Source organism: Streptococcus oralis (assembly GCF_003943415.1).
Classification (GTDB): domain Bacteria; phylum Bacillota; class Bacilli; order Lactobacillales; family Streptococcaceae; genus Streptococcus; species Streptococcus oralis_BJ.
On sequence record NZ_RJPK01000009.1, the window covers coordinates 1 to 44,547 of the forward strand.

Consider the following 44,547-nt stretch of genomic DNA (forward strand, 5'->3'; position numbering starts at 1 on the left):
GGTTCACTAGCTCATACAGACACAGCATCCCCTCCTGGTCCCAGTCCTCTTTCTCCCACAGATGTAGATGATAATCTTTGCGGCACTTGTTTACAATCCCTTTACTTTCTTCATACAACTCTTTCAGATTCATAGACCTCTCCTTTCTGCATTTAGTTTAGCAAAATGCACGAACCCATGGTCTATTTCCTCTATTCTATACTTCTTCCTCTCTCAACGGCACACAAAAAGAGAGGCACTGCCTCTCTGCGGTTATAATTCTGCAATTTGGTTGAGATTTACTTCTGCAATCGTATCATTACCAAACATAGAGATAATCATCTTCACTTTGTTGTTATCGATTTCAGTAATTTTACCTGTATAGTCTGCAAAAGCGCCATCAATAATTCGGACTGTCTGACCAACTTCAACGTCAATATCAAACTCTTGAACAGTTTGTCCCATTGAAACCAGAATATCACGAATCTCTTGTTCCAATAATGGAGTTGGTTTTGATCTGTTTCCATGTGAGCCAACGAATCCTGTTACGTTAGGTGTGTTTCGAACAACAAACCATGCTTCATCGGTCATGACCATTTCTACAAGGACATAACCCGGAAAGCGATTCTCTTCAACTTCCTTTTTCTTTCCATTTTTCTCAACTTGCACGGTTTGTGTTGGAATCTCAACGCGTAGAATATTATCCAACATGTTATACGTTTGTGCACGTTGCAATAGATTTTCTTTTACCTTATTTTCATAGCCAGAATAAGTTTGTAGAACAAACCATCCTTTGTCAAAACTATCCATGATATTTCCTTTCATAATAGAAGAAAGCTAGCAGAAGTTCTCCACTTTTCTTCTAAAAAATGTTAATAAATCGAATCAAACCTGAAACAATCAATTGGTCAAAAATATAAATGATGACCACAAAGAAGGCTGTGTATTCCATAATAGAGCGAAAATCTCTCCAGCTTTCTTTGCGAGTCGGCCATGTTGTTTCCTTAAGAAGTTTGAAGATATCCTTAATAAAACCCATTGTTCTCTCCTATCTCGTCTCTCTATGTGTCGTATATTTTCCACAATGTTTACAAAATTTATTTACTTCTAGTCGTGTTGGCTTGGGGTTCCCACTAATTTTGATTGAGTAATTTCTTGAACCGCAAACTGCACAAGCTAGGCTTGCTTTTTTTAGTGCCATAACGCCTCCATCTTATCTATTATAACAAGAAACCTAGGCTTTGACAAGCCTCTTAACGAAAGAGATTGACGAAAGAGTCCCAGATTGTCTGGGCTTTCTCTTTTATCTTTGCATCCGAAATCGCACGTCCCGCTTCGTCTACAAGATTTTGAGCTCGGCTACGAATATCTTCTAGCGGATCCTCGGAATGGTTCGTTTCATTTTCAACGACCTGCTTTTTCGTATTTTCTGGTTCAATACCATTTTGTTTATAAGCATTCTCAACTGTAAAAGTGCTACCTGGAGTGTAAGGCAAAATGGTATTAGCCATACTTCTAAAGACATGGGCTGCTCCATTAGAGGTCGACCCTGCTAGATAATGATTCTCATCTGTTGTTGGGAAGCCGAGCCAGTGACTGATTACAACATCTGGAGTATAACCAATCACCCACTGGTCACTGGTATATTCCGGATTAAAAACAGCCTCAGTAGTTCCTGTTTTACCAGCCATAACGTAATCCGCTGGTGACGAACTAATTCCTGTACCATTGGTAAATGTTCCTAGCATCATGCTGGTCATTTTATCAGCCACAGACTTATCAATCACTCGTTTTTGGGAATTTTTATGACTCTTGATGACCTGTCCACTGGCATTTTCGATACGAGTAATGAAATGCGCCTCAGGCATCAGTCCTTCATTAGCAAAGGCTGCATAGGCTTGTGCCATCTGAAGAGGATTCGTCTCTACTCCTCCACCTAGGGCAACTCCGAGAACACGGTCAACTTTATCCATATTCAGACCAAATCTCGTCCCAGCTTCAAAGGCCTTATTGATTCCCAAATCATTTACAGTCGCAACTGCTGGTAGGTTGAGTGATTCTGCCAAGGCCTGATACATAGGTACTTCAGGAGAAGTCTTAATCCCTGCATAATTGTCCACTTGATAACTGTCGTACTGCATGGTGTGGTTGTCCAGTTGCTTGTTCAAAGCCCATCCTGCTTCCACAGCTGGAGTGTAAACGACCAAAGGCTTAATCGTCGAGCCTGGACTGCGTTTAGACTGAGTTGCATAGTTAAAATTACGGAAGCCTGATTTGTCATCACCAGCTACGCGACCGACAACCCCACGCACCCCACCTGTTTTAGGCTCTAGAGCAACACTACCTGATTCAGCATGCGTTCCGTCTTCTGCCGTTGGAAATAGCGAAGTGTTTTCGTAAATAACCTGCATGTTTGCTTGATAGTTTTGGTCAAGTTCCGTATAGATGCGATAGCCGTTGTTGACAATCTCTTCTTCTGTGAGATTGTACTTGGATACTGCTTCGTTGACTACTGCGTCAAAATAAGATGGGTAACGATAATCAGAAATTTTACCCTCATACTTATCTTGCAGTTGAGAAGCCATATCTACCCCAGCCGCTTCGGTCTCTTGATTTTTATCAATATAACCCGCTGCAACCATATTTTGCAAAACAGTATCCCTACGGTTGGTCGAAGTCTCAACAGAATTTAATGGATTATACAATTCTGGTCCCTTGAGCATCCCTGCTAGAGTCGCCGCCTGATTAAGGGTTAATTCCGCAGCCGATACGCCGAAATATTTCTTACTCGCATCCTCTACGCCCCAGACCCCATTTCCAAAGTAGGCGTTATTGAGGTACATAGTAAGGATTTGCTCCTTGCTGTATTTCTTTGTCAATTCTAAGGCTAGGAAAAACTCCTTGGCCTTTCGTTCAACGGTTTGGTCCTGAGACAGATAGGCATTTTTCGCCAACTGTTGGGTGATAGTGGACCCCCCTCCAGAACGGCCTGCTGTAAGGATGGCTAGAAAGAAACGACCGTAGTTAATCCCATCATTTTTATAGAAGGAACGATCCTCTGTCGCGACGACAGCATTCTGCAAGTCTTTGCTGATATCTGTCAGCTCAACATAGGTTCCCTTTTGACCTGACAGGGCTCCTGCCTCTTTTTCTTCACGGTCAAAAATCAGAGTTCGCGTTTTCAGGGCATTTTGCAAATCATTGACATTGGTAGACTTGGCTATTGCAAATAGGTAGGTTCCTACTAGCAAACCAGCACTTAACCCTAAAATGATGACGATCTTTGTCAGATGATAACGACGCCAAAATTTCCGAATTGGGCCTACTTGGGACAATTTTTTTCTATCGCTCCGTGAACGACGCATGCTAGTCGAATCAGGCTCCGCCGATTCACTCGTTTCTTTTTTAAAGAGAGAAAGGAACTTCTCAAATAATTTATCTAATTTCATGCGTTTATTTTATCATCTTCACCATAGGAACTCAAGAATTTAGCTACTCCCTATCCAAATAGGGCTTTTTTTGTTACAATATCTGTATGCAATTCACATTTACATTACCCGAATCCTTGCCTCAAATGACGGTCAAGCAATTCCTAGAGGAACAACTCCTCATCCCTAGAAAAATCCGCCATTTTTTGAGAATAAAGAAGAACATCTTAATTAACCACAAAGAAGTTCACTGGAACGTGATGGTCAAGCCAGGGGATGTTTGCCAGTTGACTTTTGACGAGGAAGATTATCCCCCAAAAGAAATCCTTTTGGGCAATCCAGACCTTGTTGAGGAAGTTTATCAAGACCAACATCTCATTATCGTCAACAAACCCGAAGGGATGAAAACGCACGGTAATCAACAAGATGAAATCGCCCTTCTCAACCATGTCTCTGCCTACGTCGGCCAAACTTGCTATGTCGTTCATCGCCTGGATATGGAAACAAGCGGTTTAGTGCTTTTCGCCAAAAATCCTTTTATCCTTCCTATTCTCAATCGTTTGTTGGAAAAAAAGGAAATCGCTCGTGAGTACTGGGCACTCGTAGAGGGGCAAGTGGGGAACAAAGAACTTATCTTCCGAGATAAAATTGGTCGTGATCGTCATGATCGCCGAAAACGAGTGGTAGACGCCAAAAGTGGGCAATATGCTGAAACGCATGTAAGCAGATTAAAGCAATTCCCAAACAAAACTTCCTTAGTTCGTTGCAAACTAAAGACCGGTCGAACGCATCAGATCCGTGTTCACCTTTCTCATCATAAACATTCTATCATAGGCGATCCTCTCTATAACACGACGTCCAATGCAAACAGACTCATGCTTCACGCTTTTCGCCTTTCCTTTACCCACCCACTCACCTTAGAAAAATTGAGTTTCACCGCCTTCTCGGATACTTTCGAAACAGAATTAAAACAAAATGGATGACACTAGCATCCATTTTTCCATATAGAAAAAGCAAGGCCTTCTGGCCTTGCTTTTATCGACTCAAGAATTATTTAGCGATTTTTGCAAAGTATTCAAGAGTACGTACAAGTTGTGCAGTGTATGACATTTCGTTGTCGTACCATGATACAACTTTAACCAATTGTTTACCGTCAACGTCAAGAACTTTAGTTTGAGTTGCGTCAAACAATGAACCGTAAGACATACCTACGATATCTGAAGATACGATTGGATCTTCTGTGTAACCGTATGATTCGTTTGAAGCTGCTTTCATAGCTGCATTCACTTCATCAACAGTAACGTTCTTTTCAAGAACTGCTACCAATTCAGTAACTGATCCAGTTGGAGTTGGAACACGTTGTGCAGATCCGTCAAGTTTACCGTTCAATTCTGGGATTACAAGACCGATAGCTTTAGCAGCACCAGTTGAGTTAGGAACGATGTTAGCAGCACCAGCGCGAGCACGACGAAGGTCACCACCACGGTGTGGTCCGTCAAGGATCATTTGGTCACCAGTGTAAGCGTGGATAGTAGTCATCAATCCTTCTACAACACCGAAGTTGTCTTGAAGAGCTTTAGCCATTGGAGCCAAGCAGTTTGTAGTACATGAAGCACCTGAGATAACTGTTTCAGTACCGTCAAGAACGTCGTGGTTAGTGTTGAATACAACTGTTTTAACGTCGTTTCCACCAGGAGCAGTGATAACAACTTTTTTAGCTCCTCCAGCGTGCAAGTGTTTTTCAGCCGCTGCTTTCTTAGCAAAGAAACCAGTTGCTTCAAGAACGATTTCTACACCGTCAGTAGCCCAGTCGATTTGTTCTGGATCACGTTCAGCAGAAACTTTAACGAATTTACCGTTAACTTCAAATCCACCTTCTTTAACTTCTACAGTACCGTCGAAACGACCTTGAGTTGTGTCGTATTTCAACAAGTGTGCAAGCATAACTGGATCTGTAAGGTCGTTGATGCGAGTAACTTCAACACCTTCTACGTTTTGGATACGGCGGAAAGCAAGACGACCGATACGTCCGAAACCGTTAATACCAACTTTAACTACCATTAGTGATTTCCTCCTTATGAAAATCCTGAAAATTTTATTGTGAAAAGAGTAACTTGAATCACTACAAATCACCTTTCAACATTATTATTATATAACTATTTAAGTAGAATTGCAAGTACGGGCGTTGTTTTTCTATCTTGCTTTTCTACTTTTCAATCCCCTTCATTCACCTAAGCTTTTATTTCTAGGATCTTCTATCCTATCTCCATAATCTTCTCTTCTCACAGTTCGACTCTAACTTCAGAAATAGGGTTATAAAAAGAGACAGGATTTCTCCTGCCTCTAGGCTGATAAACGATTATTTACGACGTCCTGGACGTTCTGCATAACCATAGTAAGCATCTGCCATGATTTCTTCCATGTCAGCTACCATTGGCAAGCGTGGGTTTGCAGGTGAACATTGATCTTCATAAGCTAGAAGAGCAATTTCATGCAAGCTGTCTTTCCAAGCTTTTTCATTGATTCCTTGGTCTTTGAAGTTCATCTTGATACCTACTGCAACACCAAGGTCGTAAACAGCTTTAGCGTATGCTTCAACTGCTTCTTCTGGAGTTGAGTGAGGCAAGCCAAGCATTTTCGCGATGTCTTGGAATTTCTCATCAGCTTTCCAGTAGTTGTACTTAGGCCATGTAGTCGTCTTAGATGGACGAGTACCATTGTAACGGATGACGTATGGAAGCAAGATTGCGTTTGTACGTCCGTGAACAGTATGGTGAACACCACCAATCTTGTGGGCCATTGAGTGGCTCATACCAAGGAAGGCATTGGCGAAGGCCATACCAGCCATTGTAGACGCATTATGCATTTTTTCACGTGCTTCTGGGTCAGCTGTCTTAACAGATTTTTCCAACCATTCAAAGACAAGCTTGATTGTTTGAAGTGCAATACCGTCTGTGTAGTCGTTGGCAAAGTTTGAAGTATAAGCTTCAGTAGCGTGAGTCAAGACGTCCATACCTGTATCAGCAGCGATGAAGTCAGGAACTGATTCAACCAAAGCAGGGTCAACAATCGCAATCGTTGGTGTCAATGAGTAGTCAGCCAATGGGTATTTGCGGTTGTTTTTCTTGTCAGAGATAACGGCAAATGGTGTTACTTCTGAACCTGTACCTGAAGTTGTTGGAATACCGATGTACTTCGCTTTCTTACCAAGTGACGGGAATCGGAAGGCACGTTTACGGATATCCATGAATTTTTGAACCAAGTCACGGAAGTCGATTTCTGGTTGTTCGTAGAAGAGCCACATCACTTTAGCCGCATCCATTGGAGAACCACCACCAAGAGCGATGATAGTATCTGGTTCAAATGCTTTCATCACTTCAGCACCACGTTCTACAGTTGTGATATCTGGATCTGGTTCAACATCTGAGAAGACTTGGATGGTTACACGGTTGCTACGTGCATTCAATTGGTCAATAACACGTTGAACAAAGCCAAGTCTTTCGATTGATTTGTCTGTAACGATCATAACGCGTTCAATATCTTCACATGTTTGAAGGTATTGGATAGAATTGCGTTCGAAGTAAATTTTTGAAGGAACTTTAAACCATTGCATATTATTTCTACGTTTCCCTACTTTCTTGATGTTTAGAAGGTTGATTGCGCTCACGTTATCACCAACTGAGTTGCGTCCGTATGAACCACATCCAAGTGTCAATGATGGGATGAAGGCATTGTATACGTCACCGATACCACCGAAAGTAGATGGAGAGTTCCAGATAATACGCATTGCTTTGATTTCTGTACCAAAGCGTTTAGCTAGTTCTTCGTCTTTTGTATGGATAGCTGCTGAGTGACCAAGTCCGTTAAACTCAACCATTTGACGAGCTTTTGTAAGACCGTCTTCTGTATCTTCAGCTTTTAGGACAGCGATGACTGGTGACAATTTTTCACGAGTCAATGGTTCTTTTGGTCCTACTTCTGCACATTCTGCAGCCAAGATGTTTGTTCCTTCTGGAACGCTAAATCCTGCTTGTTCTGCAATCCATGCAGCTGGTTTACCAACAATGTTTGCATTTAGTTTAGCGCCAGCACAGTTTTTGCTATTTGCTTTCACACCGAAACAGAATTCTTCAAGAAGAGCTTTTTCTTTTTTGTTTACAAAGTAAGTGTGGTATGATTTAAATTCTTCTACAAATTCGTCATACACTTCTTTATCAATGATAACAGCTTGTTCTGATGCACAGACCATACCATTATCAAATGATTTAGACATAACGATGTCGTGAGCAGCTTGACGGAGGTCGGCAGATTTTTCTACATAAGCAGGAACGTTTCCGGCACCTACCCCAAGGGCTGGTTTCCCACATGAGTAAGCCGCCTTAACCATGGCATTACCACCAGTTGCAAGGATAGTTGCAACGCCTTCGTGGTTCATAAGCGCTCCAGTTGCTTCCATAGATGGTTCTGTAATCCATTGAACACAGTTTTCAGGTGCTCCAGCCGCGATAGCTGCATCACGAACGATTTGTGCTGCGTGAGCAGAAGATTCTTGAGCTGATGGGTGGAAGGCGAAAACGATTGGATTACGTGTTTTCAAAGCAATGAGTGATTTGAAAATAGCTGTTGATGTTGGGTTTGTTGTTGGAGTGACACCACAGACTACTCCGACAGGCTCTGCAATTTTAGTCAAGCCAGTAACAGGGTCATCTTCAATAACACCGACAGTTTTAACACCACGCATGTTATTGACAACGTGTTCACAGGCAAAAAGGTTTTTTGTTGCCTTATCTTCAAATACTCCACGACCAGTTTCTTCAACCGCATGTTGTGCAAGGATACCATGTGCATCAAGAGCTGCAACCGAAGCTTTTGCCACGATATAGTCAACTTGCTCTTGGTTCAACTTGCGCATTTCATCAAGCGCAACCAAGGCTTTTTTCACTAACCCGTCGACATGCTTTTCAGCAGCGAGTTGTTTTTCCTCAGGTGTTAACGTTTTTTTATCAGCCATATTGTCCTCCATAGACTTCAAGGATTTAATCCTTTGTTAATTTTTTCACAAGTTTATTATAACTCTTTTTCAAGACTTTGTAAACCGTTTCATAAGCATTTCACAAAGAATTTTTATGAGATTGTGATTTTTTTCTCAATATGGCTGCGCAATAGAGTTTTGCTTGGATGATTGTGAAATTGTGATAAAAAATTTTTTATTTCACAAAGTTTTTTCTCGTTGATAATCAGACATCGACTCCACTTCTAGAAAGCGTTTTCTTTTTCGTTTTTGACAATAGCCCCCTGATTAGGAGGCTATTATTTTTGTTGAAAGACACCTTGTTTAAAGCTGCCTTCATAGACAACTTCTTGCTCTGTAGTCAACTTCCCTTGACCTTCAGCCTGGCCATTTACAAAATCACCTTCATATTTCCAGCCAGATTTGGACTGGAAGGTTCCTTTACCATTGAAGGCCCCATTGTTGAACTCACCTGTGTATTGATCCCCATTTTCAAAGGTCAGGGTTCCTTGACCATTCATCTTTCCTCTTACCACGGTTCCATCATAAACAAGTGCACCATTATCAAGTGTCAGAACACCCTGTTTAGGTGTGTTTAGTAGAAAAACCGAGATGGCACAGATAGCGATTAGAAGGACTGTTGCAATCTCTATATGTGGGCGAGTTAGATAAACTCGATATTTTTCGAAGATTTCTTTAAGCTTTTCCATTGTCACTCTCATTTTCTAAACGATCTAGCCAGCTTTGGCATCCATTTGTGATACGCGCATAGGTTTCCTCAAAATCCCCTGTATACCAAGGATCTGGAACACTTTCAGACGCAAAAGAGTAGATTTTGTGCTGTAGTTCCTGAGGACACATTTGACGCAGATCTAAAACGTTTGAAGCATCCATCCCGATAATGTAATCAAATGACTCAAAATCTTCTCTACGAATCTGGAGTGATGTTTTGTCTTTGTCATACGGGATCCGATATTGCTGGAAAATCCCTTGCGTTCCCTTATGAATCGGATTGCCATGTTCCCATGATGATGTTGCACGACTCTCAACTTGATAATCACTCGTTATAGATTTCATCACAAACTCTGCCATGGGACTGCGGCAAATATTTCCTAGGCAAACAAATACTATTTTTTTCATCCCTTTTCCTCTCATCTCATAGAAAAACGGGAGTGATAGATCCCGTTTTATTCTTCGATTGCTCCACCTTCGTCGATAACTGCTCCTTCTGGTGTCACAGCCTCTTTGAGTGGCAACACTGTCTTGATTGCAGTCAATTCGAAAGTCAAATAAACGCCATCTACATCCAGTACGATTGTTTTCTTCTCAGTATCTACTTCATCAACTGTTCCGTAAAGTCCGCCGATTGTAATGACTTCATAGCCTTTTTGAAGCTTGTTCAAGCTTTCCATACGCTTTTGTGCTTGTTTCTTTTGAGAACGTTGCATAAAGAACATCAAGGCCATCATCCCTACAAGCATGATTAAGAAAGTAATATTTGGATCCATTGTTTTCTCCTTTGTATTTTACATAGGACTACTATATCAAATTTCAGCTACTTTTACAAGGTTGTGCCTTGTTTTATGGCAATAAAAAAATCAGAGTTTTCACTCTGATTTCTGCGATTATTTCAAGTTTTGAACGACTTTGACTAGATTTTCAACTGTAAATCCGTACTCCGCCAATACTTTTGGTGCTGGGGCAGATGCTCCGAAGGTATCAATACCGAGAACCGCCCCATCTAGACCAACATATTTGTACCAGTTTTGGGTTGCACCCATTTCGACTGCAACACGACGACGAACTGCATTTGGAAGAATTTCTTCCTTGTATGTTGCGTCTTGCGCGTCAAAAACATCTGTAGATGGCATGCTGACTACGCGGACTTTTGCGCCTTGACTAGCCAATTCTTTAGCTGCTGCTACTGCTAGGTTAACTTCTGAACCTGTTGCGATCAAGATAGTGTCAAAGTCTGCTGCATTTTCATAGACAACATAGGCACCTTTTGCAACCTTATCAAAGTCTGTTCCTTCTTCGACAGTCAAGTTTTGACGTGTCAAAACAAGGGCAGTTGGTGTTTTTTCGCTTGTCACGGCAAGGTACCAAGCCGCTTGAGTTTCACGCGCATCTGCTGGGCGGAAAACATTGAGATTTGGCATGGCACGAAGACCTGCTAAGTGTTCAACTGGTTCGTGAGTTGGACCATCTTCACCAACTGCAATAGAATCGTGGGTAAAGACATAAGTCACAGGAAGTCCTTGCAAGGCTGACAAGCGGACAGCTGCTTTCACATAGTCAGAGAAGACGAAGAAAGTACCACCGTATACACGAAGTCCACCGTGAAGGGCCATCCCGTTCAAGATCGTTCCCATTGCAAATTCACGAACACCAAACTGAATGTTGCGGTTCAAGCGATTAGCGTCGTCTTGAAGTCCGTCCGTTTTGATGTAAGTCATGTTTGAGTGAGCTAGGTCAGCTGAACCGCCTAGGAAGGTTGACAACTTAGCAGCTACAACGTTCAAGGCATCTTGACTTGAATTACGAGTTGCTTGAGAGAAGCCATTTTCTAAGGCTGGGAAGTCTGCTGGAGTCACCTCAACTGGATCACGGCCGTCAATAATGGCTTCTACTTCTGCAGCCAGTTCTGGATGAGCCTCTTTATAGTCAGCAACTAATTTAGTCCAAGCTTGATAAGCTGATGCGCCACGATCTGCAACATTTTCTTTGAAATCAGCATAAACTTGCTCTGGGATTTCAAATGGTTCATAGTCCCAACCAAGAGCTTGGCGAGTAGCCGCCGTTTCATCTGCTCCAAGAGGGGCACCGTGTACAGCATTAGTTCCTTGTTTGTTTGGAGAACCGTATCCAATAACAGTCTTCACTTCAATCAAAGATGGTTTTCCTGAAGCTTTAGCTGTTTCGATAGCAGCATGGATAGCTTCCAAGTCTGTTCCATCTTCAACCAAGGCTGTATGCCAACCGTAGGCATTGTAACGGTCACGAACACTTTCTGTAAAGGAATCCTTTGTCTCACCATCCAAGTTGATGTCATTTGAATCATAAAGAACAACCAACTTATCTAGTTTTTGCAAGCCTGCGTATGAAGCCGCTTCGCTTGAGACACCTTCCATCAAGTCTCCGTCTCCACAGATCACATAAGTATAGTGGTCAAAAATATTGAAGCCTTCGCGGTTATACTTGGCTGCAAGGAAACGTTCTGCTTGGGCAAAACCAGTAGCAGTAGAAATCCCTTGTCCTAGAGGACCAGTTGTAGCGTCAACCCCTGCAGTATGGCCAAATTCTGGGTGACCTGGTGTTTTTGAACCCCATTGGCGGAAGTTCTTGACTTCATCCATGCTAACATCTTCAAAACCAGAAAGGTGAAGAAGGGCGTAAAGAAGCATAGAGCCGTGTCCTGCTGAAAGAATAAAACGGTCGCGGTTGATCCAGTTTGGTTGGGCTGGATTGATACGAAGTTGTTTTGTAAAGAGGCTATAGGCCATTGGAGCAGCCCCCATAACCACCCCTGGGTGACCTGAGCTTGCTTTGTTGATGGCGTCAATACCTAGAAAACGAATTGCATTAACAGATAGATTTGACATAGAATTTCCTTTCTCTTTGAGGTGATTAGTAGTTCACACATTCTATTTTACTATTATATGAAAAAATGCATAGAATAGCAATAAAACAATTTGCGTTCATCTAACACATTTGATTTTCTATCCCCTCGTCACCTCATAGTAAGGCAACAATCGAGTATAAGCGTCTTCTAGCTTCTCCAATATCGCTTCTACTGACTGATTTTCAATGAAGGAAACATCTGCCTTGACCAAAACTTTACGAATTTCCTGACATTGCACCTTCTCGCGTAAGAGCTGACGATCTTCTTCTGTGGCTTCTACCTTTTGACTTTCCCCATTTGAATAGACTAGATAATAAATTCCTTCTACCGTTGGAAGTTCTAAAATCTTGGCTTGCTTGTCTAAGGTTTGCTCGTCTTTCTTGCGCTCAATGAAACTGACTTCCAAAGAAATCCCAAAATCAGCGGGTGTTCCATACAAGCGCAAGGCCATCATAGGTTCTGTCACTTCTCCGTCTCTCTGTAGATAGGCCCAGAAATATGGTCGTAAGCGCTGCGCTTGGTTCATCCACTGACTAGTTTGTTGCAGTTGCCATTCTGGATGCTTTTCCTGGAAGGCCTTGGCTAAGTTCGTAAAAGCCTTGCGAGCCTCCTGCCCTTTGTGGCGCAATTCCAGCATCTTCTCTCGCTCATCTCCAGCCTTATCTGGATGACGATATTGGATACCTGCATAAGATAGATAGTTCCTGATTGCTTCCATCATCTGTTTCTTCTCCCTTTTCTAATAAAAAATCAGGACAAGCCTGATTTTGTTTATTCTGTATCTACGACAACATATCGATTTGGCTCATCGCCCTCAGAATAGCTGGTCACTCCATCCATGCGTGAAATAATGCGATGGATAATCTTGCGTTCGCTATTCGACATTGGATCTGTTTGTTGACTTCGACCTTCTTCTAGAACACGAGTCGCCAATTTTTGAGCGTAGGTTTGCAACACTTCTGCACGATGTTCAACGTAATCATTGACGTTGATTGTAATATAAAAAGTTCTTGAATAACGATTGTAGAGGTAGTTTTGCGCCAAAAGCTGAAGTGCTTTCAATACTTTCCCATGATAGCCGATAATACGACCAGGCTCATTGGTATCGATTTGAAGATTAATCGTACGACGATTGTAGTCGCTTGAAATCGTCCCTTCAACATCCATATCGTCCACAATGGTTTGAACATAGTTAGCCACTTGAGTTGCTACTTGTTCGATGTCATAACTCGGCTCCACCTTCAAACCTAGATCTTCCAAAGACTGGCTTTCTACCGATTCTGACATAGATACAAATTCTTCACACTCTGCTGGGTCTTCCACTCCAGCATCTCCTGTCTGCAATTCATTTAAAATCGCGATGTGACCTGTTTCTTCTAAGATCGTGCTAGCATGTTTCTCATTTTTCAAGATTTCAGCCTTGATTTCATCAGAAACACCCTGACCTTCCTCTTCTATTTTTTTGATCGCCTCAACAACATGACCAAGATCAACTGTCGCCTCTGTTACTGTCTTAACAGGTTCGTTTTGTTCATTGATCTCTTTCGGAACACCTTTTACAGCTTGTTGATTGGCCTTAATCACAGTCGTCTCACTAATCGCCTCAATATCAACTTGAGCTGGTTTTTTCCCAAATAAGCCTAAAAAACCTTTCTTCTCTTTGGACACGACCTTGATGTGAGTCTTCATTCTCGGAATACCTAACTCTTTCAATCCTTTCTGGATTGCTTCTTCAACAGTTGAACCTGTAAATAATACCATTATCAGATTCCTCCTTATTATTTCGTTTTCTGAGCCTTTTTCTTGGCTTTTCTTTTTCTATTTTCCAAATCTTTTTTAGCTTGTACTTCCGCCTCACGCGCTGCAATAATCTTAAAAGGATTATTTAAGAAGTAGGTTTGCAAAACTTGATAAGCATTGGATACTGCCCAGTACAAGGCTACGCCACTAGGTGAAGAGATGGCAAAGATAAAGATCAGTACAGGCATCCCGTACATCATCCCTGTCATAGCTCCACTTCTTTCAGGTAAAGCCTTATTCGATAACCAACTGCTTAAGAAGGTAAAGACTGCTGCCAAAATCGGAAGGATAAAGCTTGTGTCTACTCCCCCAAGGTTCACCCACAAAAAATGCCCTGTTTTCAAAAAGTCTACTCGAGTCAAGGCTTGGAAGAGAGCCAAGAGAACCGGCATTTGAATCAAAATCGGCCAGAGAGAAGAAGAGTGTTTGACCCCTAATTCTTTATAGACCTTCCGCATCTCCTGATCCAGATTGGTTCTACTTTCCATATCACGACCTGGATATTGTTCTTGCAGAGCCTTGATGCGTGGTTGAGCCTCTTGCATTTTTCTAGAGGCCACCATCTGAGTCTGAAAGACTGGCAATAGAATCGTACGAATCAGGATCGTAAAGAGGATAATCCCCACTCCGATACTAACGTCAAAGGACAAGAAGCGGATGATTTCAGCAAAAAAATAGACAAATTTACTCCATATATCTGTAGAATCTGCTGCAACATCGCTTGTCCCACAGGCTGTCATGACAAATAAGGACAAGCCCAGCAAACTAGTCAACTGTAGTTTCTTTTTCACTCCTAATTCCTTCCCAATAAATCTTTGATAACTTTAATACGTGGAGTAGATTTTTCTCCATTTCTGCATAATCCAAGCCTTCAACCCCTTTTCGAGCAATCACGACAAAATCAACGTTATCAGCTAACTGCTCCCTTACACTTAGCAAAATGTGTCGAATCCGTCTTTTAATTTGATTTCTAGTGACTGCATTCCCTAATTTCTTACTGACGGACAGCCCTACTCGAAAATGACTTTTCTGATTTTCCAATTGGTAGACAACAAATTTACGATTAGCAAAACTTGTTCCATCCGTAAAAATAGCCTTAAAATCTTTCTCTCTTTTTACACGAAAGCTTTTCTTCAAAACTCCACTCCATCTATTAAATTACTACTATTATACCATAAATTTCAAAAAAGCCAATAATGACAAGGTTTTAGACTGTTTTAACAACAAAAAGTTGGGAAAATTTATCTCCCAACTCCTTTTTATTGTATCTTATCTTGTAATTTTATTCAGTTCATCTTACTTTTTCAAGCGTTCAACATCACGAGCGATAACCAATTCTTCATCAGTTGGGATAACCAAGACACGAACTTTAGCAGCTTCTGTTGAGATATCACCTGTCGCTCCAAAGACATTCTTTTCAGGATCCACATCACAGCCAAACCAAGAAATGCCTTCAATAACCATCTGACGAATCGTTACAGAATTTTCTCCAATTCCAGCTGTAAAGATAATGGCATCTGCACCGTTCAAAACTGCCAAATACTGACCAATATACTTTTGGATACGATCCACAAAAATCTCATTTGCCAGCTGCGCTTTCTCATCACCCGCACGCATAGCTTCGTGAATATCACGCATATCGCTTGATCTCTCAGAAACACCCAAAAGTCCTGACTCACGATTGAGAATTCGACTGATATCCTCTGGTGTATTAAAGTCATCTGTATGTTGCATTAAATAGGGGATAATTGCCGGATCAATATCACCTGTACGAGTCCCCATCATAATACCACCAAGTGGAGTGAAGCCCATGGATGTATCAACAGACTGACCGCCTTTGACAGCTGTAATAGAAGCACCATTACCAATATGGCAGGTAATCAATTTCAACTCTTCTAGGGGGCGACCTAAAATTTTAGCTGCTTCTCCTGCTACAAACTGATGACTTGTCCCGTGAGCTCCATACTTACGAACTTTATTTTCAGTGTAATATTTAGTTGGTAGTGGGTAACGATAGGCTTTCTCTGGCATTGTTGTATGGAATGATGTATCAAAAACAACAACGCTGGTAATATCTGGAAGCAATTCCTTAAATGCGCGAATTCCTGCTGCGTTGGCTGGGTTGTGAAGAGGAGCTAAAAGTCCCAACTCTTCAACCTTTTCCAAAACATCTCCCTCTACCAAGGTTGACTCTTTGAAATATTCACCACCAGCCACAACACGGTGCCCAACACCAGTTATTTCATCATAACCTTTGATGATGTCAAAACGAATTAAGTCATCCAATAAAATTTTAACAGCTTGTGTGTGATCTTCAATATCAAGAATTTGTTGTTCAGAACGGCCGTCGAATTTTACAGTTGAGATAGAGTCCTTCAAGCCAATACGTTCAATCAAGCCTTTCGCTAATACTATTTCTTCTGGCATTTGGTAAAGTTGCCATTTCAAACTCGAGCTTCCTGCATTGATTGCAATTGTTTTAGTCATAACATGATACCTCTTTTAAGCGTTTTCAACTATTATAACAAAATTTACCTTATATTTCAGTACCTTTGCTCCATTTTTGAAAATTTTCTTTGAATTTCAATAGTGCAGCTGGATCTTGCAGACTGGTCAAAGGATAGACAAATGGTTCTATTTCCTTGTCTCTTTTCTTCTGTAAGACAAAAATACTTTTAGCTTGGCTTGCAGTTGAGAAAATATCCTCTGGCAGAGCGATGATAGCAGCCAGACTCACTTCGTCTTTGAGCCAACCTTTTAACAAATCACTTTGAGGACTGGTCAACAAGTCGCTCGGAGCTAGAAAAATAGCATAGCCATCTGACTTGAGATACTTGAGGCCTTGCTCCATCAGCAAATGATGGGCATAGGTATGTTCTTGGCTAGAAGCCACTTGATAGCGTGAAGCGATGGCATCGTCTGGGTAATAGCCGACAGGCAAGTCGCTAATGACCACATCGCTTTCTTTAAGCATTTGCGGACGAACGGCGTCACCCTGAACAAAACCAGCCTGCAAACCAATCACATCTGCCATGCTAGCTGCCAAATCAATCAGCAAGTCATCCACTTCAATTCCCAAGTAATCCACTTTTTTAGCAAGAGAAGTCAAGAAGGTAGCGCCCAGAATCCCCATGCCAGAACCTATTTCGAGGATGCTAATTTCCTCTTGATCCAGCAACTCTTCCACAATAAGTACCAAGAGGAGGGCAATGGCATCCGGCGTAAACTGGTGATTGGCCTGTAAAGGCTCAGTTTGTCCTGCCTTCATCAAGAGAAACTGGTAGGTCTTGAGCCACTCTTCCTTGCGAAGCGCTAAGCACTTAAGGGCTTGATTGTTTTCCTTGACCTGCTTTAGCTCAGTCTCGCCATCCAGATAAATGCTGTTTTGCTCTACCAAGGCGTCATAAAAGTTGGTCGCCAAATCACTTTGGATGACTTGGACATTCTCTAGTAAATACGTATAAGCTTGTTCTATTTTTTCAAAATCCATATTTCTATCTTATCAAATTTCTCCTATTTTTTCCATCTGAAGAGAAAAATCACTGCTTTAGTCAGCGAGTGATTTTTGGGCTACAGTTAAAAAGAGCTCTGCGTAATTTCCTAGGAAAAGATCTTCAGCACTATAAAGAATCTGACTGTCAATGCTCGAAAAACCAAACTGGGCGAGCTTGTTTTCCAGTTCAGCCAATTCAAAGCCGTGGTGGTTGGTATCTGTCTTGACAAAATCAGCAATGAGGACTTGTCCCTTCTCCCTAAGGTGATGGTGAAACATGGCAAGAGTCGCATCTAGATCAGGTATGTGATGAAGAACTCGACTGACAACAATCAGGTCAAATTGCTGCTCCAAGGGATTCACCAGTAAATCCTGCTCCAAAAACTGGATATTCTTGATATCTTGCTGGTCCGCTTTCAAACGGGCTTGCTCCAGCATTTTCTCTGAGATGTCTACCAGTGTGACAGACTTGGCCTGCTTGGCTAGAGGCAAGGCTAATAGGCCTGTCCCACCACCGAAATCCAATATTTCCTTGTCTGATAGAAAATCAATCTGTTTTTCAACTGCCGGACAAACCAAGTTTGCAAGAAAGATATTTTTGGGCGAATCAAAGGTTTCTGCTTTGTGATTAAAATCGTGTTTCATGCTTTTAGTTTAACACAAAGAAGTTGAATTGCCTAGGAATTGTCTTTCTTATCTGCCTTATTTTCTGTTTTTGTCTGATTTGGTTCTTGACTTGAATCAGTCGCTACCTGTTGCTTTTTATCCGTTTTCTTTTCCTTGGTTTTCATCGAAGGAAAAAGAAATTCATAGTTGCCCTTATTCATACGAATACTTGTTGCAAAACCTGTTTTCGTATTTTGATAAGTAACTTTTCCTAAGTTAAATACTCGTTCACCACTTTCTTGCTCAGCCTTATCTTTACTTCGCTTGGCCATGGCAAAAGCAGCCAACTTTTCTTTATTTAAGGCAAAGTCTTTGTGATGGGCAACTTGTCGATTCAAATAAAACTGTAGCAATAGACTAAAGATGGCTGCCATAGTAACTGCATATAATAGAACACCTGCCTTAACTTTTTGCTTTTTCCACACGATAGATGAATTCCCTTTCTAAGCCTTTTTGAAATTGGAAGCGAAAGCGAACCAATTGATTTTCCTCTGTAATCTGAGCGAATTTAAGTCCATAAACCATAGGCTGATAGCCCCGGCCACTGCTATCGGTCTTCCGAAAATCATCTAATTTAGACTTGCCTATCGAGATATCCTTACCATCCTGTTTCATGTAGATGCGATTGCCTTCCACCTTTTCAAACTGCGAACGCTCTAACTCCGCCTCCAGTTGATCCACAAACAAGAGCCACTCCTTTTGCTCGCTTTGCTGCTGGTAACGAACTTCTGAAATGAGGAGCTGACTCATAGCTTGAAAAAGGAGCAAGCCTCCGCTAATGACGATAAGGGCAAGCAGAGATTCTAAAAGAGTGAAAGCTCTTACCTTACTGCTCTTTAAGGTCGAGCAACTTCTCTGAACCATGGTAGACCTCCAATCCCTTTTCATTAGCAAATACCTGAATCTCCACTCCATTTACCTTCACTTGATTTTGCCCTGTCTGCAGGGCCATCTTCGCCACACGTAAGACTTCCTCTTTTTGCAAGATTTCTGCCTCTTCTCGTCTATTTTTCTGAATTTGTCCCAAGAGGAGGGTCGCAATGCTGGCAAATATGGCTAGCGCTATTACTGCTTCTAGTAAAATCACTGCCTTAATTTGTTGTTTTCTTAATGCGTTTAATTTTTCCATTTCCTAGATATAATTGATAGCGAATCGCTCCTTTGCTGGTCTGAAATTCAACCTTAGCCAGAGACGAATTGCCCCCAGCTCGGTCAAAATGAATCGTTTGTCCAGATGGTGCCTGAATCCCTTTGGGAACAGTCAACTTCTGACTACCATTGTTGATTGTCTGCCCATCTAAGTTTAAGCTGGTCTTTTGCTGACTCGCAACACTGCGTTTTTGGGTTTCGCGATATAGTTCTTCAAACTCCATAAAGAAAATCTGCTCCTCTACCGCCGCAAAAGTGGACTGGACAGAACCAGACAAGCCTAAACCAAGGATACTCACAAGTCCCAAAACTAAGAGACTTTCCAGCATAGTAAAGGCCTTAATCTGCAACAGTTTGACTTGTTTTTTGTTTTGCATGGTATTCTTTATAAGCCTTGGCTTGCTCAGCTGTGATACGGCCGTCCGCCTGTAATTTACTTAGACTCGCATCTTCATTCTTGTCCAGACTATAGAGTTCTGCCTGACTTTCCACCACCTTAACAACAGCAGCTTTTCCTTTGTCATCAACAGCATCCTTTTGCTTGGTCAAATTAGGCACAAAGAGCAAGAGGAGAACGCTGATGATTAAAAGGACCACCAACATTTCCACGAGAGTAAAGGCTTTCGCCTTGGCTTTTTTCAAATTTGTCATAAGTTTTTTCATTTTAAAAATTTACCTCCATATTTTGATACATGGGCATGAGCATTGCCGCATAAAGTAAAACGATAATCAGGGCCACAAAGATAAAGACCAGTGGCTGTACTAAGTTCATGGTGCGGTTGACTCGGGTAAAAAAGGCTTCCCAAGTTTTTTCAGCATAGATTTCCAACTCACTCCCCAGCTTGGACTTGACTTCTCCATACTCGATGATGAGACTCAACTCCTTCTTAAAGAATGGATATCTCGCTATGGTTTGAGAAAATTCGCGGCCATTTTGCAGGGCTTGAGCTAGATCTTGACCGATTTCTTTAAAAAGCTGAGAACCTTGTTCCTGCATGATCTGAAAAATCTGCGTCAACTCCATTCCCTGTGAAACCATATTGCCCCATTCACGCGCATAATAAGCTGTCAGATAAGTCTGGACAAAGATTCCAAGAAAGGGAATCCGTGCTAACATAGAGAAGACCCGCATCTTAGAACTTCTTTTGTAGAAAGTGAGGGCTAAAAGTAAAGACAGAGAGCAAACCAACACTAGTCCCAGAAAAATTTGTGGCAGATTGCCGATGATTTGGGTGGCGATATTGCTACTGTCCAGTTGAGGCAGCAAGTAGTTTCTCAACCCCAGCATGATTAGCAGGAGAAATCCCAGCAAAATCAAAGGATAAGTCGCCACTTCAATTAACTTTTTCTTGACCTTGGCTAAATTATCCAGATATTCTTCTATCTTTCCCAAACTCAGATGAAGATTCCCGTGCACCTCAGCTAGGGATAATTGGGTCACAATAGCACTTGAAAAGCCCAAGCTGTTCATCATTTCTGAGAAAGATTTCCCCTGAGACAGGCCCTGGTGCATCTGGGCCACATAGTCCTTTTCCAGCAAGGCGCTTCTCCCCAAGAAAGAAATAATTTCTACCAAATGAAAGCCACTGGAAAAGAGGTTGTTAAACAGGGTGATGATTTTCTTCTGCTTAGCTGTAGCTAATTTTTTCCGTTTCAGCTTGAAGACTTGTGATATGTCCATCTTTAAGAAGCTGGTCAATTTTCTCATTCCAACTGTCTGGCTGGTGTTCTTGATAGTCTTTGTTTGCAAAGTCAAGAATTCCTCCTCCCCCGATTAATCTCTGGTAGCAGACTCCTTGCAGGACAACTGCTAGTTCCTCCTCCGTCACACCCAACTCCAGAAGGCGCTCATAAACACCTCGGATACTCTTGGCATGAATGGTTGAAAAGACTGTCGCCCCTGTCAAACTGGCTCTGACAACTGCACGCGCCGTCTCACTATCACGAATTTCACCGATAATCAAGAGATCTGGACGATGTCGGAGAGACAGTTTGATTAGATTTTCATAGGTCAACCCAATTGCTTCATTCAACTGCAACTGCAACATCTCTTCTTGCTTGATCTCGACAGGGTCTTCGATGGACATAACCTGCTGTCCCTTAAAAAGGGATTTGGCCAATTCGTGCATCAGCGTCGTCTTACCACTACCTACTGGACCCGCAAAAAGGTAGAGCCCCCTTTGCCTGTATTGCTCTCCTAACTCCACTAGATCCTGAAACCAAAATCGCAACTCTCTTTCCCCATCGTGCAACAACCGAATGACCAAGCTCTCATGTCCCCGATAATCTCCTACGGTTGACAAGCGCAGAGAAGACACCTTCTCTCCATGCTGGTAGTCGCAAGAACCCAGCTGACTGCGGCGTTTTTCTCCTACATTCATCCCAGCCACAAACTTGAAATGACTAATCACAGCAGCTAAAACATTAAACTCATAGGAGTCAACTAAACACCTCTCATCACCAATTCGCATATGAAGTTCATAAGTAGCTTCCTTGGGAATGAAATAGATATCCTGAGCTCCTTTTTTCTTAGCAGTAGCAATAATTTTCTGTGCAATTTCTTGTACCATACCGCCCTCCTTATCTAACTATTCGCAAAAAAATAAAAAAAGCAACTTAAAAAGTTACTTTTTTATCTCCATTTCATGCGGCAAGAACGGTGTTTTTCTTGACCTGTTTGTTTTTCGTAGCCTGGACGTAGCTTTTCATCGGGGATGACTTGCTCATCCTGTAAAAGAGCCAAAGAATGGTACTGCTGCAAATACTCATCACACTCATCACACCAACGTTGGTCTGCAGGATCCCAAAAAATAGTCATCAGATCACTCCGACTCTTATAAAGAGGATTCTTCTTTTCCAGCTCAAACCAGCATAATTTATAATATTTTAGAGCATCATAGTACTTGTTAAAAGAGCGACTCATAATGACATCTTTTTCCCAACCTTCTATGAACCACCACGGTTCATAGTCCCCATACATTTCTATAACACGATACATTTTCACTACTTCCTTTGTACCGTATATTATAACGAATTTTCTAGAACAATGAAAGGATTTTGCTTCATTATAGAACAATCCTCTAGCTTTCTGAAGATACCTATGAATAGAAAAGCAAAGGCTGAGTCATCACAGCCTCTGCTTTTTACTATGCTTGATAACGTTTCACACCATCTAGGTAGGTTGCTACCAATTCCAAATCTTTATCTAGTACGATAAAGTCAGCATCGTAGCCTTCACGGATTTGTCCACAAACATCATCAATATGAACAGATTTTGCTGGGTTGAAGCTGGCCATCATGACCGCTTCATGTGGATTCGCAATGCCCCATTCGACCACATTCTTCAAACCGTCCTTGAGTTTTAGGATAGAACCCGCCAAATTGCCTGTAGATTTGAGTCGAGCAGTTCCATTGGCAACCACTACTGGGAATTCTCCCAACATGTAGTCTCCATCTTCCAAACCACCAGCTGTCATACAGTCTGTGATAAGGGCGATATTTTCAGTTCCTTTTTGCTTAAGCAAAATGTCACAGGCCTTGGGATCCACATGGTGACCATCACAAATCAATTCAGCGTAAGTATGGGGCAATTCATACATGGCTCCCACCATACCGAGCTCACGGTGAGTCAACCCACGCATTCCGTTGTAGGCATGTACCCAAACGCTTGCTCCAGCATCGACTGCTTTTTTAGCTTCATCAAAAGTCGCATTTGAGTGTCCAAGAGCAACGGTCACTCCTTCACCCGTAATCGTACGAACAAAGTCTTCTACACCTTCGCGTTCTGGCGCAAGGGCGATTTTATTGAGCAGGCCATTAGCTGCTTTTTGCCAAGCACGAAACTCATCTATACGAGGGTCCTTCATATAGGCAGGGTTTTGAGCCCCCTTGTATTTCTCTGTGAAATACGGACCTTCAAAATAGATACCACGAATTTTCGCTCCACTTGCTTCCTGATAACGAGCACCGATATTTTCTGTTACCGCAAGCAATTGCTCATAAGATGAGGTCAAAGTTGTTGGCAAGAAACTCGTTACTCCCATGCTGAGGAGCCCTTCACTCATAGTATGAAGGGTTCCTTCGATATTATTATCCATGACATCCACACCGCCAAAGCCATGAATGTGGGTATCCACAAGTCCTGGAGCAATGCTGTAGCCTGTATAGTCAATGACATCAGCACCTTCAGGAATCTGTTCTACATGCTTTCCAAACTTGCCATCCACAAGTTCCAAGTAACCGCCACGACGAACTCCGTGTGGGTAGAAAAACTGATCCGCTTTAATATAATTAGGCATAATGATAACCTCCTTGATAGATTGATTCTAGAATTTATTATGTCAATTACATTATAAACCTTTCTTTTTCATTTGTAAATGGTATAGACCTTTTTTCTGGAGATATTTTAAAAGAGCTGGATATCTCCAACTCTTTGATTTTATTTTGATTTCACAGGTAGTTCTTGAGCGGCCTTAACAGCAGCTGCAATCGTCTCTGCGTAAAGTTTAGCACCTTCTTCAATCATGTTGCTATCATTTCCAAAGTGGACTTGGTCGGTTCCAGCCCAGATTTCAGGGTGTTCCTTAGCAACCTTATTCCAGTCAGCGATGCTCACGTAAGGATTCTTTTCAGCTAATTCCCGCGCATAAGCCGCATACTGCTCAACTGGTTTGTAAGTCTCCTTGCTCTTGTCACCTTCATAAGGAGTTACAAGAATCAGATGGTGGCCTTTGGGGAGGTTTTTAACTATCGTATCTAAGTCATCTTTGTAATTCTCTGGTCCGTTTACACCCGTTGCAATGACAACTGTTTTTAGAAGTACCTTGTTCTGGCTGTTATTGAGCATGATGTCATTGGCTTGCTTGGTCGTCCGACTAACCTGAGCGTTGATATTTGCTTCAGGAAGGGCCTCTTGTAAGGCTGTATTAGCACGCAAGGCTACCGAATCTCCAATCAGACTCGTTCCCTCAGAAATTCCAAGTCGGCTAGCCTCTGCTTGCTCAGCAAGAGTTTTTGTTTGTCCTATATTGGTCTGGGCTTGCTTGAAACCATTGACCATCAAGTCTGTCTCAAAAGCTCCAACTTGGGGAGCCACAGCTATGATAATCAAGGTAATTAAGGAAAGAACACCAACACCACTAGCACTAATTGGTTTAATATGAGGTAATCGACTAATCTTCCGTATTAAAGGATTGGTCTTACCAGCAATCAATGGCTCAATAATATAGAAGGATAGGATAGCAAAGAAATAGGAAAAGATGATTGTCAGAATAACAGCAGGCAGATTACTCATCAACTGAGAAAAGATAATATAAAAAGGCCAGTGGAAGAGGTAAACCGCGTAGCTGGTATCCGCTAGAAATGTGATTATACGAGGTTCTTGTATCTCAGGCGTTTTCTCATGCAAGACACGCGCAGCAAAAATCATGACAACGGCTGCTAAGCTGGCAAGCAAGAATCCAAACAAGTAAGCGAACAGGTAGGTGAACTTGACAAAGAAAGTCAGAAGCAACAATACCAAGAGACCTGCCGCTAACACCAGTAGATTTTGACGAAGATCCCACGTCCGATCAAATTGCTTTACTAAATCGCTCGTCTGACGAACCCCCACAACCGTCGCTAAAATACTTCCTAAAAAGAAGGGATAGACATGGGTCAGACTTGAAAAGTAGACAGATGAATAGGAACTAGCCATTAGACTACCAATAAACATGGAGAAAAAGCTAATGATAAAAGCTCCCGCAGAAAGGAGAAAGACCATCCCTCTCAATTGGCTACTAGATTTTGAGCGTTTGGATAAGAACCAAACCGCTAAGCCCCAAAGAATATAGTAGTGAACCTCAACAGCCAGACTCCAGTTGTGAACAAAGAGATGCGGAATGAACTGGGATTCATAACTTCCCCCTGTTAACATTTCGTAGAAGTTAGTCATAAAACCGAGAACTCCAGCAATCTGGCCACCAATTCCAGCAACATAGTCTTGACGAACCAAGAAAGTAAAAGGCATGGTCACCAAAACCATCAGCACCACAGGTGGCACGATACGATAAAACCGTCTCTTAAAAAAGCCCAGCAAATCAATCTGGCGTGCCTTCCCAAATTCTTCTAAAAGGAGGGAAGTGATCAAAAATCCTGAAAAAGTAAAAAAGACATCTACCCCAAAGAAGCCTCCAGGAAAGATCGTTTGAAAGAAGTGGTACAAAAGCACCAAAAGTAAACCTGTAATCCTAATCAAGGAAAACCATTTAATACGCATACGAGTCTATTCTCCATTAAATTAGGAAGTAAAACACCACCTAATTTTCATTCCATTATACTCCCTATTCTATCAAAAAAAGAAGAAAAATCCTACGAGAAAACGTAGGATTTTGGCATTCTATTTTTACACTTTAAAAATTGCGTCCTGACTTGTTGTAGCCATATTTTTCCACAAAATATTCACGGAATTCCAAGAGATTGTCATCCATGATGGCTTGACGGACCTGCTTCATCAGATTGAGCAAGAAGTAGAGATTGTGGTAGCTAGTCAAGCGGATACCGAAGGTTTCGTCAGCCTTGAGCAAGTGGCGAAGGTAGGCGCGTGTGTAGTTCTTGCATGTATAGCAATCACACTCAGGATCCAGTGGCGTAAAGTCTTCAGCGAATTGGGCATTCTTGACAACCAAACGACCTTGGCTGGTCATACAGGTGCCATTACGAGCGATACGAGTCGGCAAGACACAGTCAAACATATCCACCCCACGAATGACCCCATCAATCAAGCTATCTGGCGCTCCCACTCCCATCAGGTAGCGAGGTTTATTTTCAGGAAGAAGTTGGGTTGTGAAGTCCAAGACTGCATTCATCTCTTCATGGGTTTCTCCAACGGCTAGTCCACCGATAGAGTAGCCTGGAAAGTCCATGCTAACAAGATCATGAGCCGATTGGCGGCGCAAATCTTCAAATCCTGCCCCCTGCACAATCCCAAACAAGCCTTGGTCATGCGGACGACGATGAGCCTTCAAACCACGCTCAGCCCAACGACTGGTACGCTCAATTGATTTCTTAACGTAATCATAGGGTTGGTAAAACTGAGGACATTCGTCAAAGGACATCATGATGTCTGAGCCTAGATTGTTCTGAATAGAGATGGCTTTTTCTGGGGATAGGAACATTTTGGAACCATTGAGATGGTTTTTAAAGGTTACCCCTTCTTCTGTGATATTTCGACTATCTGCTAGGGAATAAACTTGAAAACCACCACTATCCGTCAGGATTGGCTGGTCCCAGTTCATGAACTTGTGGAGACCGCCTGCGCGTGCGATGAGTTCATCTCCTGGACGAAGCCACAGATGATAGGTATTAGAGAGGATAATCCCTGATCCCATCTCCTTCAACTCTTCTGGTGACTGGGTTTTTACAGTAGCTTGGGTCCCAACCGGCATAAACATAGGCGTTGGAAAAGTACCGTGCGGGGTGATGATTTCTCCCAGACGAGCTCCCGTGTGTTTTTCTTTCTTAATCAAACGGTATTTGATTGGTGAATCTGACATTTTCTACCTCCGAAGCTGGGAAAGACAGTCCCAGTTCATACTTTGTGCCCAAAGGCATACTGTATGATTTTATCAAAAAAACTAGGAACTGTCACGAACTATGGTATAATGAGAGAATGAAATACCCAAAAATTGATTTAAAAACCATTCGTCTGCAGACTAGGCAATTTCAGGCTGAAAATCCCCGCCTCTTTCTCGTCTATCTCTTACCTAGCATACTGGTCATCTTATCAGGCTTTCTCAACCCCTTGGCTCGTCTCCAGGAAAGTGTTTTAGAGCAATCCTTTTTCAGCATGCTGGCGCAAGTGCTCCAAACCTATCTCTTCCCACTAGTGGTTTCTTTTGTGAGCACGATTTTTCTAGCAGGTGCTGCTTTTGCGACACTCCGACTCTTCAAGGATCCTGATACGGAACTCTCAGTAAAATCAAGCCTGACCCTCTTTGCTGAAGAGCGCTTCTCGCAAACCTTCCTAACTCTGCTCCTCAAACGTTTCTACCTTTTTTTATGGAGTATTCCAAACTTAGTAGGCGTTTATTTTCTCTTTTATAGCAATCTATTGGCTAGGAGATTTGTTGCCCTACATCCTGAATTTCCAAAATTAGACCTCTCATCCGTTGAAACCGAGCAATTCCTTATGACCTTTGGACTCTACTTTTTCGCGAGCCTCATCTTGATGATTGTGGGCAATCTCCTCTACGTACCGCAACATTATGCCTACTCGCAGGTAGAATTCCTCCTCTGCGACACTCTGGATTTAGGACAGGCTAAACCAAGTCAAATCCTGAAAACCGGCCGTTTCTTGATGAAAGGTTATAAATTCCAGCGTTTTGTCCTCGACTTACAACTACTCCCTTGGTACTTCCTCAACTGGATCACCTTTGGAATTGCTAGCTTTTCAATCCTTCCCTATATCCAGAACAATCACATCTTCTTTTACAGAGCCCTACTAGCCCGTAAACGTCGAAATGGATAAGAGAATACAAAAACCAGCGTCGTTCAGGACGCTGGTTTTCTTATTTCAAAAGTAACACACTCAGCAGAGTCAAAATAGCAGGCCCGCCTTGCTTCAGAATAATCTTCTTGTCTGCTGTTAGAGAACCATAGGTCGCTGCACCAAGCACAAATAAAACAAAGATACTCACAATTTCCAAACTTTGCGAAAAATAAATCCCATACAAGAGAAAGACACCCAGCAAAGCATTATAAATCCCTTGATTTTTAAACAGTGAACTCACTGAAGGACGAGCCAGTTCTTCCTTATCCATATTAAATACGCGACTAGTAGTATCTGATTGCGTAGCCACACTTTCCAAATAAAAAATGTAAAAATGTTCGAGAGCAACAAGGGTTGCTAAAATAGTAGTAATGATTGACATCGTTTTCTCCTTAAAATTCTATTTTTTCTAGACCTGACACTAGTTTCGTCAGTAAAGTTGTCAGCTCTTTCTGCTCGGCTGTCGATAAGATGCTCTCCATCTGTCCCTTCACTCGCAAATGATGTTTAGGCGGACTGACTAAGAGTTGATTCTTAGCTTCTTGGGTTAATTCAACTAAGACTTCTCGCTGATTGGCCGGATTACGCTTGCGACTGACATAGCCCTCTGACTCTAGTATCTTAAAATGACGGGTCAAGGCCGCCTGGTCGATTTGCAACTTCTCCTGAACGGCAATCTGGTTGCAGGGTGACTGCTGCAGTAAAAACTGCAAGATTTGATAGCGGGTCAAACTAATTCCCAATTGTTTCTCAAAAAGTTGGGTGATCATCTGATCTGTTAAATGGAGCTGGTACAGTAAGTCGTTAATTTTTTTCATTTCTACCTCCTTGCGTACACTTGATTTATCAACTATTGACTTATCAAGTATATTACAGAAAGATTAAAAACGCAACCATTTTGCTTACTCACGAAAAATAGCCTCTTGGTTTCAAACCCAAAAGGCTATTATTTCTATATTCTAGATAAAATCCAGCACTAACCTACCAAATCTGCTCGAAGGATTTCTCCCTCTTTATCAATGACAACTTCGATGGCATGGCCTGCAAAAATTTCCTCGCTATCATCATAGTAGAGGGTCAATTCCCCGTCTTCGTTGATCGATAGTTCACTCAAGGAAAGAGAGTTGGTAAAATACTCTTCTGTTAACTCCACATCATTTTCATCTGAATCTATCCAGTCTTGAGCTGTTTCCCACAGTTCTTTGACAATATAGTCTTTAATCCGAGTATCTTGAACTTGGAAAGTTCCCATAAATTTCTTTAGATCATCAAAAGAACTTGGAGGGAGACTTTCATCTGCACTCGCAGCAAAGATAGCATGAATCTTACCACCCTCGTAAGTGATAAATCCTTCAAACCAAGAATAGGCTCTGTTTAAGGTGAATTCACCAATATCGTCTTTTATGATGACCGGTTTTTGATAGCTTTCAATCAAAGTCTCTAATCTAGTATCCGTGGATTGGTCATCTAAATATCCCAGCAAATGGTAGCAGTTATTGGCTACTTCTGACATATATGGCTCTAGTTCCATGAAGGGGCGTTTTTGACATTTGATCCGATGAATTTTGTAGGGTTCAAAACTAAAGCCCCATCTCTTTTCTTCAAATTCCTCAGGAGTCAGGACCCATTCCAAACGTCCTTCAAGTTCAGAGAATTTCTGGGTTGCGACATTGACGCTAGCTTTAAAATGAACGGACGGCATTTTACAACCATCTTTTAAAGAAGCAGCCCCATTTACATTTTGGAGGGTAAAAATCAAGAGCTCAACAATTTCTCCGCAAAATTCCTGTTCAAAATCATCTCTTGTTTTCTCAAATGGAGTTTTTAATCGTTTTGTCATTCACTTCATCCTTTCTCCCTGCTTTTAATGCCCTAGCATTATTTTGTATACGGTTACATTTTATCATGTTTTAGATTTCATTTCACTTATTAATACTATTTTTACAAAAGAAGAAGCGGGAACTAAACCAGTTCCCAACTTCCATTTTAATGATTAGTTCATTGAAACGTGAACGTGGTCATAGTGGTTTTCGGTCACACTACCACGGTCTGGCATTGGATTCCATGTATAGGCAGGCCCATATTTGCTATCGTATGGAGCGTAGAAACGTTGTTTCCAGATGATGTAGTTGATACCACGGCTAGCCATGTTTTGGACCGCGTATTCCGCGATTTGGTCACCGAGTGCTGAACTCACTGGAACCATAAAGTCGATGGCCAAACCTTTACCATGGTCACCACTGTCACCAGGACGGTAGCCACTAAAGGATGTAATTCCAAACAAATTCGCTATTTCTTCTTTAAAGGCTGCCGTCTGTGGTTGAAGACCAGCATTCTCAGACTTGGCTACAGCAAGTCCTGCATAGTCAGGAGCCGCTGGAGCAGTATACGTTCTTGAAGGAGTTTGGCTTTGCTCTGCTTGATAAGTCGAAGTTGTAGTGTCAGAATTTGTTGTTGATTCTGTTGCACTTGTTCCTCTTGTATCAGCAGGCGTTTCCGTTACTGATGCAGCTGCTACTGATGTTTCCGCCGAAGTCGTCGCTTCCGTTGCTTCGGTAGCTGAAGTCTCTGCTTGAGGAGCTTCTTCAACTGGACTAGTAGTTTCAGTTGTTTCTGCCACCGGTGCTGCCGCTGGAGTTGTTTCTGCTGTTTCTTCTGCCACAGGTGCTTCTGTAGATGGTGTCTCTTCAGTAGTGGTCACTGTCTCAGAAACTTCTGAACTTTGCGCTACTTCCGTTGGTTTTTCAGTCTCCGTTGCACTTGGTACTTCCTCAATTGGTTGAGAAAGGTCTTCCACTTGAATCGTCTCTTCATCAACTGTCACTTGGTTGGTCGTTAAATCAGCTGTCGCAGTCGTCACTTCTTCACTAGAATCTGCTTGAGGAGTTTTAATTTCAACTTCCGTCACCTCTTCTGCCTCATTGACAGTTGTAGTGAGAACAGTATCTGGGAAAATCAAGTCCATATTGGTGATTTTGTTCAAATTAGCAAGAACTGTCACATCTACTCCCAAAGCTTCTGCAATCGTGCTCAGAGTATCACCATACTGAACTGTATAGCTGTTTTTGTTCTCGTTTTTCGTCACGTCATTTTGGATTTGCTCAACGGTACGTGCTGTCCATGTGATTTCTTCCGCTTGAGTTGCCAAAACTGGGGCAAGGGACAAGGCTACTGTTGAGGCAAAAATAATTCTTTTCTTCATTCGTTCCTATTCCTTTCAAATGAGTACCTGTCTATCATAACATAAAAAAAGCAGAAAAAAAGCCCTCTCGGGCCTATTTAACAGAACTGTCCATTTCTTGTAATAAACTAGATTACTTGAAATAGTTTGTTAGGTTTCTGTCACGCAACTGACAAAGTTTTTTATTCCCCAGCTTCAAAAATGCGGGGAATATCTGCTAGTACTTGAATTCTCTGATTCCCTTCATAAGACGACTCTAAAAAGTTAATGCTTTGAATCCCACTATTCTGGGCAAATTCCACATCTAAAGTCCGATCCCCTATATAATAGATAGTCCTAGGATCCAACTCATATTTGTCTAGCAAATATGTAGCCGCTTCTGGACTTGGTTTCCGTGAAAAGCCACTCTGATTAGTTAAAATTTCTGTAAAATAGGATTCCAATCCCAAGTCTCTTAGAATGGTATAAGCATTGTCTCCTTTATGGGTATAAATAAACTGCAGAATCCCTACTTCATCTGCCCAAGCCAACACTTCACGCGAACCTGACATCAAAACTACCTGGGCATTCTTCTCAGCCAAACTCTGGGCACGCACCTGATTGAGCACTTCCTTATCCAGATTTCTCTCTTCTGCCACCTGCTCCAGCAAATCCTGCACAGAATACCTGAGGATAAACTCTCTCACTTTCTCCTTATCATAAGGAACAGAAAACTGAGCAAAGGTCTCTTCAATCCCAGACAAAATCGCTTCATAAGAGTCCAATAAGGTCCCGTCTAAATCCCAAATAAAAGCTGTTTTTTGCATTTCCTATCCTTTCAAACTCATATAATGCTGGTAACGGTAGCGTAGAAATAACCAACGAAAACCATTATCCAAAAGGGTTCCTGCCCAAATACCTGGCAAGCCCCAGCCAAGAACAATCCCCATCAGATAGGCTGTCCCAATGCGGATACACCACATTCCGATACTTGTCGCATAAAAGGGGAGGCGAGCATTTCCCAAGCCCTGCCAAACCGTCGTATAAATAACTGTCCCTGTCGCCATGGGAGTCCCTAGCAGTGAAAAGAGTGCCACCAAAACGCTAGCTTCGACCGCAACAGGATCCGTCGTATAGAGATGTGTCAGTGGAATTCCCAAGGCATAGATGCTGAGTGTCAAGGGCAACATAAGGACGAAAGAAAGCCAAAAGGTTTGTTTGCTTACCTCGTCTACTCTTTTCCAGTTATTCTCTCCAACTGCTCGAGCCACCTGCATGACCGTTGCCGTAGCGACGCCAAAGGCAGGCATGTAGTTAAACTGGGTCAGGACTTCTCCGACTGCATTTCCAGCTACTGCCTCCGTCCCAAAAGAAACAACCAAGGCAATGATGGCGACATCTCCAGCCCTCATCATGAGGCGTTCTCCCGCCGCCGGTATAGCCAAAGTCAACAAATCCTTATCTAGACCAAAAGACGGCTTCTCACAAGGCAGTTTTAATTGCGACCATAAAATCACCAGACCAACCAAGCGAGACAGAATAGTCCCCCATGCAACACCAGCTATGCCCATATCAAGGACAAAAATCGCTAGACTTGAAAAGAGAATATTCAAGGCATTGGATAAAAAACTAACATAGAGGGGTAGACGCGGATTATGCGTTGCACGAATCAAGGCGCCCAAACTGGTCATAAAACCCAGAAGAACAATCGATCCGCCTACCAAAGATAGGTAGAGTCCACCACTCTCAGCCACCTCCTGCTCAGTTCCCAAGAGTCCTATCATCTCTTGCCCAGCAAAGATGGACAAGGCCCCTAAAAGCAAACTCAACAGCAAGGTAATCTTCAGCGCTTCTGTCACGTGATAAGCCAACTTGGACTGATCTTTCTGCCCCATACTTTTTGAAATAACACTGGAAATAGCAGCTCCCAGAGCGATGAAAATGGCCTGGTAAATCGTGATAATATTGCCAGCTACTGAAACACCTGAAATAGCGATTAAGCCCAAGTGAGCGACTAAGTAACTATCCACCATCCCCATGAGCATCTGCAAAAAGTTTTCACCCATAGCTGGCAAGGCAATGTTGAGAATATCTTTATTTTTCTTAAACAATCCTTCCTCCTGATGAAAAGAAACTCAGTTGATTTCCCAACCGAGTTTACTTCCTCTGTCTTAAAGTCCTAGATAAGCCTCAACCGCTGCTTGCATGTCAGCAGCTGCCACTGTTGTCTTGTGACGAACAGGAGCTGTTTCGAGGCCATCAACCGCTGGTGGCACTGCCACTCCTGAAATGTCATGTAATTGAGCCAAGGCTTCAAAGTCAGTTAAGCCTGCTTTTCCTGTTACAGCTTCTACTGCGACCACTGGGAACTTGTATGGACTAGCTGTTGACGCAATCACTGTCTTAGCCGCATCGCCAGTAGCCACTTGGTATTTTCTATAAACAGCTGAGGCAACCGCCGTATGTGGATCCTCAATATAGGCATCTGTATCATAAACACGCTTGATTTCTGCCGCAGTTTCTTCCTCAGTCGCATATTCAGCTGCAAAGAGTTCCAAAATCGCTGCATCAAAGTCTGTCAATTCATATTGTCCTTGTGTATTCAAGGCATTCATGAGTTCAGTTGTCTTAACCGCATCATTCCCCAAAAGATGGAAAATCAAACGCTCCAAGTTTGAAGAGACCAAGATATCCATAGATGGACTAGTTGTTACCTTAAACTCACGTTTCTTGTCGTAAATACGTGTCTTGAAGAAGTCTGTCAAAACATTGTTGTCATTTGAAGCGCAGATCAATTTACCAACTGGCAGACCAATTTGCTTGGCATAAAAGGCAGCTAAGATATTGCCGAAGTTCCCTGTTGGTACTGTGAAGTTGACCTTTTCACCAGCCACAATCTCACCAGACTTAACCAACTGGGCATAGGCATAGACATAATAAACAACCTGTGGTACCAAACGACCGATGTTCATAGAGTTAGCTGATGAAAATTGCAACTTGTTCGCTGCCAATTTTTCACGGAGAGCTACATCGTTAAACATATGTTTCACATTTGTTTGCGCATCATCAAAGTTTCCATCAATAGCGATAACATGAGTATTGTCTCCAGTTTGAGTGGTCATTTGCAACTCTTGTACCTTGCTGACACCGTCTTTTGGATAAAAGACGATAATCTCCGTACCAGGGACATCTGCAAACCCCGCCATAGCCGCTTTTCCAGTATCACCCGATGTCGCTGTCAAAATGACGATTTTGTTCTCCAAACCATGCTTTTTAGCGGCTGTCGTCATAAAATATGGCAAGATAGACAAGGCCATATCCTTAAAGGCAATCGTTGAACCATGGAACAATTCCAAGTTGTATTGCCCATCCAGTTTCACCAATGGCGCAATCGCTGGAGTATCAAACTTGCTATCATAGGCATTGTTGATACAGTAGTCCAACTCCTCAGCTGTAAAGTCATCTAAAAATGCTGATAAAACTAATTTAGCCACTTCTTGGTAAGAAGAATCTTTTAATGTGTCAAAGTCCAAATCCACCTTTGGATAAGTAAGCGGTGTAAATAGACCACCATCCGTCGCCAGACCTTGCAAAATAGCTTGGCTGGCAGTTACTGTATTATTCGCATCGCGCGTTGATTGATAAACTAATGTCATGAATCTCTATCCTTTATCTATAGTCTCTTCCATTATATCATGATTTTTCAGAAAATTCTCCCTTTATAAGAGAAATTATAGTCCCAATTCTTTCTTCAAAGGCTGTAAATAGGTCATTTCTTGTTTGCCTCTCTTCTCCAAACCTTCCTCAGCTAGAAGGAGTATGCCTTTTGAAAACTCGACAATTGCAGTTTCTTCCTCATCTGTTAGCCTTTTCTTAGAAAATTGTCGCCTCAATGACTTGTAATCACGACCAAATGTGGTAAAAAATGGAGCCTTTTGCAAGTAAGCTTCTAACTTGTCTAAATTAAGCAACAAGCCCAAGTGAAAAGCCGTCGCAGCAAAGGTACGATTCAAGGGTTGCGTACATACACTACGAAACTCGATAGTCCCTCTAGTTGTCAAATCTTGGTACTGGTAACTACGGTGAGTTTGGAAATCTTCCTCCTGAGGATAAAGAAGAATCTCTTTTCCATCAAGGGCGAAGGCGTGAATTTCCGGGGTTCCTAAGTAATCTTTTGCTCGAATTGGATAAAAATAATAGGTTTCGCCATCACGCTCCGCTGTGAAAATCGCAGAATGATTTAGGTAGTCAAAAAAATCATCCTCATCCTTAAAGAGTCTAGCATTGACACCTACATTCTCTGGATAGATCCCATGCATAGATTTTTCCCAAAAAATATCTCTTGAAACTTTGGTATCCCAGTCTGCCCCCGAAAACACAGAATTGGCAAATAAATAGGCTTTTGCTGCTTCAATTTGCGTAAAAGCATTGATAACACGAAGGTAGTTGGACCTTGAAACGTCCAGTTGAACTTGACTCCCACAGATAAAAGCACCATATTGCGGGTAATCGTGTAAATCCGTTCTTGGAACGGTTCTGCTCAACTTCAAATAGTTCATCAACATCTGATAGCGTGGATAAGCTACTGGTTGATTCTCGTTCTCCTCCCAGTATGGGTGGATACCAGAACCAACAATTGCATGATTAGATTCAGCCAACTTTTTCTGAATCAAATCCATGTAATCTTTAAAACGCTCTTCAACCTCTTGGATGGATTTAGCCCTACCAAAGGCAAACTCAACGGTCGTATAAGCAACTTCAAATAAGATTGTATCCTGACTGATCGGATCTAGTAACTGAATTGGATTTCCAAAGTCATCTACTTTTTCGATAGTAAAACCCAGAACTGATGGTAAATACCGAAAGAGATCCTTTACAACCTCACTATCTGTAGCATTCCCCTCTAAATTGATAACAGGATACTCCAGCTCAATTCCCACAAATAAATCAGGTTTCTCTTTCATATTTTCTAAGTAGCGCTTCTTAAGCAAGTCAACCGAACGAGACATTAACCACCAAACTCTTTCATAATCTACATAAAATGTGAATAAGTAATATTATACCAAAAACACACTAAAAATGATTAGAATAAGAAGAAAAAGATAATTCATCAGTTATCTGTACTTAAAGAAAAATATCAAAATCTTCACTAAATCAAAAAACAAGGTCCGAAAACCTTGTCGTTATTACTATACCGGCGGCCGGGGTCGAACCGGCACGTCCTTGCGGACACTGGATTTTGAGTTTGGCTCTTACCGTTTTATAAGTATGTGAAGCCTTTCAAATAGCCTTTTTAAGAAGATACCTCTATCGCAAAAACGATAGTTTTTTTATTTTTAGTAACTTTTTAGGATTTACTTTTCCTCAATCTATCCATTATTTCTTTACTTAACTTGTCGATATCATCGTCAGTACCAAGTTCTTCTCCAAATAACTTACTAAAAGTAAAAGATTTATAGACTTTGTCACGACTTTTCTCAGTACCATCATCAAGTAGTTTTAGATAATGTTGAAAATCTTTAATTACTCTTTGTTTTACTGTTTCAAAGTCTTCATCTTCAGTAACTGAATAATTGACAGGTTGCCATTCACTATATCCCATTTTATCTAACCTTTCATCATTTTTCAAATAAGTAGATTATACCATACGCGTATAGAATTTTTTATTTTTTTAGGTGTTATGGGTTGACAAGTATGCATAGAAAAATTATAATAGTTATAAACATGGTTATAATGTTGAAAGGAAAAATTATGGCAAGAGGTAAACCAGTTCCAGCAAGTAGCATGTTTGATAATCCTACAAATATATCAGCAGTTGTAGATAAATCAACCAAGTTAAATTTGGAAATCATTGCAGGAGAACTAGTGAGAAATTTAGGTTATCCCCCAACTCAAGGGCAGGTAATAGATTTCCTTGCTAAGTTTTATCTTGAAAACACTCAAAAATAGACGACATCTGTATCGTTTATTTTTTAAAAAGAATAACCACGTTTATATTTTTTAAATTTTTTCAATAAAAGGAGAACTGATATGACTAATTTATCTTTATTGACTGCAAACCTTGATTATCGTGGCTCTGGTGGACCATATAAGGATAGAACTTCTACTAAGATAGCTGATTATTTATTATCACAAAACCCTACTTTCATAGCATTACAAGAAGCTGGAGGCACCCAACCATCAACAAAGCCTCGCTACTTAAATGTTGATGAATATCAGAAATTTTTGTTAGCCGAAAAGTTAGCAAAAGAACTTGATACAGAATTGAGAAAGCGTGGATATGGGGTTATTTATCCTAAGTCTGATAAATCTAATGCTGTAAGTACTAGACTTTTCTATTTTAGTGACAATATCGAACTCATCAAAGAACTTCCTCCTATTTATGATGACTTCTATTGTAGACAAAGTGGTGGTCTGTTTAAAATTAATAATAAAACTATCGCGGTCTTTTCTCTCCACTTTCCTCTTTTTGAAAATCGCCCCGTAGAAAAAAAAGAAATGTGGGATAAATATATTCAATTTGCTTCCCAAGCAAGCAAATTGTATGACCATATTATCTTGGCAGGTGATTTCAATGAAAGTCCAAATAATGAAACGACTTTCCCCGATAAGATAGTTGAAATGGAGCAATACATGGTAAATGCTAGCCGAGATTTACCGACTTGGAGTAATAAGAAACTTGACCATATTTTCATTACACCAAATAGCAAAATTGAAAACTATTCGACACTTGATAATCATTTTAGTGACCATAAAGCACTACAAGTAACTTTTACAGTTTAGGAGTTTTTAAATGAAACTATTTAGATTAAGAACAATAGCAGATTTAACAAGAAATTATATCATTTCAAGTAGCAGATTAAGGGTGGCTCATTGGTCAATACTGGTACTTTCTATCTGTACTCTGCTTACTATAATTGCAAATATTAGAGCTCCTGACCTTACTAAAATCCATTTATCTTTTTAATTGGTTGTATAGATACATTAATTTCTGAGAGGAATGAAGATGAAAATACTGAAACTGAGCAAATCTGTGAAAGTAAAAGTTAATCCCTATGTTATTACTTCTCGTAGACTTTTTCTTAGTAGAATAGGAACTGAATTGTTAGTAGGCCTCTTATTGATAAATACTTGGTTTTCAATCCCCTTTATACCTTTTGGATTGATTATGTCAAGTTTTTTTACAGGCCTTATTATTCTTGTAGAAAAATTTTTTAGGTCTACTTTTATTAAAAAAATTCAAAGTATATTGTACGTCAGAGAATCTCTATTTGATATGCTAATAAGTCTAAATTTATATGAAGAAAGTAACAATCTAGTAATCAATAGCGCAACATTGAACTTCGAAATCACGCCTAATAATGATGTAATGGTTAAAGTACCTCTGTTTGGGAATAAATTTTTAAAACTTCTTAAAAATCTAGAGGAGTATCTTATACCAACCTTAGGGTTGCCTTTAATATCAAAACAAGAATTCCCTGATTGTGTTATTTATAAACTCGGTCACACAGAAAAAATTGAACAGTATGTTTTAAATGCCCACACATTGACTAAAGAATTTTTTGAAGATATTCCTACTCCAATAATCAAGCTATCAAATACCCAACAATTCTCTCTGAAATCGAATACTAATATCGGTATTTATGGACGCACTGGAACAGGCAAAACAATAGCCTTACAATGGTACTTATTTAACGCACTGGCTAAAGGTTGTGGTAGTGATGATGATACTTATTTAGGTATAGTTGATGGTAAGGCTGCCGATTTATATCGTATTGGTGAACTTCTTCACGAAGAACTGGGAGAACAAGTGGCAGTAGGCTCTTCACCCCAAATGCTAGCAAAATTATCGAGAAAATTTATAGAGATTATGGATGCAAGGTTTGAAATTATCAAACAGAATAGTTCATTAAATGCTGATGCATATGACCTGGGCATGATGACACCTAATTTTCTATTTGTCGATGAGCTTGCTTCTATTCGTGATTCTTGTGGCTCTAGCAAACAAGGTAAAGAGTTATGGAACGAAATTTTGCAAAACTTGGGTTTGATTGCTCGTAAAGGAAGACAGGCTGGTTGTCACTTACTATTATCTACGCAAGACCCTAATGCTGAGAATATTCCGGTAGAATTGAGAAACCAAATATCTGCGGTATTATATCTTGGGAATCCAGGAAGTGACCGTCTAAGAATGGCTTTTTCTATGTGTGAATTGGAAAATGTTCCTACTGTATCCGATAGAAAAGGAGAGGCTCTCTTTTATGCTGACGGTCTGAATTCTGTGGAACCTGTACTGACAATAGTTCCATTCGTTGATGTTAAAACAAAACGAGAATTTTTGCAGGTAGTTAGAAACATACTACCAGTCCACTAATAGCGGTCTTTTTCTCTGTTGGAATAGGTATTCTTTCCAACAGAGAAAAAGAGCAAACCGACTGCTTTGGCAGGAGGTAAAAAAGAAAGGAAACTATCTATGAAATTAAATGACTTTTTGAAAATTGAGCTCCTTGGTAATCGTTTCTTTGCCGTAAAAGGATATACTGAAGTTTTAGACCGTGAAACCAGTAAACCTACCGCATTACGTCTAAATGTGTCAATTCAAGATGAAAATAGCGATTTTTTCATGGAGATGATACAGGTCAAGGTTAATACTCTCACTCCTACTGCTTCTGTACAAGATATGGCAAACAACAAAACCTGCCCTGTTATATTAAAAGATTTGAATGTTGGTCAGTATAACGGAAACCTTTGGTTCTCATGCTCTGATGTGCTCCCTCTAACAAAATAAGATTCTATGGCTAAAATTTACGCAATTTCTGACATACATGGATATTTAGATGAGTTCATAAAAGCTCTCAACAAAGTAGAGTTATCTGATAAAGATAACAGACTTATCTTACTTGGAGACTATATTGATAACGGTTCTAAATCTTTTCAAGTGTTGTCTAAAATTATAGAGCTAGAAGAAGTGTACTCTGGGCAAATCATCACCCTATTTGGCAATCATGAGGAATGGTTCTACGACTGGTTAATACCAGAAACTCCTACTGCTTCTGCATTCGGAGAAACGATACAAAGTTTCTTTTCTCCAGAAGAGTTGAAAGAAATCTTAGTCTCTAATCCCAATAACTTTGAAATTGCTATTAGAAATGCAATCAAAACGAAAACTAAATTTATAGACTGGTTTAAAGAGCGATACAAGGATAAACGCTATTACGAGACTGATAATCAAATTTTTGTTCATGCAGGTATTGAAGAAGAAGCTGGTGACCTGTGGGAGGAGTTGACAAGTCCAGAAACATTTACCAATAAATTTCCAGTAACAACAGGTGCTTTCATCAAAGATGTCATTTCAGGTCATATCGCTTCTCATCAAGTTGCAAGAGATGATAGCTATCTTGGAAAAGTGTATTACAACCAGAATCATTACTTCATTGATGGGGATGTAAATCATAGCAAAACAATACCTGTTCTTTGCTATGATACAATTACCAAGAAATATTATTTTCTATAACTTTTAATCATGTGATCATAGGCAAAACTGCCGACTGGAGGTCGGCAAGCTGGAAGCGTGTTTAGCAGAGCGGTGCTTAGGTCACATGATAAAAGTTAGGAGGAGCTTTGCTCCTCCTAGTTTATTTATTATATAGACAATCTTTTGGCGAAAGCCAATCTAAAAGGAACTATTTTTTATGACTTCGTACAATAAAAAAATAGTCCGCACTTCTTCCTATATTGAAATTTGGGAATATGAAAAGCCAATATTTTCAAAAGGAAAATCAATCGATATTAATACTGAAAGCAAGGAAAAAACAAAACGCAGAAAATTTGATGAACTAAAACCTGAAGAACAAGAACAACGTCTTGAACGTATGAAGAAAACTCGCTTAGAAGCAAAGTGGAACTTACTCCGCCTAGTCGATTGTAATTTTGATGATACGACTTCTTTTCTCACATTAACCACCAAAGAAAATATCAGCGATAGAAACCATTTCAAAGACTTACTAAAAACATTTATCAAACGCTTTAACTATCACATATTTAAGACAAAGAAAAGCCAATTAAGGTATATAGCAGTATTAGAAAAACAAAAACGTGGAGCATGGCACGCTCATATCCTGCTTTTCAGCGTTCCCTATATCCCACATAGTCAACTATTAAAACTTTGGGGGCATGGAGCAGTACGGATAAATAAAGTTGATGTCGACAGCAAAGAAAACCGCGGTCGATATGTTACAAAATATTTTGAAAAAGGTATCGGACAAGAGCTATTAGAAAATTTTGGAAAACAAGCTTATCTGTCATCTCGCAACTTGAAAAAACCTGATGAAGATAAGTTTTATACATACGAAACATTTGAATATGACAGCTCAACTGTCCTATATGAAACAGAGTACACGAGTAAAGTCTATAAAGACGGTCAGTATTTTGATAATCATGTAAAGTACAAGAAAATAAGACTAGATGAATAAAGGAGTAAGTCACATGATAGCAACTGTTACTAAGAATGACCTAGTTGCCCTCGGATTCTCTGAGGGAACATCTAAACGTATTATCCGACAAGGAAAAGAACTTCTAGTAGCACGAGGATTTAGGGTGTATCAAAACAAACGGATTGGAACTATACCTGCTACTATAGCTACTGAACTGCTCGGGTTTGATGTTCAAAATATCCCACTTACTAGGGGGTAACAGATGGCAATACGAAAAGACAAAGACAATAGCTGGATAGTTGACATCAGTAATGGTTTCGACCCTATCACGTTAAAGCAACGTAGAATTGTTAGAAAAGGATTTAAGACCAAGAAAGAAGCCACCGAAGCAGAACACTACCTACGAAGTGTAGAGCTAAAAGAACGCTTCTACGGAGCAAAAATAACTGTTCCCATGCTTTATGACATGTTGAAAGAAGAAGACAGCATAAACCATAGAAAAACAAGCTATATCAATACTCAAGAGAATAACTACAACAAGCATATCAGAGAGTATTTTATAAACGTGGATAATGTTGGAAAACTGACCTATGAAGATATCTATCAATTTAGAGAACAACTCCGTCAAAAAATAGCACAAAATTCAGATAAACCCTTAAGCATAAATACCATCAATAAAATCATGATTTTACTCAAAAAAATTTTTGATGTAGGTTTGCGAAAAGGTTATTACACTACAAATCCTGTAAAGTTACTAAAAAAATTACCAATTGAAAAAACTAAAATGCAATTCTGGACAATTGCAGAGTTTCAACAATTTTTAAAACTCTTTGAGGTTGATGAATACAATATAAAATTATTGTTCACCGTCCTCTTTTTCACAGGACTACGGCTCGGTGAAGCACTCGCACTCACTTGGCAAGACGTAGATTTTACTAGTAATACAATCCATGTCACTAAATCTACTTACGTAAATAAAGGTATCAGCCATATCAGTACAACAAAGACTAAGGCAGGTACTAGAAGAATTATCATCAATAAAAAATTAAGTCAAGAGCTGGAAACTTGGCAGAAGAAACAAGCAAAACAATTACAACAATTCTCAAATGACATAACTACACTACAGGTATTTCAAAATAGCCCAATCATCATTACTAAGGACGCTATTGAAAAACAGTATAAGAAAATCCTTGAACGTGATAACACATTAAAAAAGATACGCATACACGATTTTAGACACTCACATGCTTCTCTTTTAATCAATAATGGAGAAGATTACCTAGTGGTTAAAGAACGCTTAGGACACGCTTCTATAACCACCACAATCGATACATATTCGCACTTATATCCAAGCAAACAGAAAGACCTAGCAGACAAACTAGATGATTTATTGTAAAGTAGCTTGCATTTTAAAAAACTAAAATATAGAATAAAGATATGGATAAAATACAAAAATCAGTAAGCCAACAGGCTTATGAAGTAGCTAAAAAAGCTCATTTAGGACAGGTTGATAAAGCAGGTGTTGACTATATTAAACACCCGAAGACCGTTGCAAGTTTTGTAGAAACTGATGAGGAAAAAGCGGTTGCTTATCTTCATGATGTTGTAGAAGATACTAAACTAACCCTACTAGACCTAGAAGAGCTAGGCTTTTCAAAGACGATTATAGAAGCCGTTGATATACTTACAAAGAAAAAAGGACAGGATTATCAATCATATCTCAACCTAGTAAAGACAAATGAACTCGCTAGGGTTGTAAAATTGGCTGACCTACGTCATAATTCAGATTTAACACGACTTTCAAAGATAACTACAAAGGATATAGAGAGAAATAAAAAATATCGTTCTGCTATCGCTTTTCTAAGCCAAGTAGAAAAAAATAGTAATTTTTAGTAACTCAATCAAGAACGGTTCAAAATATAAAAGAAAAGACAAGGCTTAGAAACCTTGTCTTTATTACTATACCGGCGGCCGGGGTCGAACCGGCACGTCCTTGCGGACACTGGATTTTGAGTCCAGCGCGTCTGCCAATTCCGCCACGCCGGCAAATAGTAACTGGGGTAGCTGGATTCGAACCAACGCATGAGGGAGTCAAAGTCCCTTGCCTTACCGCTTGGCTATACCCCAATAATATAAAATAGGCGAGTGATGGGGATCGAACCCACGCATGCCAGAGCCACAATCTGGTGTGTTAACCACTTCACCACACCCGCCATAATTCTATAAACACGGGCAGTAGGAATTGAACCCACACTGAAGGTTTTGGAGACCTTAGTTCTACCTTTAAACTATGCCCGTAACTAAAGGAATGGAAGGGGAGGGATTCGAACCCCCGAACCCGAAGGAGCGGATTTACAGTCCGCCGCGTTTAGCCTCTTCGCTACCCTTCCTAGTCATAAGTATATGGCGCGAGACGGAATCGAACCGCCGACACATGGAGCTTCAATCCATTGCTCTACCAACTGAGCTACCGAGCCAAATTGCGGGAGCAGGATTTGAACCTACGACCTTCGGGTTATGAGCCCGACGAGCTACCGAGCTGCTCCATCCCGCGTTAATAATAAAAAGGAGGATGTGGGATTCGAACCCACGCACGCTTTTACACGCCTGACGGTTTTCAAGACCGTTCCCTTCAGCCAGACTTGGGTAATCCTCCAAAAATAGTCCGTACGGGATTCGAACCCGTGTTACCGCCGTGAAAAGGCGGTGTCTTAACCCCTTGACCAACGGACCATATTCATAAATGGGCACGAGTGGACTCGAACCACCGACCTCACGCTTATCAGGCGTGCGCTCTAACCACCTGAGCTACGCGCCCAAGTTAAAAACTTGGTAATTTGAACAAAGTTCAAAGCGGGTGACGAGAATCGAACTCGCGACAACAGCTTGGAAGGCTGTAGTTTTACCACTAAACTACACCCGCTAAAATGGGAGTTAACGGGATCGAACCGCTGACCCTCTGCTTGTAAGGCAGATGCTCTCCCAGCTGAGCTAAACTCCCAAAAAGGAAGCCTCTAAACTTCCTATTCTGCTAAGCGACTTCCATATCTCACAGGGGGCAACCCCCAACTACTTCCGGCGTTCTAGGGCTTAACTGCTGTGTTCGGCATGAGTACAGGTGTATCTCCTAGGCTATCGTCACTTAACTCTGAGTAATACCTACTCAAAATTGAATATCTATCAAATACCAAGAAAACCTTACACTTCGTATTCTCAGTTACTTTGGATAAGTCCTCGAGCTATTAGTATTAGTCCGCTACATGTGTCGCCACACTTCCA

General features: G+C 40.9%; 48 protein-coding genes, 12 tRNA genes, 1 rRNA gene and 1 pseudogene. 11 read left to right on the forward strand and 51 right to left on the reverse strand.

Annotated elements, in window-relative coordinates; all coding sequences use genetic code 11:
* The 5 genes and pseudogenes from D8801_RS09980 to pbp2a all read right to left on the reverse strand — a co-directional run.
* Positions 1–133: pseudogene (locus D8801_RS09980) on the reverse strand (sigma-70 family RNA polymerase sigma factor); the annotation flags it as partial.
* 119 nt (positions 134–252) lie between these two features.
* Positions 253–789 carry a transcription termination/antitermination protein NusG gene (gene nusG / locus D8801_RS09170; protein ID WP_000376732.1) on the reverse strand — a complete coding sequence of 179 codons (537 nt, stop codon included), beginning with the start codon at positions 787–789 and terminating at the stop codon, positions 253–255.
* A gap of 52 nt (positions 790–841) precedes the next feature.
* The gene (gene secE, locus D8801_RS09175; protein ID WP_000505776.1) at positions 842–1,018 is read right to left on the reverse strand and encodes a preprotein translocase subunit SecE; all 177 of its coding nucleotides are present in this window, start codon (positions 1,016–1,018) and stop codon (positions 842–844) included.
* Positions 1,019–1,027: 9 nt separating this feature from the next.
* The gene (rpmG, locus tag D8801_RS09180; RefSeq protein ID WP_001809375.1) at positions 1,028–1,180 is read right to left on the reverse strand and encodes a 50S ribosomal protein L33; all 153 of its coding nucleotides are present in this window, start codon (positions 1,178–1,180) and stop codon (positions 1,028–1,030) included.
* A gap of 52 nt (positions 1,181–1,232) precedes the next feature.
* Positions 1,233–3,428 carry a penicillin-binding protein PBP2A gene (pbp2a, locus tag D8801_RS09185; RefSeq protein WP_125849340.1) on the reverse strand — a complete coding sequence of 732 codons (2,196 nt, stop codon included), beginning with the start codon at positions 3,426–3,428 and terminating at the stop codon, positions 1,233–1,235.
* An 86-nt stretch (positions 3,429–3,514) separates the two neighbouring features.
* Here pbp2a and D8801_RS09190 point away from each other — a divergent pair, with 86 nt between their 5' ends.
* Positions 3,515–4,390, forward strand: a complete 876-nt coding sequence (locus tag D8801_RS09190) for an RluA family pseudouridine synthase (protein ID WP_125849342.1) — start codon at positions 3,515–3,517, stop codon at positions 4,388–4,390.
* A 67-nt stretch (positions 4,391–4,457) separates the two neighbouring features.
* On the opposite strand, the gene gap is transcribed toward D8801_RS09190, so the two are convergent.
* The 24 genes from gap to tgt all read right to left on the reverse strand — a co-directional run bounded on the left by gap (position 4,458) and on the right by tgt (position 26,680).
* Positions 4,458–5,468, reverse strand: a complete 1,011-nt coding sequence (gap, locus tag D8801_RS09195; RefSeq protein ID WP_000260678.1) for a type I glyceraldehyde-3-phosphate dehydrogenase — start codon at positions 5,466–5,468, stop codon at positions 4,458–4,460.
* Between the two features lie 298 nt (positions 5,469–5,766).
* A complete protein-coding gene (adhE, locus tag D8801_RS09200) occupies positions 5,767–8,418 on the reverse strand; it encodes a bifunctional acetaldehyde-CoA/alcohol dehydrogenase (RefSeq protein ID WP_125849344.1) in 2,652 nt (883 codons plus the stop codon).
* 299 nt (positions 8,419–8,717) lie between these two features.
* Positions 8,718–9,128: an MORN repeat-containing protein gene (locus D8801_RS09205; RefSeq protein WP_125849346.1), complete on the reverse strand. Its 411-nt coding sequence runs from the start codon at positions 9,126–9,128 to the stop codon at positions 8,718–8,720.
* Positions 9,115–9,558, reverse strand: a complete 444-nt coding sequence (locus tag D8801_RS09210; RefSeq protein WP_125849348.1) for a low molecular weight protein-tyrosine-phosphatase — start codon at positions 9,556–9,558, stop codon at positions 9,115–9,117. Before D8801_RS09210 ends, D8801_RS09205 begins: the two co-directional genes overlap by 14 nt.
* A gap of 47 nt (positions 9,559–9,605) precedes the next feature.
* Positions 9,606–9,926: a preprotein translocase subunit YajC gene (gene yajC, locus D8801_RS09215; protein WP_125849350.1), complete on the reverse strand. Its 321-nt coding sequence runs from the start codon at positions 9,924–9,926 to the stop codon at positions 9,606–9,608.
* 117 nt (positions 9,927–10,043) lie between these two features.
* Positions 10,044–12,020: a transketolase gene (gene tkt / locus D8801_RS09220; RefSeq protein ID WP_125849352.1), complete on the reverse strand. Its 1,977-nt coding sequence runs from the start codon at positions 12,018–12,020 to the stop codon at positions 10,044–10,046.
* A gap of 117 nt (positions 12,021–12,137) precedes the next feature.
* Complete coding sequence (locus D8801_RS09225; protein ID WP_125849354.1) at positions 12,138–12,761, reverse strand: ribonuclease P; 624 nt, start codon at positions 12,759–12,761, stop codon at positions 12,138–12,140.
* A 50-nt stretch (positions 12,762–12,811) separates the two neighbouring features.
* A complete protein-coding gene (jag, locus tag D8801_RS09230) occupies positions 12,812–13,801 on the reverse strand; it encodes an RNA-binding cell elongation regulator Jag/EloR (RefSeq protein WP_125849356.1) in 990 nt (329 codons plus the stop codon).
* 17 nt (positions 13,802–13,818) lie between these two features.
* The gene (locus D8801_RS09235) at positions 13,819–14,631 is read right to left on the reverse strand and encodes a YidC/Oxa1 family membrane protein insertase (protein ID WP_185758519.1); all 813 of its coding nucleotides are present in this window, start codon (positions 14,629–14,631) and stop codon (positions 13,819–13,821) included.
* Entirely contained in the window at positions 14,606–14,977 is a 372-nt protein-coding gene (rnpA, locus tag D8801_RS09240; RefSeq protein ID WP_125849358.1) for a ribonuclease P protein component, read from the reverse strand. The genes D8801_RS09235 and rnpA overlap by 26 nt, the downstream gene beginning before the upstream one ends.
* 159 nt (positions 14,978–15,136) lie before the next feature.
* Positions 15,137–16,327: an acetate kinase gene (locus tag D8801_RS09245; protein WP_125849360.1), complete on the reverse strand. Its 1,191-nt coding sequence runs from the start codon at positions 16,325–16,327 to the stop codon at positions 15,137–15,139.
* A 49-nt stretch (positions 16,328–16,376) separates the two neighbouring features.
* Positions 16,377–17,330, reverse strand: coding sequence for a class I SAM-dependent methyltransferase (locus tag D8801_RS09250; protein ID WP_125849362.1), 954 nt, complete (start codon positions 17,328–17,330; stop codon positions 16,377–16,379).
* A 57-nt stretch (positions 17,331–17,387) separates the two neighbouring features.
* Positions 17,388–17,978, reverse strand: a complete 591-nt coding sequence (locus D8801_RS09255; RefSeq protein ID WP_125849364.1) for a class I SAM-dependent methyltransferase — start codon at positions 17,976–17,978, stop codon at positions 17,388–17,390.
* Positions 17,979–18,010: 32 nt separating this feature from the next.
* Positions 18,011–18,424: a competence type IV pilus minor pilin ComGG gene (gene comGG, locus D8801_RS09260; protein ID WP_125849366.1), complete on the reverse strand. Its 414-nt coding sequence runs from the start codon at positions 18,422–18,424 to the stop codon at positions 18,011–18,013.
* Positions 18,402–18,863 carry a competence type IV pilus minor pilin ComGF gene (comGF, locus tag D8801_RS09265; protein ID WP_125849368.1) on the reverse strand — a complete coding sequence of 154 codons (462 nt, stop codon included), beginning with the start codon at positions 18,861–18,863 and terminating at the stop codon, positions 18,402–18,404. The genes comGG and comGF overlap by 23 nt, the downstream gene beginning before the upstream one ends.
* The gene (gene comGE / locus D8801_RS09270) at positions 18,826–19,128 is read right to left on the reverse strand and encodes a competence type IV pilus minor pilin ComGE (protein WP_185758520.1); all 303 of its coding nucleotides are present in this window, start codon (positions 19,126–19,128) and stop codon (positions 18,826–18,828) included. Before comGE ends, comGF begins: the two co-directional genes overlap by 38 nt.
* Positions 19,091–19,525: a competence type IV pilus minor pilin ComGD gene (comGD, locus tag D8801_RS09275; RefSeq protein ID WP_125849369.1), complete on the reverse strand. Its 435-nt coding sequence runs from the start codon at positions 19,523–19,525 to the stop codon at positions 19,091–19,093. The genes comGE and comGD overlap by 38 nt, the downstream gene beginning before the upstream one ends.
* Positions 19,488–19,811: a competence type IV pilus major pilin ComGC gene (gene comGC / locus D8801_RS09280; RefSeq protein WP_125849371.1), complete on the reverse strand. Its 324-nt coding sequence runs from the start codon at positions 19,809–19,811 to the stop codon at positions 19,488–19,490. Before comGC ends, comGD begins: the two co-directional genes overlap by 38 nt.
* A gap of 1 nt (position 19,812) precedes the next feature.
* Entirely contained in the window at positions 19,813–20,829 is a 1,017-nt protein-coding gene (gene comGB / locus D8801_RS09285; RefSeq protein WP_185758522.1) for a competence type IV pilus assembly protein ComGB, read from the reverse strand.
* Positions 20,777–21,718 carry a competence type IV pilus ATPase ComGA gene (comGA, locus tag D8801_RS09290; protein ID WP_125849375.1) on the reverse strand — a complete coding sequence of 314 codons (942 nt, stop codon included), beginning with the start codon at positions 21,716–21,718 and terminating at the stop codon, positions 20,777–20,779. The genes comGB and comGA overlap by 53 nt, the downstream gene beginning before the upstream one ends.
* Before the next feature lie 62 nt (positions 21,719–21,780).
* Positions 21,781–22,146 carry a DUF1033 family protein gene (locus D8801_RS09295; RefSeq protein ID WP_125849376.1) on the reverse strand — a complete coding sequence of 122 codons (366 nt, stop codon included), beginning with the start codon at positions 22,144–22,146 and terminating at the stop codon, positions 21,781–21,783.
* Positions 22,147–22,294: 148 nt separating this feature from the next.
* Positions 22,295–23,446 carry an N-acetylglucosamine-6-phosphate deacetylase gene (gene nagA / locus D8801_RS09300; RefSeq protein WP_125849378.1) on the reverse strand — a complete coding sequence of 384 codons (1,152 nt, stop codon included), beginning with the start codon at positions 23,444–23,446 and terminating at the stop codon, positions 22,295–22,297.
* Between the two features lie 140 nt (positions 23,447–23,586).
* Positions 23,587–25,404: an acyltransferase family protein gene (locus tag D8801_RS09305; protein WP_125849380.1), complete on the reverse strand. Its 1,818-nt coding sequence runs from the start codon at positions 25,402–25,404 to the stop codon at positions 23,587–23,589.
* 133 nt (positions 25,405–25,537) lie between these two features.
* A complete protein-coding gene (gene tgt, locus D8801_RS09310) occupies positions 25,538–26,680 on the reverse strand; it encodes a tRNA guanosine(34) transglycosylase Tgt (protein WP_001285237.1) in 1,143 nt (380 codons plus the stop codon).
* 116 nt (positions 26,681–26,796) lie between these two features.
* Between tgt and D8801_RS09315 the strand changes: the two genes are divergently transcribed.
* Positions 26,797–27,654, forward strand: a complete 858-nt coding sequence (locus tag D8801_RS09315) for a DUF975 family protein (RefSeq protein WP_125849382.1) — start codon at positions 26,797–26,799, stop codon at positions 27,652–27,654.
* A 40-nt stretch (positions 27,655–27,694) separates the two neighbouring features.
* Here the strand turns inward: D8801_RS09315 and D8801_RS09320 are convergent, their stop codons facing one another.
* The 9 genes from D8801_RS09320 to D8801_RS09360 form a co-directional block, all read right to left on the reverse strand.
* Complete coding sequence (locus tag D8801_RS09320; RefSeq protein ID WP_125849384.1) at positions 27,695–28,057, reverse strand: DUF1304 domain-containing protein; 363 nt, start codon at positions 28,055–28,057, stop codon at positions 27,695–27,697.
* A 10-nt stretch (positions 28,058–28,067) separates the two neighbouring features.
* The gene (locus D8801_RS09325; protein WP_125849386.1) at positions 28,068–28,493 is read right to left on the reverse strand and encodes a MarR family winged helix-turn-helix transcriptional regulator; all 426 of its coding nucleotides are present in this window, start codon (positions 28,491–28,493) and stop codon (positions 28,068–28,070) included.
* A gap of 158 nt (positions 28,494–28,651) precedes the next feature.
* A complete protein-coding gene (locus tag D8801_RS09330; protein WP_125849388.1) occupies positions 28,652–29,515 on the reverse strand; it encodes a DUF2262 domain-containing protein in 864 nt (287 codons plus the stop codon).
* Between the two features lie 153 nt (positions 29,516–29,668).
* Positions 29,669–30,877 carry a LysM peptidoglycan-binding domain-containing protein gene (locus D8801_RS09335; RefSeq protein ID WP_125849390.1) on the reverse strand — a complete coding sequence of 403 codons (1,209 nt, stop codon included), beginning with the start codon at positions 30,875–30,877 and terminating at the stop codon, positions 29,669–29,671.
* Positions 30,878–31,038: 161 nt separating this feature from the next.
* Positions 31,039–31,662, reverse strand: coding sequence for an HAD family hydrolase (locus D8801_RS09340; protein ID WP_125849392.1), 624 nt, complete (start codon positions 31,660–31,662; stop codon positions 31,039–31,041).
* Between the two features lie 3 nt (positions 31,663–31,665).
* Positions 31,666–32,946: an MATE family efflux transporter gene (locus D8801_RS09345; protein ID WP_125849394.1), complete on the reverse strand. Its 1,281-nt coding sequence runs from the start codon at positions 32,944–32,946 to the stop codon at positions 31,666–31,668.
* A 60-nt stretch (positions 32,947–33,006) separates the two neighbouring features.
* Positions 33,007–34,491 (reverse strand): threonine synthase, encoded by a 1,485-nt coding sequence (gene thrC, locus D8801_RS09350; protein WP_125849396.1) that lies wholly within the window; start codon positions 34,489–34,491, stop codon positions 33,007–33,009.
* 75 nt (positions 34,492–34,566) lie between these two features.
* On the reverse strand, positions 34,567–35,844 hold the full coding sequence (locus D8801_RS09355; protein ID WP_125849398.1) for a glutamate-cysteine ligase family protein: 1,278 nt from the start codon (positions 35,842–35,844) through the stop codon (positions 34,567–34,569).
* Between the two features lie 338 nt (positions 35,845–36,182).
* Positions 36,183–36,464: a hypothetical protein gene (locus D8801_RS09360; RefSeq protein ID WP_243701288.1), complete on the reverse strand. Its 282-nt coding sequence runs from the start codon at positions 36,462–36,464 to the stop codon at positions 36,183–36,185.
* Between the two features lie 122 nt (positions 36,465–36,586).
* Here D8801_RS09360 and D8801_RS09365 point away from each other — a divergent pair, with 122 nt between their 5' ends.
* The 9 genes from D8801_RS09365 to D8801_RS09405 all read left to right on the forward strand — a co-directional run bounded on the left by D8801_RS09365 (position 36,587) and on the right by D8801_RS09405 (position 43,161).
* Positions 36,587–36,784 (forward strand): hypothetical protein, encoded by a 198-nt coding sequence (locus tag D8801_RS09365; protein WP_115242154.1) that lies wholly within the window; start codon positions 36,587–36,589, stop codon positions 36,782–36,784.
* An 81-nt stretch (positions 36,785–36,865) separates the two neighbouring features.
* Positions 36,866–37,618 carry an endonuclease/exonuclease/phosphatase family protein gene (locus D8801_RS09370; RefSeq protein ID WP_125849402.1) on the forward strand — a complete coding sequence of 251 codons (753 nt, stop codon included), beginning with the start codon at positions 36,866–36,868 and terminating at the stop codon, positions 37,616–37,618.
* A 223-nt stretch (positions 37,619–37,841) separates the two neighbouring features.
* Positions 37,842–39,209 carry an ATP-binding protein gene (locus tag D8801_RS09375; protein ID WP_125849405.1) on the forward strand — a complete coding sequence of 456 codons (1,368 nt, stop codon included), beginning with the start codon at positions 37,842–37,844 and terminating at the stop codon, positions 39,207–39,209.
* A 99-nt stretch (positions 39,210–39,308) separates the two neighbouring features.
* Complete coding sequence (locus D8801_RS09380; protein ID WP_125849408.1) at positions 39,309–39,623, forward strand: hypothetical protein; 315 nt, start codon at positions 39,309–39,311, stop codon at positions 39,621–39,623.
* Between the two features lie 6 nt (positions 39,624–39,629).
* Positions 39,630–40,349 (forward strand): metallophosphoesterase, encoded by a 720-nt coding sequence (locus D8801_RS09385; protein WP_125849411.1) that lies wholly within the window; start codon positions 39,630–39,632, stop codon positions 40,347–40,349.
* Positions 40,350–40,527: 178 nt separating this feature from the next.
* Positions 40,528–41,307, forward strand: a complete 780-nt coding sequence (locus D8801_RS09390; protein ID WP_125849414.1) for a rolling circle replication-associated protein — start codon at positions 40,528–40,530, stop codon at positions 41,305–41,307.
* Positions 41,308–41,320: 13 nt separating this feature from the next.
* Positions 41,321–41,527 carry a DUF3173 domain-containing protein gene (locus D8801_RS09395; RefSeq protein WP_125849417.1) on the forward strand — a complete coding sequence of 69 codons (207 nt, stop codon included), beginning with the start codon at positions 41,321–41,323 and terminating at the stop codon, positions 41,525–41,527.
* 3 nt (positions 41,528–41,530) lie between these two features.
* Positions 41,531–42,664, forward strand: a complete 1,134-nt coding sequence (locus D8801_RS09400) for a site-specific integrase (protein WP_125849420.1) — start codon at positions 41,531–41,533, stop codon at positions 42,662–42,664.
* A 41-nt stretch (positions 42,665–42,705) separates the two neighbouring features.
* Positions 42,706–43,161 carry an HD domain-containing protein gene (locus D8801_RS09405; protein ID WP_125849424.1) on the forward strand — a complete coding sequence of 152 codons (456 nt, stop codon included), beginning with the start codon at positions 42,706–42,708 and terminating at the stop codon, positions 43,159–43,161.
* Positions 43,162–43,230: 69 nt separating this feature from the next.
* Here the strand turns inward: D8801_RS09405 and D8801_RS09410 are convergent.
* The 13 genes from D8801_RS09410 to rrf form a co-directional block, all read right to left on the reverse strand.
* Positions 43,231–43,314: transfer RNA gene (locus D8801_RS09410), tRNA-Leu, on the reverse strand.
* Between the two features lie 9 nt (positions 43,315–43,323).
* A tRNA-Gln gene (locus tag D8801_RS09415) sits at positions 43,324–43,395 on the reverse strand.
* A 13-nt stretch (positions 43,396–43,408) separates the two neighbouring features.
* Positions 43,409–43,481 (reverse strand) — tRNA-His (locus D8801_RS09420).
* Between the two features lie 14 nt (positions 43,482–43,495).
* Positions 43,496–43,566: transfer RNA gene (locus tag D8801_RS09425), tRNA-Trp, on the reverse strand.
* A gap of 11 nt (positions 43,567–43,577) precedes the next feature.
* A tRNA-Tyr gene (locus D8801_RS09430) sits at positions 43,578–43,658 on the reverse strand.
* A 14-nt stretch (positions 43,659–43,672) separates the two neighbouring features.
* Positions 43,673–43,745, reverse strand: a tRNA-Phe gene (locus D8801_RS09435).
* 3 nt (positions 43,746–43,748) lie between these two features.
* Positions 43,749–43,822, reverse strand: a tRNA-Met gene (locus tag D8801_RS09440).
* Positions 43,823–43,834: 12 nt separating this feature from the next.
* Positions 43,835–43,924 (reverse strand) — tRNA-Ser (locus tag D8801_RS09445).
* 5 nt (positions 43,925–43,929) lie between these two features.
* Positions 43,930–44,001, reverse strand: a tRNA-Glu gene (locus D8801_RS09450).
* An 11-nt stretch (positions 44,002–44,012) separates the two neighbouring features.
* Positions 44,013–44,086 (reverse strand) — tRNA-Ile (locus D8801_RS09455).
* A gap of 34 nt (positions 44,087–44,120) precedes the next feature.
* Positions 44,121–44,191: transfer RNA gene (locus D8801_RS09460), tRNA-Gly, on the reverse strand.
* A gap of 5 nt (positions 44,192–44,196) precedes the next feature.
* Positions 44,197–44,269, reverse strand: a tRNA-Val gene (locus D8801_RS09465).
* 29 nt (positions 44,270–44,298) lie between these two features.
* Positions 44,299–44,414 (reverse strand): 5S ribosomal RNA (gene rrf / locus D8801_RS09470).
* Positions 44,415–44,547: the final 133 nt, after the last annotated feature.

Bases quoted from the DNA above. Each gene is read 5' to 3' on its own strand.
- nusG (WP_000376732.1), bottom strand. From the start codon at position 789: ATGGATAGTTTTGACAAAGGATGGTTTGTTCTACAAACTTATTCTGGC.
- secE (WP_000505776.1), bottom strand. From the start codon at position 1,018: ATGGGTTTTATTAAGGATATCTTCAAACTTCTTAAGGAAACAACATGG.
- rpmG (WP_001809375.1), bottom strand. From the start codon at position 1,180: ATGGCACTAAAAAAAGCAAGCCTAGCTTGTGCAGTTTGCGGTTCAAGA.
- pbp2a (WP_125849340.1), bottom strand. From the start codon at position 3,428: ATGAAATTAGATAAATTATTTGAGAAGTTCCTTTCTCTCTTTAAAAAA.
- D8801_RS09190 (WP_125849342.1), top strand. From the start codon at position 3,515: ATGCAATTCACATTTACATTACCCGAATCCTTGCCTCAAATGACGGTC.
- gap (WP_000260678.1), bottom strand. From the start codon at position 5,468: ATGGTAGTTAAAGTTGGTATTAACGGTTTCGGACGTATCGGTCGTCTT.
- adhE (WP_125849344.1), bottom strand. From the start codon at position 8,418: ATGGCTGATAAAAAAACGTTAACACCTGAGGAAAAACAACTCGCTGCT.
- D8801_RS09205 (WP_125849346.1), bottom strand. From the start codon at position 9,128: ATGGAAAAGCTTAAAGAAATCTTCGAAAAATATCGAGTTTATCTAACT.
- D8801_RS09210 (WP_125849348.1), bottom strand. From the start codon at position 9,558: ATGAAAAAAATAGTATTTGTTTGCCTAGGAAATATTTGCCGCAGTCCC.
- yajC (WP_125849350.1), bottom strand. From the start codon at position 9,926: ATGGATCCAAATATTACTTTCTTAATCATGCTTGTAGGGATGATGGCC.
- tkt (WP_125849352.1), bottom strand. From the start codon at position 12,020: ATGTCAAATCTATCTGTTAATGCAATTCGTTTTCTAGGTATTGACGCC.
- D8801_RS09225 (WP_125849354.1), bottom strand. From the start codon at position 12,761: ATGATGGAAGCAATCAGGAACTATCTATCTTATGCAGGTATCCAATAT.
- jag (WP_125849356.1), bottom strand. From the start codon at position 13,801: ATGGTATTATTTACAGGTTCAACTGTTGAAGAAGCAATCCAGAAAGGA.
- D8801_RS09245 (WP_125849360.1), bottom strand. From the start codon at position 16,327: ATGACTAAAACAATTGCAATCAATGCAGGAAGCTCGAGTTTGAAATGG.
- D8801_RS09250 (WP_125849362.1), bottom strand. From the start codon at position 17,330: ATGGATTTTGAAAAAATAGAACAAGCTTATACGTATTTACTAGAGAAT.
- D8801_RS09255 (WP_125849364.1), bottom strand. From the start codon at position 17,978: ATGAAACACGATTTTAATCACAAAGCAGAAACCTTTGATTCGCCCAAA.
- comGF (WP_125849368.1), bottom strand. From the start codon at position 18,863: ATGGTTCAGAGAAGTTGCTCGACCTTAAAGAGCAGTAAGGTAAGAGCT.
- comGE (WP_185758520.1), bottom strand. From the start codon at position 19,128: ATGGAAAAATTAAACGCATTAAGAAAACAACAAATTAAGGCAGTGATT.
- comGD (WP_125849369.1), bottom strand. From the start codon at position 19,525: ATGCAAAACAAAAAACAAGTCAAACTGTTGCAGATTAAGGCCTTTACT.
- comGC (WP_125849371.1), bottom strand. From the start codon at position 19,811: ATGAAAAAACTTATGACAAATTTGAAAAAAGCCAAGGCGAAAGCCTTT.
- comGB (WP_185758522.1), bottom strand. From the start codon at position 20,829: ATGGACATATCACAAGTCTTCAAGCTGAAACGGAAAAAATTAGCTACA.
- comGA (WP_125849375.1), bottom strand. From the start codon at position 21,718: ATGGTACAAGAAATTGCACAGAAAATTATTGCTACTGCTAAGAAAAAA.
- D8801_RS09295 (WP_125849376.1), bottom strand. From the start codon at position 22,146: ATGTATCGTGTTATAGAAATGTATGGGGACTATGAACCGTGGTGGTTC.
- nagA (WP_125849378.1), bottom strand. From the start codon at position 23,446: ATGCCTAATTATATTAAAGCGGATCAGTTTTTCTACCCACACGGAGTT.
- D8801_RS09305 (WP_125849380.1), bottom strand. From the start codon at position 25,404: ATGCGTATTAAATGGTTTTCCTTGATTAGGATTACAGGTTTACTTTTG.
- tgt (WP_001285237.1), bottom strand. From the start codon at position 26,680: ATGTCAGATTCACCAATCAAATACCGTTTGATTAAGAAAGAAAAACAC.
- D8801_RS09315 (WP_125849382.1), top strand. From the start codon at position 26,797: ATGAAATACCCAAAAATTGATTTAAAAACCATTCGTCTGCAGACTAGG.
- D8801_RS09320 (WP_125849384.1), bottom strand. From the start codon at position 28,057: ATGTCAATCATTACTACTATTTTAGCAACCCTTGTTGCTCTCGAACAT.
- D8801_RS09325 (WP_125849386.1), bottom strand. From the start codon at position 28,493: ATGAAAAAAATTAACGACTTACTGTACCAGCTCCATTTAACAGATCAG.
- D8801_RS09330 (WP_125849388.1), bottom strand. From the start codon at position 29,515: ATGACAAAACGATTAAAAACTCCATTTGAGAAAACAAGAGATGATTTT.
- D8801_RS09335 (WP_125849390.1), bottom strand. From the start codon at position 30,877: ATGAAGAAAAGAATTATTTTTGCCTCAACAGTAGCCTTGTCCCTTGCC.
- D8801_RS09340 (WP_125849392.1), bottom strand. From the start codon at position 31,662: ATGCAAAAAACAGCTTTTATTTGGGATTTAGACGGGACCTTATTGGAC.
- thrC (WP_125849396.1), bottom strand. From the start codon at position 34,491: ATGACATTAGTTTATCAATCAACGCGCGATGCGAATAATACAGTAACT.
- D8801_RS09355 (WP_125849398.1), bottom strand. From the start codon at position 35,844: ATGTCTCGTTCGGTTGACTTGCTTAAGAAGCGCTACTTAGAAAATATG.
- D8801_RS09365 (WP_115242154.1), top strand. From the start codon at position 36,587: ATGGCAAGAGGTAAACCAGTTCCAGCAAGTAGCATGTTTGATAATCCT.
- D8801_RS09370 (WP_125849402.1), top strand. From the start codon at position 36,866: ATGACTAATTTATCTTTATTGACTGCAAACCTTGATTATCGTGGCTCT.
- D8801_RS09375 (WP_125849405.1), top strand. From the start codon at position 37,842: ATGAAAATACTGAAACTGAGCAAATCTGTGAAAGTAAAAGTTAATCCC.
- D8801_RS09380 (WP_125849408.1), top strand. From the start codon at position 39,309: ATGAAATTAAATGACTTTTTGAAAATTGAGCTCCTTGGTAATCGTTTC.
- D8801_RS09385 (WP_125849411.1), top strand. From the start codon at position 39,630: ATGGCTAAAATTTACGCAATTTCTGACATACATGGATATTTAGATGAG.
- D8801_RS09390 (WP_125849414.1), top strand. From the start codon at position 40,528: ATGACTTCGTACAATAAAAAAATAGTCCGCACTTCTTCCTATATTGAA.
- D8801_RS09395 (WP_125849417.1), top strand. From the start codon at position 41,321: ATGATAGCAACTGTTACTAAGAATGACCTAGTTGCCCTCGGATTCTCT.
- D8801_RS09400 (WP_125849420.1), top strand. From the start codon at position 41,531: ATGGCAATACGAAAAGACAAAGACAATAGCTGGATAGTTGACATCAGT.
- D8801_RS09405 (WP_125849424.1), top strand. From the start codon at position 42,706: ATGGATAAAATACAAAAATCAGTAAGCCAACAGGCTTATGAAGTAGCT.